Annotated in this window: 75 protein-coding genes and 1 pseudogene; 19 read left to right on the top strand and 57 right to left on the bottom strand. The window is 70.7% G+C overall.

The annotated features are described in order from the left end of the window. Positions 1-644: 644 nt before the first annotated feature. The 12 genes from OTB19_RS28685 to OTB19_RS28630 form a co-directional block, all read right to left on the bottom strand. On the bottom strand, positions 645-926 hold the full coding sequence (locus OTB19_RS28685) for an HNH endonuclease (protein ID WP_267801415.1): 282 nt from the start codon (positions 924-926) through the stop codon (positions 645-647). Next, positions 926-1,210: a helix-turn-helix domain-containing protein gene (locus OTB19_RS28680; protein ID WP_267801414.1), complete on the bottom strand. Its 285-nt coding sequence runs from the start codon at positions 1,208-1,210 to the stop codon at positions 926-928. Before OTB19_RS28680 ends, OTB19_RS28685 begins: the two co-directional genes overlap by 1 nt. Positions 1,211-1,397: 187 nt before the next feature. Then, positions 1,398-1,736 (bottom strand): hypothetical protein, encoded by a 339-nt coding sequence (locus OTB19_RS28675; protein WP_267801413.1) that lies wholly within the window; start codon positions 1,734-1,736, stop codon positions 1,398-1,400. A gap of 161 nt (positions 1,737-1,897) precedes the next feature. After that, positions 1,898-2,140 carry a hypothetical protein gene (locus OTB19_RS28670; protein ID WP_267801412.1) on the bottom strand — a complete coding sequence of 81 codons (243 nt, stop codon included), beginning with the start codon at positions 2,138-2,140 and terminating at the stop codon, positions 1,898-1,900. Between the two features lie 202 nt (positions 2,141-2,342). Beyond that, on the bottom strand, positions 2,343-2,471 hold the full coding sequence (locus tag OTB19_RS28665; RefSeq protein ID WP_267801411.1) for a hypothetical protein: 129 nt from the start codon (positions 2,469-2,471) through the stop codon (positions 2,343-2,345). A 22-nt stretch (positions 2,472-2,493) separates the two neighbouring features. After that, the gene (locus OTB19_RS28660; protein ID WP_267801410.1) at positions 2,494-3,087 is read right to left on the bottom strand and encodes a hypothetical protein; all 594 of its coding nucleotides are present in this window, start codon (positions 3,085-3,087) and stop codon (positions 2,494-2,496) included. Beyond that, the gene (locus tag OTB19_RS28655) at positions 3,084-3,587 is read right to left on the bottom strand and encodes a hypothetical protein (RefSeq protein WP_267801409.1); all 504 of its coding nucleotides are present in this window, start codon (positions 3,585-3,587) and stop codon (positions 3,084-3,086) included. The genes OTB19_RS28660 and OTB19_RS28655 overlap by 4 nt, the downstream gene beginning before the upstream one ends. After that, on the bottom strand, positions 3,584-4,528 hold the full coding sequence (locus OTB19_RS28650; protein WP_267801408.1) for a helix-turn-helix transcriptional regulator: 945 nt from the start codon (positions 4,526-4,528) through the stop codon (positions 3,584-3,586). The genes OTB19_RS28655 and OTB19_RS28650 overlap by 4 nt, the downstream gene beginning before the upstream one ends. 61 nt (positions 4,529-4,589) lie before the next feature. After that, a complete protein-coding gene (locus OTB19_RS28645) occupies positions 4,590-4,835 on the bottom strand; it encodes a hypothetical protein (protein ID WP_267801407.1) in 246 nt (81 codons plus the stop codon). A 33-nt stretch (positions 4,836-4,868) separates the two neighbouring features. Continuing rightward, positions 4,869-5,015, bottom strand: a complete 147-nt coding sequence (locus tag OTB19_RS28640) for a hypothetical protein (RefSeq protein WP_267801406.1) — start codon at positions 5,013-5,015, stop codon at positions 4,869-4,871. Positions 5,016-5,045: 30 nt separating this feature from the next. After that, positions 5,046-5,396, bottom strand: coding sequence for a hypothetical protein (locus OTB19_RS28635; RefSeq protein WP_267801405.1), 351 nt, complete (start codon positions 5,394-5,396; stop codon positions 5,046-5,048). After that, the gene (locus OTB19_RS28630) at positions 5,393-6,151 is read right to left on the bottom strand and encodes a hypothetical protein (protein WP_267801404.1); all 759 of its coding nucleotides are present in this window, start codon (positions 6,149-6,151) and stop codon (positions 5,393-5,395) included. Before OTB19_RS28630 ends, OTB19_RS28635 begins: the two co-directional genes overlap by 4 nt. A 187-nt stretch (positions 6,152-6,338) precedes the next feature. Between OTB19_RS28630 and OTB19_RS28625 the strand changes: the two genes are divergently transcribed. From OTB19_RS28625 to OTB19_RS28605, 5 genes are all read left to right on the top strand, one after another. Further along, positions 6,339-6,602, top strand: a complete 264-nt coding sequence (locus tag OTB19_RS28625) for a sigma factor-like helix-turn-helix DNA-binding protein (protein WP_267801403.1) — start codon at positions 6,339-6,341, stop codon at positions 6,600-6,602. A 56-nt stretch (positions 6,603-6,658) separates the two neighbouring features. Further along, positions 6,659-7,168, top strand: coding sequence for a GIY-YIG nuclease family protein (locus OTB19_RS28620; RefSeq protein ID WP_267801402.1), 510 nt, complete (start codon positions 6,659-6,661; stop codon positions 7,166-7,168). A 124-nt stretch (positions 7,169-7,292) separates the two neighbouring features. Continuing rightward, positions 7,293-7,859: a hypothetical protein gene (locus OTB19_RS28615; RefSeq protein WP_267801401.1), complete on the top strand. Its 567-nt coding sequence runs from the start codon at positions 7,293-7,295 to the stop codon at positions 7,857-7,859. Between the two features lie 24 nt (positions 7,860-7,883). After that, complete coding sequence (locus OTB19_RS28610) at positions 7,884-8,141, top strand: hypothetical protein (RefSeq protein WP_267801400.1); 258 nt, start codon at positions 7,884-7,886, stop codon at positions 8,139-8,141. Between the two features lie 115 nt (positions 8,142-8,256). Next, on the top strand, positions 8,257-8,511 hold the full coding sequence (locus OTB19_RS28605; RefSeq protein WP_267801399.1) for a hypothetical protein: 255 nt from the start codon (positions 8,257-8,259) through the stop codon (positions 8,509-8,511). 151 nt (positions 8,512-8,662) lie between these two features. Here OTB19_RS28605 and OTB19_RS28600 read toward each other — a convergent pair whose 3' ends face one another. The 36 genes from OTB19_RS28600 to OTB19_RS28425 all read right to left on the bottom strand — a co-directional run bounded on the left by OTB19_RS28600 (position 8,663) and on the right by OTB19_RS28425 (position 25,973). Beyond that, entirely contained in the window at positions 8,663-8,935 is a 273-nt protein-coding gene (locus OTB19_RS28600) for a hypothetical protein (RefSeq protein ID WP_267801398.1), read from the bottom strand. A gap of 193 nt (positions 8,936-9,128) precedes the next feature. Beyond that, a complete protein-coding gene (locus tag OTB19_RS28595) occupies positions 9,129-9,329 on the bottom strand; it encodes a hypothetical protein (RefSeq protein ID WP_267801397.1) in 201 nt (66 codons plus the stop codon). Between the two features lie 50 nt (positions 9,330-9,379). Beyond that, the gene (locus OTB19_RS28590; RefSeq protein WP_267801396.1) at positions 9,380-9,787 is read right to left on the bottom strand and encodes a hypothetical protein; all 408 of its coding nucleotides are present in this window, start codon (positions 9,785-9,787) and stop codon (positions 9,380-9,382) included. Positions 9,788-9,861: 74 nt separating this feature from the next. Continuing rightward, complete coding sequence (locus tag OTB19_RS28585) at positions 9,862-10,668, bottom strand: hypothetical protein (protein WP_267801395.1); 807 nt, start codon at positions 10,666-10,668, stop codon at positions 9,862-9,864. 92 nt (positions 10,669-10,760) lie between these two features. After that, complete coding sequence (locus OTB19_RS28580) at positions 10,761-11,000, bottom strand: hypothetical protein (RefSeq protein WP_267801394.1); 240 nt, start codon at positions 10,998-11,000, stop codon at positions 10,761-10,763. A gap of 94 nt (positions 11,001-11,094) precedes the next feature. Continuing rightward, entirely contained in the window at positions 11,095-11,247 is a 153-nt protein-coding gene (locus OTB19_RS28575; protein WP_267801392.1) for a hypothetical protein, read from the bottom strand. Then, complete coding sequence (locus tag OTB19_RS28570; RefSeq protein WP_267801391.1) at positions 11,244-11,594, bottom strand: hypothetical protein; 351 nt, start codon at positions 11,592-11,594, stop codon at positions 11,244-11,246. Before OTB19_RS28570 ends, OTB19_RS28575 begins: the two co-directional genes overlap by 4 nt. Then, positions 11,591-12,037 (bottom strand): hypothetical protein, encoded by a 447-nt coding sequence (locus OTB19_RS28565; RefSeq protein ID WP_267801390.1) that lies wholly within the window; start codon positions 12,035-12,037, stop codon positions 11,591-11,593. The genes OTB19_RS28570 and OTB19_RS28565 overlap by 4 nt, the downstream gene beginning before the upstream one ends. A gap of 231 nt (positions 12,038-12,268) precedes the next feature. Next, positions 12,269-12,553, bottom strand: coding sequence for a hypothetical protein (locus OTB19_RS28560; protein ID WP_267801389.1), 285 nt, complete (start codon positions 12,551-12,553; stop codon positions 12,269-12,271). Between the two features lie 239 nt (positions 12,554-12,792). After that, a complete protein-coding gene (locus OTB19_RS28555; RefSeq protein ID WP_267801388.1) occupies positions 12,793-13,092 on the bottom strand; it encodes a hypothetical protein in 300 nt (99 codons plus the stop codon). Further along, positions 13,089-13,862, bottom strand: coding sequence for a hypothetical protein (locus OTB19_RS28550; RefSeq protein ID WP_267801387.1), 774 nt, complete (start codon positions 13,860-13,862; stop codon positions 13,089-13,091). Before OTB19_RS28550 ends, OTB19_RS28555 begins: the two co-directional genes overlap by 4 nt. Positions 13,863-13,929: 67 nt before the next feature. Then, on the bottom strand, positions 13,930-14,262 hold the full coding sequence (locus OTB19_RS28545) for a hypothetical protein (protein WP_267801386.1): 333 nt from the start codon (positions 14,260-14,262) through the stop codon (positions 13,930-13,932). A gap of 83 nt (positions 14,263-14,345) precedes the next feature. Then, on the bottom strand, positions 14,346-14,738 hold the full coding sequence (locus OTB19_RS28540) for a hypothetical protein (protein ID WP_267801385.1): 393 nt from the start codon (positions 14,736-14,738) through the stop codon (positions 14,346-14,348). A gap of 23 nt (positions 14,739-14,761) precedes the next feature. Next, positions 14,762-14,980 (bottom strand): hypothetical protein, encoded by a 219-nt coding sequence (locus tag OTB19_RS28535; protein ID WP_267801384.1) that lies wholly within the window; start codon positions 14,978-14,980, stop codon positions 14,762-14,764. Between the two features lie 17 nt (positions 14,981-14,997). Then, on the bottom strand, positions 14,998-15,411 hold the full coding sequence (locus OTB19_RS28530) for a hypothetical protein (protein ID WP_267801383.1): 414 nt from the start codon (positions 15,409-15,411) through the stop codon (positions 14,998-15,000). A gap of 60 nt (positions 15,412-15,471) precedes the next feature. Beyond that, on the bottom strand, positions 15,472-15,780 hold the full coding sequence (locus tag OTB19_RS28525) for a hypothetical protein (protein WP_267801382.1): 309 nt from the start codon (positions 15,778-15,780) through the stop codon (positions 15,472-15,474). A gap of 9 nt (positions 15,781-15,789) precedes the next feature. Then, positions 15,790-16,470, bottom strand: coding sequence for a hypothetical protein (locus tag OTB19_RS28520; RefSeq protein ID WP_267801381.1), 681 nt, complete (start codon positions 16,468-16,470; stop codon positions 15,790-15,792). Beyond that, positions 16,467-17,249, bottom strand: coding sequence for a hypothetical protein (locus OTB19_RS28515; protein ID WP_267801380.1), 783 nt, complete (start codon positions 17,247-17,249; stop codon positions 16,467-16,469). The genes OTB19_RS28520 and OTB19_RS28515 overlap by 4 nt, the downstream gene beginning before the upstream one ends. Positions 17,250-17,334: 85 nt before the next feature. Beyond that, positions 17,335-17,772 (bottom strand): hypothetical protein, encoded by a 438-nt coding sequence (locus tag OTB19_RS28510; RefSeq protein ID WP_267801379.1) that lies wholly within the window; start codon positions 17,770-17,772, stop codon positions 17,335-17,337. After that, complete coding sequence (locus tag OTB19_RS28505; RefSeq protein WP_267801378.1) at positions 17,772-18,002, bottom strand: hypothetical protein; 231 nt, start codon at positions 18,000-18,002, stop codon at positions 17,772-17,774. The genes OTB19_RS28510 and OTB19_RS28505 overlap by 1 nt, the downstream gene beginning before the upstream one ends. Continuing rightward, positions 17,999-18,592 (bottom strand): WhiB family transcriptional regulator, encoded by a 594-nt coding sequence (locus OTB19_RS28500; protein WP_267801376.1) that lies wholly within the window; start codon positions 18,590-18,592, stop codon positions 17,999-18,001. The genes OTB19_RS28505 and OTB19_RS28500 overlap by 4 nt, the downstream gene beginning before the upstream one ends. Continuing rightward, on the bottom strand, positions 18,589-19,248 hold the full coding sequence (locus tag OTB19_RS28495) for a DNA methylase (protein ID WP_267801374.1): 660 nt from the start codon (positions 19,246-19,248) through the stop codon (positions 18,589-18,591). The genes OTB19_RS28500 and OTB19_RS28495 overlap by 4 nt, the downstream gene beginning before the upstream one ends. Beyond that, positions 19,245-19,697 (bottom strand): RusA family crossover junction endodeoxyribonuclease, encoded by a 453-nt coding sequence (locus tag OTB19_RS28490; RefSeq protein WP_267801373.1) that lies wholly within the window; start codon positions 19,695-19,697, stop codon positions 19,245-19,247. Before OTB19_RS28490 ends, OTB19_RS28495 begins: the two co-directional genes overlap by 4 nt. Beyond that, positions 19,694-19,903, bottom strand: coding sequence for a hypothetical protein (locus OTB19_RS28485; protein ID WP_267801372.1), 210 nt, complete (start codon positions 19,901-19,903; stop codon positions 19,694-19,696). The genes OTB19_RS28490 and OTB19_RS28485 overlap by 4 nt, the downstream gene beginning before the upstream one ends. Further along, the gene (locus tag OTB19_RS28480; protein ID WP_267801371.1) at positions 19,900-20,229 is read right to left on the bottom strand and encodes a hypothetical protein; all 330 of its coding nucleotides are present in this window, start codon (positions 20,227-20,229) and stop codon (positions 19,900-19,902) included. The genes OTB19_RS28485 and OTB19_RS28480 overlap by 4 nt, the downstream gene beginning before the upstream one ends. Next, positions 20,229-20,942 (bottom strand): exonuclease domain-containing protein, encoded by a 714-nt coding sequence (locus tag OTB19_RS28475; RefSeq protein WP_267801370.1) that lies wholly within the window; start codon positions 20,940-20,942, stop codon positions 20,229-20,231. Before OTB19_RS28475 ends, OTB19_RS28480 begins: the two co-directional genes overlap by 1 nt. Further along, positions 20,939-21,724, bottom strand: coding sequence for an ERF family protein (locus OTB19_RS28470; protein ID WP_267801369.1), 786 nt, complete (start codon positions 21,722-21,724; stop codon positions 20,939-20,941). Before OTB19_RS28470 ends, OTB19_RS28475 begins: the two co-directional genes overlap by 4 nt. Next, a complete protein-coding gene (locus tag OTB19_RS28465) occupies positions 21,721-22,767 on the bottom strand; it encodes a YqaJ viral recombinase family protein (protein WP_267801367.1) in 1,047 nt (348 codons plus the stop codon). The genes OTB19_RS28470 and OTB19_RS28465 overlap by 4 nt, the downstream gene beginning before the upstream one ends. Next, the gene (locus OTB19_RS28460; RefSeq protein ID WP_267801366.1) at positions 22,764-23,432 is read right to left on the bottom strand and encodes a hypothetical protein; all 669 of its coding nucleotides are present in this window, start codon (positions 23,430-23,432) and stop codon (positions 22,764-22,766) included. The genes OTB19_RS28465 and OTB19_RS28460 overlap by 4 nt, the downstream gene beginning before the upstream one ends. Next, positions 23,429-23,680 carry a hypothetical protein gene (locus OTB19_RS28455; protein WP_267801365.1) on the bottom strand — a complete coding sequence of 84 codons (252 nt, stop codon included), beginning with the start codon at positions 23,678-23,680 and terminating at the stop codon, positions 23,429-23,431. Before OTB19_RS28455 ends, OTB19_RS28460 begins: the two co-directional genes overlap by 4 nt. After that, the gene (locus OTB19_RS28450) at positions 23,677-24,081 is read right to left on the bottom strand and encodes a hypothetical protein (protein ID WP_267801363.1); all 405 of its coding nucleotides are present in this window, start codon (positions 24,079-24,081) and stop codon (positions 23,677-23,679) included. The genes OTB19_RS28455 and OTB19_RS28450 overlap by 4 nt, the downstream gene beginning before the upstream one ends. Then, the gene (locus tag OTB19_RS28445; protein ID WP_267801361.1) at positions 24,071-24,685 is read right to left on the bottom strand and encodes a hypothetical protein; all 615 of its coding nucleotides are present in this window, start codon (positions 24,683-24,685) and stop codon (positions 24,071-24,073) included. The genes OTB19_RS28450 and OTB19_RS28445 overlap by 11 nt, the downstream gene beginning before the upstream one ends. Next, positions 24,682-24,981: a helix-turn-helix domain-containing protein gene (locus OTB19_RS28440; protein ID WP_267801359.1), complete on the bottom strand. Its 300-nt coding sequence runs from the start codon at positions 24,979-24,981 to the stop codon at positions 24,682-24,684. Before OTB19_RS28440 ends, OTB19_RS28445 begins: the two co-directional genes overlap by 4 nt. Then, positions 24,978-25,427, bottom strand: coding sequence for a DUF6197 family protein (locus tag OTB19_RS28435; protein ID WP_267801358.1), 450 nt, complete (start codon positions 25,425-25,427; stop codon positions 24,978-24,980). Before OTB19_RS28435 ends, OTB19_RS28440 begins: the two co-directional genes overlap by 4 nt. Before the next feature lie 88 nt (positions 25,428-25,515). Further along, positions 25,516-25,677: a hypothetical protein gene (locus OTB19_RS28430; protein WP_267801356.1), complete on the bottom strand. Its 162-nt coding sequence runs from the start codon at positions 25,675-25,677 to the stop codon at positions 25,516-25,518. After that, positions 25,674-25,973: a helix-turn-helix domain-containing protein gene (locus OTB19_RS28425; protein ID WP_267801354.1), complete on the bottom strand. Its 300-nt coding sequence runs from the start codon at positions 25,971-25,973 to the stop codon at positions 25,674-25,676. Before OTB19_RS28425 ends, OTB19_RS28430 begins: the two co-directional genes overlap by 4 nt. A 301-nt stretch (positions 25,974-26,274) precedes the next feature. Here OTB19_RS28425 and OTB19_RS28420 point away from each other — a divergent pair, with 301 nt between their 5' ends. Together OTB19_RS28420 and OTB19_RS28415 are read left to right on the top strand one after the other, a co-directional pair. Next, positions 26,275-26,709, top strand: coding sequence for an XRE family transcriptional regulator (locus OTB19_RS28420; protein WP_267801352.1), 435 nt, complete (start codon positions 26,275-26,277; stop codon positions 26,707-26,709). Positions 26,710-26,907: 198 nt separating this feature from the next. Beyond that, positions 26,908-27,105 carry a hypothetical protein gene (locus tag OTB19_RS28415; RefSeq protein ID WP_267801351.1) on the top strand — a complete coding sequence of 66 codons (198 nt, stop codon included), beginning with the start codon at positions 26,908-26,910 and terminating at the stop codon, positions 27,103-27,105. Here OTB19_RS28415 and OTB19_RS28410 read toward each other — a convergent pair. Then, positions 27,102-28,583 carry a recombinase family protein gene (locus OTB19_RS28410; protein ID WP_267801349.1) on the bottom strand — a complete coding sequence of 494 codons (1,482 nt, stop codon included), beginning with the start codon at positions 28,581-28,583 and terminating at the stop codon, positions 27,102-27,104. The genes OTB19_RS28415 and OTB19_RS28410 overlap by 4 nt on opposite strands. A gap of 39 nt (positions 28,584-28,622) precedes the next feature. Between OTB19_RS28410 and OTB19_RS28405 the strand changes: the two are divergent. Further along, a pseudogene (locus tag OTB19_RS28405) lies at positions 28,623-28,928 on the top strand (IMP dehydrogenase); the annotation flags it as partial. 117 nt (positions 28,929-29,045) lie between these two features. Here the strand turns inward: OTB19_RS28405 and OTB19_RS28400 are convergent. Then, positions 29,046-30,593, bottom strand: a complete 1,548-nt coding sequence (locus OTB19_RS28400) for a S8 family peptidase (protein ID WP_267801348.1) — start codon at positions 30,591-30,593, stop codon at positions 29,046-29,048. A 258-nt stretch (positions 30,594-30,851) separates the two neighbouring features. Here OTB19_RS28400 and OTB19_RS28395 point away from each other — a divergent pair, with 258 nt between their 5' ends. The 3 genes from OTB19_RS28395 to moaA all read left to right on the top strand — a co-directional run bounded on the left by OTB19_RS28395 (position 30,852) and on the right by moaA (position 34,026). Then, complete coding sequence (locus OTB19_RS28395) at positions 30,852-31,226, top strand: DUF485 domain-containing protein (protein ID WP_267801347.1); 375 nt, start codon at positions 30,852-30,854, stop codon at positions 31,224-31,226. Then, complete coding sequence (locus tag OTB19_RS28390; protein WP_267801346.1) at positions 31,223-32,860, top strand: cation acetate symporter; 1,638 nt, start codon at positions 31,223-31,225, stop codon at positions 32,858-32,860. The genes OTB19_RS28395 and OTB19_RS28390 overlap by 4 nt, the downstream gene beginning before the upstream one ends. 176 nt (positions 32,861-33,036) lie before the next feature. Next, positions 33,037-34,026: a GTP 3',8-cyclase MoaA gene (gene moaA, locus OTB19_RS28385; protein WP_267801344.1), complete on the top strand. Its 990-nt coding sequence runs from the start codon at positions 33,037-33,039 to the stop codon at positions 34,024-34,026. A 45-nt stretch (positions 34,027-34,071) separates the two neighbouring features. On the opposite strand, the gene OTB19_RS28380 is transcribed toward moaA, so the two are convergent. Together OTB19_RS28380 and OTB19_RS28375 are read right to left on the bottom strand one after the other, a co-directional pair. After that, positions 34,072-34,326 (bottom strand): hypothetical protein, encoded by a 255-nt coding sequence (locus OTB19_RS28380; protein WP_267801342.1) that lies wholly within the window; start codon positions 34,324-34,326, stop codon positions 34,072-34,074. Positions 34,327-34,463: 137 nt separating this feature from the next. Then, positions 34,464-34,742: a DUF3099 domain-containing protein gene (locus OTB19_RS28375; RefSeq protein ID WP_267801417.1), complete on the bottom strand. Its 279-nt coding sequence runs from the start codon at positions 34,740-34,742 to the stop codon at positions 34,464-34,466. A gap of 255 nt (positions 34,743-34,997) precedes the next feature. Between OTB19_RS28375 and OTB19_RS28370 the strand changes: the two genes are divergently transcribed. Further along, entirely contained in the window at positions 34,998-35,276 is a 279-nt protein-coding gene (locus tag OTB19_RS28370) for a GlsB/YeaQ/YmgE family stress response membrane protein (RefSeq protein WP_053678635.1), read from the top strand. Positions 35,277-35,383: 107 nt separating this feature from the next. On the opposite strand, the gene tyrS is transcribed toward OTB19_RS28370, so the two are convergent. From tyrS to OTB19_RS28355, 3 genes are all read right to left on the bottom strand, one after another. Further along, positions 35,384-36,649: a tyrosine--tRNA ligase gene (tyrS, locus tag OTB19_RS28365; protein WP_267801341.1), complete on the bottom strand. Its 1,266-nt coding sequence runs from the start codon at positions 36,647-36,649 to the stop codon at positions 35,384-35,386. Positions 36,650-36,758: 109 nt separating this feature from the next. Further along, positions 36,759-38,147 (bottom strand): metallopeptidase TldD-related protein, encoded by a 1,389-nt coding sequence (locus tag OTB19_RS28360; RefSeq protein WP_267801340.1) that lies wholly within the window; start codon positions 38,145-38,147, stop codon positions 36,759-36,761. A gap of 88 nt (positions 38,148-38,235) precedes the next feature. Further along, positions 38,236-39,798, bottom strand: a complete 1,563-nt coding sequence (locus OTB19_RS28355) for a TldD/PmbA family protein (RefSeq protein WP_420716928.1) — start codon at positions 39,796-39,798, stop codon at positions 38,236-38,238. 145 nt (positions 39,799-39,943) lie between these two features. Here OTB19_RS28355 and fabG point away from each other — a divergent pair, with 145 nt between their 5' ends. From fabG to OTB19_RS28340, 3 genes are all read left to right on the top strand, one after another. Then, a complete protein-coding gene (gene fabG / locus OTB19_RS28350) occupies positions 39,944-40,663 on the top strand; it encodes a 3-oxoacyl-[acyl-carrier-protein] reductase (RefSeq protein WP_267801338.1) in 720 nt (239 codons plus the stop codon). Between the two features lie 4 nt (positions 40,664-40,667). Beyond that, positions 40,668-41,438 (top strand): enoyl-ACP reductase FabI, encoded by a 771-nt coding sequence (gene fabI / locus OTB19_RS28345; protein WP_267801337.1) that lies wholly within the window; start codon positions 40,668-40,670, stop codon positions 41,436-41,438. A gap of 174 nt (positions 41,439-41,612) precedes the next feature. Continuing rightward, positions 41,613-42,071, top strand: coding sequence for a hypothetical protein (locus OTB19_RS28340; RefSeq protein ID WP_324289482.1), 459 nt, complete (start codon positions 41,613-41,615; stop codon positions 42,069-42,071). 91 nt (positions 42,072-42,162) lie between these two features. Here the strand turns inward: OTB19_RS28340 and OTB19_RS28335 are convergent, their stop codons facing one another. Further along, on the bottom strand, positions 42,163-42,834 hold the full coding sequence (locus OTB19_RS28335; RefSeq protein WP_267801336.1) for a FadR/GntR family transcriptional regulator: 672 nt from the start codon (positions 42,832-42,834) through the stop codon (positions 42,163-42,165). A gap of 77 nt (positions 42,835-42,911) precedes the next feature. On the opposite strand from OTB19_RS28335, the gene OTB19_RS28330 reads away from it, so the two are divergent. The 4 genes from OTB19_RS28330 (at position 42,912) to OTB19_RS28315 (ending at position 45,323) form a co-directional block, all read left to right on the top strand. Then, positions 42,912-44,198: a CynX/NimT family MFS transporter gene (locus OTB19_RS28330; protein ID WP_267801335.1), complete on the top strand. Its 1,287-nt coding sequence runs from the start codon at positions 42,912-42,914 to the stop codon at positions 44,196-44,198. 5 nt (positions 44,199-44,203) lie between these two features. Further along, entirely contained in the window at positions 44,204-44,326 is a 123-nt protein-coding gene (locus OTB19_RS28325; protein ID WP_267801334.1) for an SGM_5486 family transporter-associated protein, read from the top strand. A gap of 156 nt (positions 44,327-44,482) precedes the next feature. Then, on the top strand, positions 44,483-44,716 hold the full coding sequence (locus OTB19_RS28320) for a hypothetical protein (protein WP_267801333.1): 234 nt from the start codon (positions 44,483-44,485) through the stop codon (positions 44,714-44,716). Between the two features lie 88 nt (positions 44,717-44,804). Continuing rightward, complete coding sequence (locus tag OTB19_RS28315) at positions 44,805-45,323, top strand: SixA phosphatase family protein (protein WP_267801332.1); 519 nt, start codon at positions 44,805-44,807, stop codon at positions 45,321-45,323. A gap of 305 nt (positions 45,324-45,628) precedes the next feature. Here the strand turns inward: OTB19_RS28315 and serB are convergent, their stop codons facing one another. Next, complete coding sequence (gene serB, locus OTB19_RS28310; RefSeq protein WP_267801331.1) at positions 45,629-46,828, bottom strand: phosphoserine phosphatase SerB; 1,200 nt, start codon at positions 46,826-46,828, stop codon at positions 45,629-45,631. Positions 46,829-47,024: the final 196 nt, after the last annotated feature.

Genomic DNA, 47,024 nt, shown 5'->3' with positions numbered 1-47,024 from the left:
TCCTCCCCACCGGCCTCCCCATCGGCAGTCCCGAGGACTGCCTTACCTGCGCCGGCACCCTCTACCTCGGCAGCCCGGCCTGACCGGCCCAACCCCCCTCCACGAACTTTCGCGGTGCAGCACTAGGGGGTCAAGATCACTGCTGAGGGTTTCGGCCCTCACACGCAAAAAGAAAAGCTGGGCGCGGGGCTGGGAAGATGATCTTGCCAGAAAACGGCGACGCTCCGTGATCGGATCGAGCCGGCTCGCAGGCTTCTGACCTGCACGTTTGTGTGATCGCTATGTACGCGCGAGATCGCATGTCACATGACGTGACGCTCGATCGGGTCGAGCCGGCAACGCTCTGACCTGCACGTTCGCGACGAACTGCATGAACGTGCAGGTCAGGTGCCTGCGACTCGCACGCGGGCCTGCCACTTCGGGGGCCGGCGCCGCATCTGTCGGAGCGGCTGGCGAGTGACGCCCGGCCTGACCACATGCAGCGCTCTGACCTGCATGTTTGTGCAGTCCCGGCAAACGCACAGGTCGGGGGCGTGGTGTCTGGTGGCGTTCTGCGGGCCGGCTGGTTGCACCCTCAGCGCAGCGCTCTGGCCTGCGCGTATGCGGCGTGGTGTGCATACGTGCAGGTCAGTGGGGTGTGATGGTCAGGCGGTGTACCAGTCGCGTGACGTCTTCAGTCCGGTGGGCCTGGTCTTCGCGCCCTTGGCGCCGTTGCAGTTCCGGCCGCAGGTCGGGCAGCGCTTCACCCCATGGGCGGGGAGCCAGTTGCTGGTGTCCTCGGGGTCGGCGCCGGCGGCGACGGGTTGGACGTGGTCGACGACGTCGGCGCCGGCGTGGCCGCAGAGGTGGCAGACGTCGGACTCGGCGAGGAAGCGGGCGCGCTTCTTGCGGTAGTCGTAGGTGGTGAGGTCGGTCCGCTTGGCCATCAGGTTGAGACCTTGATCTCCACGCTGATGGTGACGTTGTCGGGGTCGGCGAGCAGGTCGCCGAGAGCGACGCCCAGGGCTTCGGCGAGAACCGCAGCGTCGTCCACATCGACTCGCCGCGTCATCTTGCCGATACGTGTGATCGCCGTCGCGTCGATGTACCTGCCAAGGTCGCGGGTCCGCTCGGCAAGGGCGCGTGTCGTCAGGCGACGTGCGTTGCGTAGGGCCGGCAGGTTGGCGGCCACGTTGCGGCCGAGGGTGCCGATCTCAATGGACCTCTTCATGTGGACTCCAGGTGTGTGGCGGCCCTACGCCTGGAACGGAGGGCCGCCTCCCGTGGTGATCAGGCCACGGGTGCTAGGGGATGGTGTCGTGGTGCTCGTCGGGGGTTGCCGCCCGGGGCCCTCGTCCCGGGCGGCTGCACCCGCACCCACTCCGCACCGAGTGGTCGTGTGCCTGCCTGGTGGCAGGTCAGTTCTTGCTGGTGTTGAGGGTGTCGATCTTCCAGGTCTCGCCGTCTTCGGTGACGGTGGTGCAGTCGTAGGTGTTGCGCACCAGCGCGCCGAAGCTGTTCTGGCTGTCGACGTGGCCGACGACCCGGTACTTCCAGGGTGCGGTGCCGCTGATGGTGGTCACCGTGGTCTCGTCGGCGCCGCTGAACTCGGCGGAGCCGGGGGACTTGAGTCGCTGCTTGGTGAACTGCTCGCACATGACCGTGGCTTCGAAGCCGTCTGCTGGGGTGCTGGAGCCGCAGCCGGCGAGAGCGACGAGGCCGATGGCGAGGAGAGGAAGAGTGCTGTGTGTGCGCATCAGGACATGGTGGGCTCCGGGCGCTGTGGCGGTGGGGGAAGTGACGTACCCGTGACATGCGAAAGCCCCGCGCGGTGGCGGGGCTTCGTCTTGTCCGGGCACGCCGGACGTGAGGACAGAATGGCTCACGTCCGGCGGTTTTGCAACTAGGGGCAGGGCCCTCAGAGCTGCCGGGCGGCGATGATGGCGGGGTCCGCGTCCACAGCTGCCTGCGCGTCGCGCTTCACCGGCTCGGGCAGCGCGTCGAACGCAGCCTGGTAGCCGGGCCTGACGACCCTGTCTCGGATGTCGTCGGGCATGCCGGCCATGAACTGGGGTGGCATGGCGTCGGCCAGGTCGCGCATGGTGATCGAGGCGATCAGGAGTGCGGCAGCAGCGTTGACGAGTACGTCGTGATCGGTCATGCCGTTCATCATCCTTGCTTCGGTGCGGGCTGGGGCGGGGTTGGCGGTGTCTGCTGCGCGGCGGCCTGCGACTGCTCGTTGCGGCGCCGGAGTTCGTCCAGGCTCATGGTCTGCTGCATGATCGGGGTCCTGTCTCTGTGATGGGGGCGGGGGCCTGGGGCGGGCCGGTTTGCTGCCAGGCGACGGCCGGCCCCGGGGTTTGTCACTGCTCGTCGTCGGCTGCTGCCCTGTCGGCGGCGGCGTCCTGCGCGAACTCGTCGGCCTGGTCCATCTCGTACAGCTCGGACGCGCTCATCACGTCGCTGATGTCGTACTCGTGCTCGTCGGGCATGGTGATCTCCTTCGGTGGTGGGTCAGACGGTGTACGTACGGCGTTCGGCTTCGACGCGGACGACCGCGCCGGCCTGGCCGATGGCTTCTACACTCAACCCCTTCCGGGGGTCGGTCGAGGCACTGTTGTTGGCGTTGGTGTTGGCGCCTGAGCTGCACAAACAACCCCCGGAAGGGGTGCCGCTCTCGGGCGAGGGAAGGGGCGGTACATCGTCCCTGTGGACGCCCGGCCCGTTCTTCCCTCCCGCGCGCACCCCGCCACGGATACGGATCCCGGCCCCTTCGAGGAGGTCCCGCACGGCCTTCGTGGTGGGCAGCTTGGCGGCCTCCTGGATCTGCGTGAGCCGGGCGTGATCGCCGCCCTTCGTCAAGTCTCGGAGGACGGCGAGGATGTCGACCGGGGCCTCCTCCTCGGCGGTCTCGCCGCGGCGCCGGTCGATCCAGCCGCGCGCCTTGCGGTAGCCGGCGGTGGCGACGAGACCGGACACGAAGTAGGCGGCCTCCGGATGGACAACGGCCACCCCGCCGGCTGCGGCGAGGCCGACGGCCAGCACGCAGCCGCCCGCGACCCGGCCGCCCGACTCCCCCTCGACGGGGCCCTGCTCGGTGGTGGTCATGACGACAGGGCTCCGGTCAGCCAGACCCCGGCGATGTTCATGGCGGAGGCGAGGGGGACGGCCGCGTACCGGGCGACGCCACCGGACAGGCCCATGCCGATGCCGGATAGCCAGCCGCGCCACTTGGAGCCCTTGGCGCCCTGCTTGCGGCGGGCGAGGAACGCGGCGAGGACGAGGACGGTCATGAACAGGCCGCCCTGGGTGAGCGGTGCGGCGGGCGAGCCGGGGGCGGTGCCGGTCTCCGCGCCGACGCCGTAGACGAGGAGGCCGTCGCCGAAGGTGTTCAGGCCCCAGAGGGTGGTGTCTCCGGCCCAGCCGACGACGCCGCCGACGACCATGATGGTGAGTGCGCCGATGGCCCAGCAGAGGATGAACGGGAGGAGTTCGCCGCAGCTTTGGAGGGGCTGGCTCCGGAGGGTTTTGACCGTGGGGAACCAGATCGCGATCTCGATGACGATGAAGAGCGTGCCGAGGAGGACGGCTCCGAGGGTGGGGATCATGACGGCTTCCTTGCTTCTCGGAGGTACCGCTTCGCGGTCGCGGGGCTGACGCTGAGGGTCTCGGCGATCTGGCCGGAGGTGAGCCCGGGGTCTGCGGCGAGGAGCTTGGCGACGGCCCGGAGAGACTCCTCGCGCTGCTTGGACTGAGCCGACTGAGCCACCGAGAACCCGAAGGGCTCGGCGGGCTGAACCTCGGGCTCAACCATGCTGACCTGGGAGACCGTCACGGCTGAGACGGTGTGGGGTCGGGTGGGCTCAACGCTGGGCGGGGAGGGCTCAACGGGCTGAGCCGGGGGCTCAACGTGAGCGGGTGCGGGTTGAGCCGGGCTGATCGCGAGGGGGGTGCGGCGGGTGATCGCGCGCTGCTTGTCGATGCGTTCGAGCTGGATTTCGGCGTCTGCGTCGTCGCGGGCGAGGGTGATGCGGGCCTCGGCGCGGATGCGTGCGATCTCTGAGTCGGCGGCCCGGTCGAGTTGGTCGAGGCGCGCGGCGTGCAACCGGGCCTCGTACTCGCTGTCGCGCATGACGGACGCGATCTCGGCCTCTTGGTCGGGGGTGAGGGCGGCGGGGTCGCGGAGTGAGGCGAGGGCGAGTGTCCAGACGGCCTTGCCGACGAGGACGACGAAGGGGCCGGCGAGTGTCTGAGGGAGGCTGTGCTGTTCGTGTCCGTGGAGGGCGAGGAGTGCGGCGACGCCGAGGGCGATGGCCCAGCCGACTGCGGCCGGGGTGATGGTCCTGGTTCGGACGCTGATGGTAATGCCGCGGTACTCGGCTCGGAGGACGGTGAGCCAGCCGATGTCTCCGGCGATGGCGACGGACAGGCCGAACTTGCCGGAGTGCATGAGGTCGGTGATCGCGTAGCCGGACCAGATGAGGGAGAGGATGGCAAGGCCGGTGGCGCCGACGAGGATGAGGGGCGGCCGGGCGGTGGTGCGGAACACGTGCTGCTCCGGGGTGTGCGGGGCCGGGCGCGCGAGGGCGAGCCCGGCCAGGAGTGAGGGGTCAGGCGGTGGGGTTGGGCAGGGCGCGGCAGGTCTCGGCGTGGGACTGGGCCCTCTCCCGGCCGTACTCCTCCTGCATCCACTCGATGGTGTGGCCGCAGCCGGTGCAGTGGCCGCCGTCGATGTAGGCGGGGCTGCTGTTCTTCGTCCTGATCAGGTCGACGGTGGCGTTGGCGAGGGTCAGGTAGCGGGCGATGACGCCCTTCGGCCAGGAGGCGGCGAAGGGGGCCTGGATGGTTTCGGACATGCTGGAACTCCTCGTTGGTCAGGCGGGGCGGGGCTACTTGTTGTCGTCGGTGACGGTGACGGAGACGATGTGGCCGACTTCGAAAGGGAGGTTCTCGAACTCGCGGGCGGTGGCGTCGTCGGCGACGGTCGTCTCGGTCACGGTTCCGTCGGCCTCGGTGACGGTGATCCTCTTGGGCATGGCTGCTCCACGTCGGTCGGGCGGGGATGGTCAGCGGTGGGTGGGGCAGAGGGCGCTGGGCTGGCACGCGTAGCAGTGGCCGGCCGTGAGGCGGAGGACGAGCGCGTACTCGGCGCGGGTCTGCCCGGGGCGGATCGCGGGGGTGCGGTCGAGGAACTGGGCGCGGGCCTCGTCCACGAGCTGGCTGTCCATGCCGAAGTACTCGACGGGCAGGCGGCGCGCGAACTCGTCGAGCGCGGGCTGGTCCATGGCGTGTTCGTGGCGGGCGCGGTCCGCGCGCAGGAGGTCGGCGGCCCGGAGGAGGAGCTTGCGGCAGGCCACGGTGGGCTCGTCGGCTCGGGCGCGCTGGAGGCCTTCGTCGGCTTGGCTGCGGGCGGTCATCGGGTGCCGCCGAGGATGTGCGCGAGGGCGACGGCGGCCGGGGCACCGGTGGTGCGGGCGGCCTCGACGAGCTGGTCGACGGGGGCGTTGACTGCGGTGATGATGGCGCGCGCGGTGGCGGGGAACTGCGGGTCGGACGGGCGGACGGAGAGTCCGAGCATCGTGGCGACGGTGTGGCCGCCGCGCATCTCGAAGGCGTCGCGGCGGTTCATCATGTCGTCGCGGTAGTCGCGGCGGTAGCCGTAGGGCCGCCGGCGCCGCTCGACCTGGGCGAGGTACCGCTCCGCGGCGTCGGCGATGTAGCGGCTGCGGCCGGGGGTGGTGCGGGCGAGCGCGGTGAGCGCGTGGTCGAGCTGGCGTTGGGCGGGGGTGGCGCTCTGCCTCGGGTCGGCCGCGGCCGGGGTCGGGGCGGTAGGAGCGACCGAGTCGGCGTCCGGCTGCGTGCGAGGGCGGAGCCGGGTGGCGTAGGCCGTCAACAGGGCGCCTTCGGTCTTGCCGTCGAGGGTGACCAACCAGCCGCCGCGGGCCTCCGCCTCGCGGCGAGCGGCGGCGCGGAATTCCGTGATGCCGGCGGCCTGCTCCAGCCCGTCGAAGCGGCGGCCGTGCGGTTCGCGGGCGGGCTTCCCGGCGCGGGTGATGCAGCGGCTCCCGGCGGCGACGTGGCACTGGGGGCAGGTGACGGTGGTGACGAGGTCTTCGATGGTGACCTCGGGGAGGGCTTCTTCGGCCCGGTTGGGCTCGGTACGGTGTGCCATAGCTGTTCCTCCTGGTAGGCAGGTGGATGGCTGGGCCCCGGCAGGAGGTGCGAACTCCCGCCGGGGCTGTTCCATTGGCGGACGAAGGTGGGCCCTCCGTGCCGTTGTGTAGCCAACCTACACGCGTGTAGGCTGTCTACACAAGACGGCAGAGAGATCCGCCTCCCGGACTCGGAGAGGCAGACAGATGGACGATCAGGCGAAGGAGGTGCAGCGCGTGCTCGATGCAGTCGACGCGGTGGCCGCTGGTGAACCGCCGGCCGAACGGGCCAGACGGCTCGCCGAGATGCTGGAGTCGGTCCGTGAGCGCGTCCGGCGGGAACGGCGCCAGGCCATGCAGGAGATGAAGGACGGCGGCATGACGCTCCGGCAAATCGCCGCCGAGCTGGACATCAGCTTCGGGCGCGTCCGACAGATCCTCGCTGAGGAGACGGATCCCTCGACCACATGAGACGGCCGGGCAGCGTGCAGGCCGCCCGGCCGTAGTGCACCACTGGAGATGCAGGCATGAGCGTACCGATCAGGATCGACCGCGGCCTCTTCGCGGACCTCAAGACGGAGCCGTCGCCCGAGACGGCCGTGTACCGGATTTACGACGCGGCGGACGGGCTGCTGTACGTCGGGATCACGAACGACACTGACACCCGGTGGAAAGATCACCTGCGCAGCAAGGCATGGTGGGCGTCAGGCGCCCATCGGTACGAGGTCTCCTGGTATCCGACCCGCCCTGACGCGCTGGCCGAGGAGCAGCGGGCCATCCAGAACGAGCACCCTCGGCACAACTGGATGCATGTCGTTCTCCCACGCGCCGACATAGTCCCCCGCGTCCCCGGCACCTACTCGACGGGGGAGATCGCCAAGCGCTTCCGCATCAGCCCCGACACGCTGCGCGCCCTCGTCGAGACGCCGGAGTTCCCGCAGCGCTTGACCCTGCCGCCGCCGCATCGGAAAGGGAAGCGGTACCCCGCCGACGCAGTCGAGGCGTACTTCGATCGACTGCGCCCGGCCGCCGAGTAGCCGCGCGCGACAGAGCCCCCGATTCCTGACGAGCCGGGGGCTTTGTTCTGCCTGCTTGACACCTTGCATCACGTGATGCAAGGCTGTGGATGTCAGGCCACCCCGCACCCAAGGAGCCGCAGCCATGAGCACCCGCACCCTCTGGGACATCGAGCAAGTCGCCCAGTACCTCGGTATCCAGCCCCACAGCGCCCGCGGCCAGCTCTCCCGCTGGAGCGTCGCCCGCGTTGCCGTCACCGACAATCCGGCCGGCCGACTGGGCGCTCTCTTCGACGCCGACCAGGTGCGCGCCGCAGCCGCCGCACGGCCCGGGCAAGGGATCCGCCCGTCCGAAGCAGCCGTCACCGAAGTGGTGCTCAAGATGGCCCCCTTGACCGACACCAGCGACCCCCGCATCCGGGAGGCGATCGGAGTCCTGGTCCGCGCCGGCATGCCGATCGCCGCGGACGACGACAGTGCGACAGGCGCCCAGCTCACCGGGTATCACGTGGCGCTGCTTGCCGACTGGGACGAGGACACCGTGTCGATCTCGTGGCTTCAGGAGGGGCACCCGCTGGGGCTCGACCACCCTGACCTTCCGGCGCGAATGGATGCCGTCTGTCGGCTGTTCCACCGGGCGAAGTGGCACATTCACCCCAGCGTCTTCCACCAGTTGCACGCCGCACGGCCCGGCACCTGGCCGCAGGGCTAACCGATCATCCAGCAGGAGGCGGAGATGACCGACTGGTTCGAGCGCGGGTTCCGTGAGATCGAGGAGCACGCCGCAGAGACTTCGAACGGGCAGCCGTTCCGTGAGATCGGGTTGTCGTTCGGCGGGGCGACTCCGGGGCAGGCCATCGAGGGTCTGGCGGAGTGGGCTGCCGCTAACGATCAGCAGGGCAGTCCGTTCCGGATCGAGGCCCTGCGTCTGGTCAGCTCCCCGGGCGGCATTCCGGAGTACCGCGTGGTGGTCACGGTGGACGGACTGCGGTAGGACTCGCCCGCGCGCACCCGGTGCCCCCGTCCGTCTGGGCGGGGGCACCGTGCTGTCCGCCCCCGTCCGGCGGTGTCCGGATGCGTCCGGGACTGTCCGGCCGCAGGGTAGGGGGATGGAGCATGCGCCGATCGTCGTGCACCGGATCTCTGCGAGCGAGGGCCGGCGGGTCACGATCCGGGTGCGCGGGGTGGACACGATCCTCGGGGTCGCGCACCGCGACGAGGACGTGATCGAGTTCCTCCGCCGGATCGAGGTACCCGACCGGGACGAGCTGGTGCTCGGCGACTCCCCGATGATCGAGTGGCAGGGGGACGGTCCGCACGTGTACGAGCTGGAGTCCGGGCCGCCGCCGGCTGATCTGCCGTAGCCCTGACGTGCGTCCGCCCCGCCGGGCGCTGTCCCCCGTGGGGGTCCGGTGGGGCGGATTCGTGCAGCGAGGCAGCCCGCCTCAATCCTTGAATGGGATACCGAACAGGCTAGCGGCCGGGACTGACAGCGAAGAGCCCCCGGCGTAGGTGCTACATGGCCGCTCGCTCCTCGCGGATGTCGCTGACGCTGGCGAGGAGGGTGCCTTCCGCCTGCTCGTAGTGGGACAGGGCCAGGCCGAGCCCGAAGAAGGTGGGGGCCCACTCGCCAATGAAGATTCCCCACCGGTCGGCGCGGGCGATGTCGGCACCTGGTTCGGCTTTGAGGGACGTCACCCACGTGGCGATGGAAAGACCGATCGAGGCGAACGCTGCCATGTACGCGTGCTCGCTTCGCATGCCCATCTCGTGCAGCTTCTTGATCATGGCTATCCCTGGTGTGTGAGGGGTTGGGATCTCCTTCAGGTTCACCCGGCTGGCGCGTGCGCGCATCCCGGCGGTGTGGCGGTTAGGCGCCGAGGAGCCGTGACCTGGGGTGGTAGGCGCATGACAGAGCAAGATTCCGGATAGCAGAACGCCCGCCCCCGCTGGATGCGAGAGCGGGCGTCGTCGGGTTCGATCAGGCGGCGGCTCGCTTGTCCCAGGCATCGACCACCATGTCGATGCCAGAGGCGCTGGCATAGGCGACAGGGAAGTTGACCCTGTTCCTCGTCTCCTGCTTGACGACGAACATCTTCGAGTCCTGGAGCGGCTTGCGGGGCAGGTTGCGGTTCCCGCCGAACGTCGATGTCTGCTTCCGGAACCAGCCCACCTCGACCATCCACCCGGTGAGCGTCCGCAGGATCAGTGTGGCAGGCGGCGGCGACGCGGTCAGTGTTGGTGAAGCCGCCGGCGGAGAACCCCGTCCCAGTTACGGATCTCGGTCGTCGGCCCGTCGCATCCCTTGACGAGGCACACCTTGTCCGCGCGGACGGCACGCTCGGGGCCGAAGATCCGGTTCAGGTTCGCTGCCAGGTTGGCCTGGGCTTCGGCGGCGCTAATGCCGAGGCCGCTGCTCTTCCTCACCGGCTCCGGATCTACGAGTCCGAGTTCCTGCTCCAGGTAGGCGATCCGCGCGTAGTTGGGGCGGGGCTTCGGCGCCGGCCCGTGGACCATGCGCTCCCACGTCAAGGTCGGCCAGCGCAGCCACAGCGACGCTCCGGGGCGGGTGCCCACAGTCACGCAGGCCACGGCGTACAGCAACTCCAGCAGGAGCACGGGGATCAGGGGCAGTGGCATGGCGGCCTCCTTGGCGGGGTCCTCAGTGTGGCGGGGGTTGTCCGGCGCCGGACAACCCCCGAACAACTCCGCGGCTATGCGGCAACCGGCTCGGGCAGGGCCCACGTGCTGGCGCAGTCTTCACAACGGGCGGTAGGCGGGCGACCGGCGCCGGTGGTGAGGAGCAGACGGCCGGAGCAGCGCGGGCAGGGACGGTCATTGGGGATGTCGCGGGCGTCGAGGTCGAGGGCGGCTGCGATGCGGTCGGCGCACCCGGCGGCGACCTGCTCGACGTGCAGGAGCTGCGCAGCAGTGAGCGTCCAGAACGGGCCGTCCTGGCCGGTGACGCGTGCGTGGAGCCAGCCGGCCGCGTACTCGGCGGTGCGGAGTCCGGTGTACCGCCAGCGGCGCGGGTCGCCCTGCTCGCGCTCGGCGAGGGCGTTGCGCCGGTCGCGGTCGGCTGTGGTCCAGCCGCGGGTCTGCCAGTCGGCCGGGGCGTGCGGTGCGGCCTGCCGGGTGATGGCTGGGGCGAGGGTGTCGGCGAGGTGGACGAGGGTGCCCTCGACGAGGCGAGCGGTGTCGAGGACCAGCAGGGAGACCGGGGCGGGCGTCTCCCCGATCTGCTGGGGGTCTCGTTCTTCGCCGCGGGCGGGGTGGGTGTTGCCGTCGCCGACGTGGTTGCAGCCGACACATTCGTACCAGGGGCGTCCGGTCGTGGGGTGTTCGATGCGGTGGAGCCGCTGGTGGTGGATGGCTGCGGCGTCGGTGCGGTCCAGGGTGTTGAGGTAGTCGGCGAGCCGGCCGGAGGGGGGCCAGGTGCCGGTCGTGTGCTGGTCGAGTGCGTCGTCGAGGTGGGGCCAGAGTGTGGCGATGCGGATGAGGTGCTGGGCGGCGGTGATCATCGTGTGCTCCTGCGGGTGGGGCGGGTACGGTGAGGACCACCTGGGGGCGCGCCTGTCCTGGTCAGACGTGAGGCGCGCCCCTCGCGCATGCCTCAGGGCTGCGGCGTCTCAACGGTGAAGCTGATGACGATCGCCTTGTCGGTGGCGGTGAACCGCAGCGCGTCGTCGGGCAAGGTCACGGAGTCGCTGACGTTGAAGTAGTGCCGGTAGTCCTGGATCGCGGCTCCGAGCGCGGCTTCCATGTCGCCCAGGTAGGCGCCGTGGGGGTGCGTGGTGGGGACGATCCATTCGCGCCGCGTGGTCGTGACCGTGCGGCTGGTGAAGGTGGCCATGGCTACTGCCCCTTGGTCTGGTTGAGGCGGACGGCGGCCCAGATGAGGGCGAGGGCGATGGCGGTGACGCAGATGATCGCAAGGTCGAGCGTGCTCACAGGGACTCCTCGTAGCAGGTGATGCACTGGGCGCCGTGGGTGCAGGTGCAGAGGGGTTCGCCGTTCAGGTCGAGGACGGGCGGGCTGAAGTCGACGAGGCGGTCGCCGATGGAGACGATCGGGTCTGGGCGGGGCTCCGGGGTGCTCACGGGCGGTGTCCTTTCCGGGCGGGGCCGTAGGGGGACTGCCACGCCGGCCGGGGGCGGGGCGGGCGGGTGATCTGCTCTAGGGCCCGGGCGGCGGCTTCGCCTACTTCCTGGAGGCGGGGCGCGAGGGCGGCGACGAGCTTGACGAGGTGCGTGCGGAGTGCGGTGGATACCTCGTCGAGGACGGCGCTGGCCTCTTGGCGGACGAGGTGCTCGTGTTCGGTGTCGAGCCCGTAGTGGACGCGGCTGACGGCGGTGTGGGCGTCGATCGGGTCGAGGCCGTGGTGGTCGACGAGGCGTTGCGCGAGGAGGTTGCGGGCGGCGAGGTTGGACGGGTCGCGGGTGCTCACGTGCGGGGCTCCTTCGGGTTGAGGGCGGCGCGGATCCAGTCGCGGAGAGGGCTGGGCGGTACGTGGTCGACGGCCTGGGCGAGGAGGCCGATGGCGTAGCCCCAATCGCTCCGGGCCTCGGTGAGCGTGGTCGCGGCCTGCTTGGCGCGCTGGTCTGCGGCGCGCTGCTCGGCTTCGACCTGGCCGCGCAGCAACTCGGCCTCGGCGACGGTGAGCACGCCCCTGCTGGCTCGGTCGAGGAGGTGGCGGATGCTGGCTCGCCGGTCGGGGCTGCCGGCCGTGTCGGCACTGACCGCCGGGTCGTTGACGCCGGTCCGGACGCACGGGTCTTGGGTGCAATGGCAGTTGGCGCACGGCCAGCAGAACGGCTGCTCGCGGTAGTTGTGGTAGACGACGTCGCTGTCTCCGCATACGCAGCACGTCTCGGCGCGAGGGTGGGTCACCGCTGCCTCCATGCGATGACGAGGGCGGTGATCGCGGCGGTGGTGATGGCGGCGACGATGATCGTCAGGGGGATGAGGAGGGCGAGATCGGCGGGGGTCACCGGGGGCTCCTTGCTCGTGCGATTTCGCAGGGCCGGCGGTAGGTGTGGCCTTCGCCGCAGTCGGTCGGGCACGGTGCGTGGAGTCCGCGGCGGAGGTGGGTGGCGAGGATGCGGAGGCGGTCGAGGAGGGTCACTGGCTGCTCCCGTCGGGCTGGTCGTCGAACAGATGGCGCACGAGGCGTTCCGCGTGCTCCTCGACGGACTCCGGTACGGCCGGGGCGAGTGCAGCGCGGATGCGGGCGAGCGCGGCGCGTACTTCGTCGGCGCCGGCGTCTTGTCGGCTGGCCCATTCGGCTTCCAGGGTGGCGCATTCGCGGTGGACGTCACGGATGGTGTGGAAGACGAGCAGGTGGGCTTTGCGTGCCGCTTCGGCTGCTGCTTGTTGGAGCCGCTCGTAGGCGGTGGGCTCGGTCATTGGTCTCCTCGGTGTTGGTCGGTGCGTGCCCAGTGCGGGCGTTGTCGGGCGTGTACGCCTCTGTGGCGGGCTGTGGGGGCGGGGGGCGGGTGTCGGGTCCTCCCGCCCCCAGTACGCGGCGTGTGGGTCCGTGTGGCGGGTCGCACGGTCCTGCTGCTCGCCGTGGTACAGCGCCAAGCCGAAGGCGACGGCGGCGAGGATCATCACGACGGTGGTTCCGCCAGCCCACCACCAGCCGTTCACCGTGGGCCCTCGGGTGGCGGCCAGGGGCTGACGAGCTTGACGGCGGGACTGCGTGGCGGCGGCGGGTCGTTGCGGGTCTGCCAGGCGCGGACCGTCTCCCGGGGCTGGGTCGCGAGGAGTACGGCGATCTGGCAGGCGTACACGGGCTGCGCGGCCCACCACCGCCACTCGCGGCGGGTGACGGCGGGGCGGCGCCAGGTGAGGCGGTCGGCCCAGTCGGAGACGCGGCGTGCGGGTCGGGTGCGGCCGATCAGGTAGCCGGCGAGCAGCGCGACGGCCAGAAGGAGGGCGGTCACCTTGCAACCTCGAAGCACTCGTAGGGGTCGCAGGCCGAGTGCCCACACCGCGGCTCAGTGGCTCGGACCGCTGCCGCGGTGACGACGGCGCTCTCCGGCAGCGCCTTCCGTGCGCGGGCGTTCTGTTCGGCGGTGATCGGGGTGCCTGCGGCGGCCTGGCGGGCGTGCTCTGCGCGCTGCCGTTCGGCTTCTGGGTCGGAGAGGTGGGCGGTGACGTTGTGGCCCGCGAGTTCGACGCGCAGCTCCCCGTCGGCGCTACCGGTCCGGCAGGGGTCGCAGTAGATCCGGTCCGCGGCTGTGGTCTGGGCGATGCACTGGCAGCCGGCAGACGGCACGGGCTGGTCGGCGGCCTGCTGCCGGGCCATCTCGCGGAGTCCGGCGATGACCTCCTCCAAGCGGTCGAGAGGGACGGTCGTCTCGGCGTGGCCGACCTCGCAGCTACCGACGCCGATGCGCATCGCGGGCCGGCCGTCGGGCGTCTGGTCGGGGACGGCGGCGAGGTCTTGGCCGGCGTGGTCGGTGAGGACGAAGCCGCCTTGCGGGAAGCAGGCGATGGGGTCGACGTCCAGGTCGATGAACGTGGTCGTCTCCAGGACGATGCGCCGCTGGCAGGGCGCGCCGGTGCGGAAGGTGGGGTACTGCTTGTCGAGGCGGGTGCGCTTCTCGATGGCGGCCTGCTTGGTCGGCAGCGGCAGGCCGGAGGACCATTCGGCGGCGAGCGGGTCGTAGGTTTCGACGTGCCAGCGGGTGCGGGGCGGGTGTGCGGTCACGGTTGCTGCTCCTGGTGTCGGGGTGGGGGTGGCCGGCCCGCGGGTGACGGGCCGGCCGGGGCGGGGGTCAGGCTCCGTCGGCGGTGAGGATCGGCTCCCATGTGGCGCGCAGGGCCTCGGCGCACTCGGTCAGCCAGGCGCGGATCTCGGGCTCGTCCTCACGCGTCACGGCGACGTCGTGCGACACGTGGTAGCTCTTCCGCTGGAGCATGAAGAACAGTGAGAGGACGCCGTCGGACCAGTCCCAGCGGAACAGGAGGTTCGTGTCGCGGTCACCGGTAACGAACAGGGTCTCGTCGCGGAACTCCTGCCAGCTTGTCCAGCGGGCATGCTGGCCGGCCTTGAAGTAGTTGCCGCGCTCGCAGTAGTACGGGTGGTCGATCTCCCACAGGTGGGTCACGGTCTGCTCCTTGGTCGGTGCGATGCTGGTGGGGCCGCCGCCCCGGATAGCCCCCGGGGCGGCGGTACTGCGGTAGGGGCGGGTCAGGCGGGCTGGAACGTCCACCAGCCGTCGTAGCCGGGCGGCACGTCCGGGTACGCGGCGAGCATGGGTTCAAGAACGGTCAGGTCGAGGGCCATCTGGAACGGCTCCTGCGCGCCCCAATACCGTTCGCCGTCCCAACGGCCGTGGGCGGTGCCGCCGTAGCGGCCGTCGGTGTGCGCGGCAAGGAAGGCGTGGACGTCGGCGGGTGTGGTGTCTTGGAGGTCGCGGAGGGTGCCGGTGCAGGCGACCGTGACACCGCGCCGACGCCGGAACCAGACGGCTGACACGCCGGCCCAGACCGATCCGCGGGGGCCGGGTTCGGCCACGGTGAGGCTGTCGAGGTCGATGGCGTAGGGCTTGCGGGAGATGAGAAAGCGGGTCTCGCGGTGCATGTAGGGGGTCTCCTTCGGGCGGGTCAGACGGACGGGGCGGCGGGCGGGCGGGTGTCCATGACCGGCGCGATACGGAAGCGGCGCAGGCTGCGTACCTCGGCGGCCACCTCCCGCGCGACCTTGCGTGCGCGGTCGGCGACGGGTTCGAGGTCGGGGTCGTCACGCACGATCACGGTGTAGTCGGGCTGGTCAAGGTGGTAGCCGCGAGTGGTGGTGTAGCCGCTCACGCGGTAGTCGGGCATGACGGACTCCTTCGGGGTCAGGCGGACGGGGCGGCGGCGGGCGTGTACTCGTCGCAGCCGGGCGAGGTGGGGGCGTCGGGGTCGCATCGGTCGCAGAGGAGACGTCCGGACACGGTGATGTGCTCGTCGCGCCGGTGGTCGCACCGGCAGAGAGCGGCGGCGGGCGGAGCAAGGAGCACGGCGGGCGTGATCGTCCGGCCGTCGGCGGCCCGGAGGCAGTGGCCGCGCTGGAGGTACCAGACGTCCGCGTAGCCGAGCGTGCCGCCCTGGCAGTCCATCTGCGGCGGGCACACCGTGTTGGCGCCGGGGCGCGCGAGGCAGAGGCAGTGGTGCATCCGGTTCGGGCCGTGGTGGATGGGCTGTTCGCACTCCCGGTCGCCGAGGTCGTGGGCTTCGTGCTGGCAGTCGGGACAGAGGTCGGGCGTGGTCACGAGCGGGTCTCCTGTCGGGGTGGTGTGTGCGAGGCCGGCAGAACCGGATCAGCGGGCGGCTCAGGCGGCGGGGTGGCTGCCGGTGGTGGGGTCGCAGGCTCGGCATTCGCAGCGGATGCCGGTTTGGGTGCCGGTGCGTAGGCGGTGGAGGGCTGCCTCCCAGGCGCCGGCCGGGGCTTCGGGTATCGGCTGGGGTGGCTGGCTGCCGGTGGGCCAGGCGCCCGGGATGCGGTGCGGGTTCGGCTCCGGGGCGGTCGCGGGTGGGGGCTTGCCGCGGTCGCGGCCGGTGGTGATCTGCTGTCGGAGGTAGGCGCGTAGGTCGCCTTGTTCGCGCATGGCCCGGACGTCGGCTGGTTCGATGTCGTTCACGGTCGGCTCCTACGCGGCGTGAAGGTGGGCGCGGGCGGCATCGACGCGGGACGGGTGCGGGGCCCTGCCCCCCTGCCGCTTGCTCTCCGGGTCACGGCCGGGGGTGATGCGACGGCCCCGGCAGGCTTGGTCCACGGCGGCGTCACACCAGGGGCAGGGGACGGTGAGGGGGTCGGGCTGGCGCCGACGGACGGTGGATTCGCGTTGGGCCTTCTGCGGCCGGTACGTGGCGAGTTGCTCGCGGACGTGCTCGGGCATGTACTGGCCGATCTGGTCGAGGCGCTTCTGCACCTCGGGCGGCACGGCTCCGGTGATTGCTTTCAGCGGCATGGGGGCGACCTCGCCCATGACCACGGCCTGACGTTCGGCGCGCAGTGCGCGGACGAACCCCTCGGCGTCGTCGGGGTCCAGCTCGGGATGCTGGGTGGGTTCGAGGGTGCCGGTGTGCCGGTCCATGCGGTCACGGACAACGGCTTGCCAGCGGGTAGAGATGTCGGACGGCTTGATGGGGAACGGAGACGTGGCGTAGTGCTTGCCGACGGCGTACATGGCGTACTGGGCGGGGACGTCCTTGAGGACTTCGGCCCACAGTGCGGCGAGTCCGACGATCTCGTGCTCGTCGTCGGGGAGGACGCGGGGGTCGGCGTAGCTGACTTGCTTGAGGAGCTGGGGGATTTCGTCGGGGTTCACTGGTCTCCTCCTGCTGCGGCGCGGAGTTCGTCGGCGAGGCGGTCGAGGACGTTGCGGCTGGCGTTGCGGCGTGCGGCGGCCGGGCTGGGCGCGGGAGTGGGCACGGAGCGGAGCGCGGGCCGCAGGTCGGGTTCGGGGTACTCGTCGTGGTACCGCTCGTTCGCCAGCCAGTTCGCCGGGTAGCTCGTGTATTGGGGGTCTTTGCCGGCGACTTCGCGGGCGTAGGCCTGGGCGGCGGTGACCATGAGGCTGGGGTCGATGCCCTTGCGGATCGCGGCGATCCATTCGGTCTTGGCCTTCACCATGTGGATCTTCTTGGGGTAGACGATCCAGAAGGCGCCGAACGCGGCGAGGTGGTGCTCGTCTTCGTCGTCGCTGGAGGCGTCGGGGGAAGTGTTCTTAACCCCCGTCTTCTTCTCACCGTGTTCTTTATTTGACGTACCACCCTGTGGTACGTCGGGCTGAGCTGCGGAAACGTCCTGCACGACGAGGAGGGTGGCGTGCTGACCGCCCGCAAGGATCTCTCGTTCGGACAGCAGGTAGCCGAGGCTCTTGAGTTCTGCGAAGGCAGAGCGGAACTGCCGGCGGCCGGGGCTGTCCTTCCCGTGCTTGGCAACCGAGGCCTGCCACATCTCGTCGCAGCTCGTCTTCCACCCGTCGGGCCGGCTGAGGAGCTCGACGAGGATGCCGCGGGCCATGTGGCTCATGCGGTCGTCGCGCACTGTGGCGTTGGGGACTTGGAGGAAGTCCCTCGTCAGCCGGCTGTGGCGAATCCTCACGTGCGGTCCTCTTCTCGTGGTGCAGAGTGCGGGTGGTGGTCCGGGGCGGGGAGTCGTCCGCCCCGGACCGGTCACGGGGGCGGGGTCAGCGCACGAACTGGTCGCGTTCGGCCTGTGCCTTGGCGCGCTGGTAGCCCTGGTACTCGCTCTCGGTGGGGTAGTCGCCGAACGCGTCGGCGATCACGGACTCCGCGTCGCGCGGGCCGGGCCCGACTTCGTCGAGGGTTCCGTCCATGCGGCGGGCCCTCCACATGGCGCGCTTGGCCTCCAGCAGGGTGCTGGCCTCGTCGGTGGAGCGGGCGACCTCGCAGCCGGTCACGCGGACCTTTACCTGGGGTTCCTTCTCCTCGCCGTCGGCGTGTCCGGTGTAGGACTTCGAGGTGAGTTCGACGATGGCGACGACGGTGGTCCCGGGCTTCTCGAACAGGCCGCGGCGCTGCTCGGTGGTGAGGGACGCTTCGACGGCGGCGGCGGCTGCGTCGAGCTTGACCTCGGGGGCCTGGTGCGGGGCGAGCTTCGGCATCAGAGGGTTCCGTTCTGGTAGTTGGCAGTGGTGCGGGCGGTGCGCTCGGCGATGGCCTTCTCCGCGCACACCTTGTCTGCGGGGAGCCGGTCGTCGTCGCGGAGGAACGTGGGCTTTCGGCAGTAGCGGCAGGGGGCTTGGGTGCGGGCCCAGTGCTTGCTGTCGGTCCAGTCGAGGAGCTGGCCGGCGACCGGCGGGGGCGGGGCCCGGCGTGGGCGGCGGCCGGTCACGCCGCGGCCTTCTGGGTACGGCCGCGGCTCCTACGGACGACGTCGTCGGCCACGTGCTCGGGTGCCACGCAACCCGGCCTGCCGCAGGTCGTCTTGACGGCTCCCTGCGGGGGCCGGCGTTGGGAGATGGTCAGGGCGAGTTGCGCCGGGGTCCAGTTCCGTCCGAGAACGGTGACGGACGTACTCTTCATGAGCCAACGGACGTGCCCGTTGTCCTCCTGCTCGGTCCGCTTCGCGTAGGCGTCGAAGTGCGGATCGAAGCGCAGTCGGGCCCACTCGTCCCGGATCGCCTGCCGCCGGTCGTCCGAATCCGTTCGCAGGATCCGCCGGCGCTGGACCTCGTCGAGGGCGCCCCACACTCCGTTGTCGTAGCCGCCGGTGAGGGCGGCGAGGGCGCAGGCCATTCGGACGGGGCAGCTCATGCAGAACGTCTTGGCGTCGTCGATCTGCTGCTGGCCGGCTGCGGCTCGGCCGGTGGGGAAGAACGCCTCGGGGTCGACGACGACGGTGCGGCAGAGTGCCTTGTCTTGCCAGTCCTCGGCTCGGCCGAGGGTGTCGGGTGCGTGGGAGGAGCGGGCGGGTCGGGTCATGACGTCACCACCTGGAGTTGGGCGGCGAGCTGCTCGCCGAGGTACTGGGTGTAGGCGGGCGGGATGGCTTCGGTCAGCTCCTCGTGGACGTCGGTCCAGTCGATGCCGAGCGCGGCCTGCATCTCCGGGACGGTGGCCTTGCCGCCGCCCTTGCCGTAGACCGCGAGGTACGGGCCGTCGTGGTACTGGCCGTGACGCCAACCCCGAACCCGGCCGCGGTGCTTCGGGTGCGGCAGGGCCATCGGGGTCCAGCCGTGGACCTCGATCCGGCGGTGGCGGAGGACCGGGAGCCCGAACTGCGTGCCGCACAGGACGACGTCGGGCCGGGCTTCGGGGTTTTCGATGACGTACGGCCGGCCGGTAGCGAGCATCGCCGCACGGCCTTCGGGGAGCAGGTTCACGTACCGGCTGCGCAGGTGCCGGTTGGTGCCCTTGGTGATCGCGGCCCCGAACTGGCACGGCCACGACGCGTGGATGGCGTCGTACTCGTGGCCGTGTTCGCGGACGTACTCGATCGCGTCGGCCTGCACGAACGTGAACGGGTAGTTCGGCCGGGGCGCGATGTCGACGCCGGTGACGTCGAACCCGGCGCGGTGGTAGCCCATGGAGGCGCCGCCCGCGCAGCAGCACAGATCGAGGAGCGTCGGACGGCTCATCCGGTCACCGCCGGAGTGAGGCGCCAAACCCGGATCACAGCACCGGGCCCGTCGAGGGCGTCCAGACCCTCCCCCGGGTGCATCTTGCGGGCGGTGACCTCGACGATCCGGGAGTCGTCCGCGATGGCGCCCGCGGTGGTGAGCGCGTCGAACGTGGACCGGAGGAGCTTGTCGAGATCTCCGCTGTCACGGGTCGTGGGCCACGTGATGCGGGTCTTCGGCGCCGAGGCCGGCTTGCGGACGGTGAACGCGATCTCCACCGACAGCGGGCCGTCGAGCGGGACAGCGCCAGCCACGGCGGCGCGGACGGCTTCGTCGACGGCGGCCCGCCACGGCTTGACCCGGGTGGACTGCTCGATGAGGCGGCCGCGGCCGACGTGCCGCTTGCTGCCTTGCGGGGCGGGCCGGTGGCTGAGAACGGTGACGGTGAGGTCAGGGGTGGCGTTCATGCTCCGGCCTCCGTCACCGTGTTGCAGGTCCAGCAGCGCAGCCGGCCGTCGGCCTGTACGGCGTGGTACTGCTCGCGGTCTTCGACAGGGCAGAGAGCGAACTGGCCGGGCTCGGCGTCCATGGGAAGTGCGATCAGCGGGCCCGGGGCTGTGCGGTGCCGGCCGGACGGGGCCAGGGACCGCAATGCGGTGATCGGGTTCCTCATGCCGCCACCGCCCGGGCGACCTTGGCCGCGTCGTACGACTCGCGGGCCGCACCCTCGTTCGCGGCCTGAAGCAGATCGAGCTGCGCGGCCAGCAGCGCGCGGGCCTCCTCGGACTGGCGGAGCGCCCGGGCCAGAGCGATCTCGCCGCCCGCGAGGGGCCGGCCGGTCAACTGCTGGTTGCGCTCGGAGAGTCCGCGGACGACCTCGCGGGCGGCGTCCCGTTCCTCGGTGACCTCGCGGAGTTCGCGGAGGAGCTGCACGTTGTCCTGGAGGAGCTGGGCGTTGTCGCGTTGAAGGGCTTGGTGCCGGCGTCCGGATACGGGCATCACAGGTCTCCGTCCTGCTGGTGAGGGATGAGGGGCCACTCGCTCCGGACGCCGTCGGCCTGGTGCTCCTTGCCGGGCGTCCGGCGGAAGTAGTCCGCGAGGGATGTGGCCTGCTCGGCGGCCCACGCCGCCTGCTGGCTGTGGAGCGTGTCCAGCGGCAGCGCGGCCAGGTCCGACCGGGTTGAGCCCATGCGCCAGGCCAGCCGGCATGCGGCGACCGCGTCGGCGTCGGCACTGTGCGCGCCGTCGAGACGGACGTCGTAGTGGTCGCAGAGGGCGGTGAGGGTGCGGGACCCCTCGCGGAACCGGTCGAGGTGCTTGTCGAGGACCAGCGGGTCGACGACGTGGGCGGCGGGCAGCGGGGTCAGGCCGTGCCGTCGGGCTTCGCGGTCGAGGAGGGTGAGGTCGTAGCGGGCGTTCATCGCGACGATCGGGATCCCGGCGGCGATGACCTGCCCGAGCGCGGCGAGAACATCGGCGACGACCTCGGCCGCCGGTTTGCCCTCGGCGCGGGCCCGCTCGGTGGTGATGCCGTGGACGTTCGAGGCGCCCTCGGGGATCTCGATCCCCGGGTCGGCCATCCACGACGCGGATGCGGTGGGCTGCCCGCCGCCGCACTGGACGACGCACGCGGTGACGATGCGGTCGGTCTCGACGTCAACGCCCGTCGTCTCCAAGTCGAAGCCAGCCAGGCGGCCGAGGTGCCAACTCACGCGGCACCGCCAGCACGCTCGCCGTAGATCCGCCGGCCGAGGGAGTCGAGCGTCTCCTGCTCGCCCACCTCGTTGACGACCTTCGCGCCCATCATCCGCAGGTTGTCCAGCTCGTATCCGATCTGCTGCAACCGGCCTTGGCTGGTCTTCGGGTTGAGGATCTCGTCGCGGTAGGAGTCAGCCGACCGGGCCGGCGCCTCGTTGCCGCGCTCGATGTACGAGGCGTCCGGGTCCTTGTCGTGCGTCGGCGTCAGACCCGACGTCAGGAGCAGCACCCGCAGTGCCACCGACTGTGCTTTCGCGGTGCCCTTGTCGGCGGAGTCGAGGGCCTCGCCCTGCGTCTGGAGGGTGAGGTCGTCACCCTTCGGCCCGATGATCTGCCACGTCACCGTGACGGTGCACTCGCGCATCTTGGAGCCCTTGGACGTCGTGGTATCCCGATAGGACGCCTCGACGCGGACGGGCAGGACATTGATGCCGTGCTTGAGCGTGACGGGCCCGAAGGTGTTCACCACGGTGTCGACGCCACGGAAGTTGAAGCGGGTGCCGCCGCCGTTGTACTGCTCGCCCTTGGCGATGGCCCGGATCTCCTTGCGGACCCGCAGCCAGGCAAGGTGGACGGGGACCATCTCGGGGTCGTCGTCGCCCGGTTCGTATCCGGCCATCGGGTCCGGCGCCGGGAACTGGTCGACGTACTCCTGCGGGAGTTGCAGGCCGTCGTCCTGGCCGGCTTCGGGGGCCCGGCCGGCGGCGGCCGCCGCGCGCTCAGCGAGTGTCGTCATGCGTTGTGCTCCTCACGAACCGTGCGGGGGATGTTGATCTGGCGGTAGGTGCGGTCCTCGACGCAGTCGGCGTAGGCCTCGGGCCACCGCTCGGCGAGCCGCTTCACGTCCGCCCACTCCTTGGACCGCTCGTCGAGCGACACGTGGACTCGGTCCAGCACCGTGGCCTCTTCCGCGCTGCCGAGGCCCGCGAGGATGCGGGCCTTCGCCGCCTTCTTTCGCTTCTCGGCCGCGGCCAGGTCGTTGTGCGCGTCGAGGTAGTCGGCGACGGCGTTTTGCGTGTCGACGTCACGGGTGATGTCCACGGCCCCGGCGCGCTCCGGGTGGAGCCGCTCGTACAGGTCGAGGAGGACGTCCGGGTCGGCGTCCGCCCCGAGGACGGGGGGCCGCCGGTCGGTGATCTGCTGCCAGGCCAGGGCGCCCGCCGCGCGCAGGTCGGCGATCAGGTCGGCGTGCTCGGAGACCCGGACGACGAACTGGCGGAGTTCGTTGCCGCCGAGGCGGACGGCGGCGTGGATGTGGTCGAAGCCGCATACGTCGGCTTGCCACAGCGTCTGGACGAGGACGTCGTCGGCGACGCCCCTGCGGAACTGGCCGGCCTTCATCTTGTCGCGGCACTTGATCTCGACGGCGCACTTCTCGCGACCGTCAGCGAGTGGGCATTCGAGGACGCGGCGGTCGAGGGTGCACATCTGCCACGGTCGGTCGATGTTCGCGACGAGGCCGACGCGGCGGACGACGGATCGGTTGCGGCGGGCCCATTCGCGGGCGATGCCCTCCTCGTCGATGCGTCCCCACAGGGCCGGTTCAGAGTCGTCGCTCTCCAGCGGGAGACCGCCGGTCTTGTCGTGGTAGACGGAGAGGGCGTTGCCGTACTTGCTGATGCCGAGGATGGCGGCGATGTCGGACGAGCCGAGGCCGTCGCGGCGGGCGGTGAGCCAGACGTTGTGGTCGGCGTCGGCGGGGAGGATGAGGCGGCCGGTCGGTGTGACCCGGCGGCCGGCGGCCGGGGCCGAAGCCCCGGCCAGCGCGGTCTCGGTCATCGGCCACCACCGGTGGCGTAGCGCGGCGTGTACGAGACACGGCCCGGCTTGTCGTGCTCGGTCAGGTAGCCGTACGCCGCCAACGACTTCAGCATCCGCCGGACGTGGCGGGCAGTGACCGCGATCCCGGCGTCCTCGGACAGCCAGCGGTGCGCGCGGCCGGACGTCCAGGTCCCGCCGGTGTTCAGGATGTGATCGGCGAGCAGGAGCGCCCGCTCGTCGCCGATGCCTGCGGCCGGGGTGGGCTCGCCGTCGCCGGTGCCCTTCCCCATGTCGAGGAGCCCCGCGAGCTTGTCCCGCGCCTCCATGTCGAGGAGCAGTGCGACCGGCCGCCCGTCCTCCGCCACGCAGCACACCATCAGTTCGGGGTGCTCGTCTTCGAGGGCCGGCTCGATCGAGCAGTCGAAGCGCCGGACCACCACCGGATCCACATCGATCAACGGGACAGGCAGCTCGGTCCAGCCGTCCTGCTCGCCCTCGACGCGGGAGTCGCCGTGCCACCGGGATCCCATGGCCCCAGTCTTCGACCAGCCGGTCGCCCGCAGGTGCCCGTGCTCCGGGTGCCGGGCCACGTGCTCGACGTGGAAGTAGTAGGTGATCTCGGGGGCCGTGTACCCATTGGCGTCGGTGTACGTGCGGCCGGGCTGGAAGAACGCGTCGCTCATCGGGTACCCCCGACGTACCGGACCAGGAGAGCAGTGCCCCCGTCGACCATCTCGACACGAGCCTCGTACGCACCGGCCGGGAGGTAGGCCAACCACTGGCACCTGGGCTTGCGGACCAGATGCGCCGCCGACATCGCGGAGTACCGGCTCGCGTACACGTGCACGGTCTGCCACTCGCCGGGAGTGGTCCGAAGTCGCTGCGCGGCGGTCACGTGATCGGCCCGCTTGCGGATCGGGTGCCTGCTCACGATGCCCTCCGCTGGTGCGGCATCTTGGCGAGCATGTCCGGCCGGGCGGCGGCCGGGTTGAACCGGGCCAACTTCTCGATCACCACATTCAGCTCGTCCCGCAGCCGAAGCGCGTCCACCAGATCGATCTCGATCTCCGCGTCGTGCATGCTGGCCTCGTCTTCCACCGCCTCGACGGCGGCATCCAACTCGCCTTCACGGCGGATCGAAGACATGACCTCGGCGAGTGCGACGAGGCGAGCGGTGACGTCCTTGCGAACCTCGGTGTCGCTCCAGCCCGACACGAGGGACACGAGCGTGTCGTGTCGGATCCGGTCGACGCGGAGGAAGGCCTTCAGCCACATCCCATCGAGACGGAACGACAGTGGCGGGTTCGTGCTGCGGGTGGGGTCAGCGGGCATCGGTGCCTCCGAGGGGGGCGGTGCGCAGGTACGGGTACAGGCACGCGCCGGGGATGGGCGCCGTGCTGTCGACGTCGAGGTCGAGGAACTGGTGACGCTGCTCGGCCAACGCACCCGGCTCCGGCCGGCACGGCGTCAGGTTCGAGTGCGCGTCTTTGCCGCAACCGCACCGGTAGCCGCGCGGACCGTAGGCGATCGGGTCGGGGTCCAACGCGAGCGCGCGCTCCAGCTCGGCGATCCGGTCCCGGGACGCCCGCAGCGCCTCCGCCGCATCCGACAGCGCAGCGTTCGTTTCGTGGCGCTCCGTCTCCAGCTCGGACACCCGGGCCCGCAGCCGCTCGTTCTCCGTCCGCAGCCGCTGCCCGTACTCCTTGCGTCCCCGGATCTCCCAACGGCGCTTCTGCAACAGCTGGCAGGCATCGCCGATGACCCGCTCCTGCAAGGCAGAAACGTCGCGCAGCGCAGCCATCTCGGCCGCCGTCTCCGGGGACTGGAGCAGCTGCGCCGCCTCCAGGTCGTACGCCAACGTGGCCGGCAACCTCTTGCCCAACTTCATCGACGCGCTCAGCACACCGGCCGCCGCGTCCACGCGCTTCGTATTCATGCCGCACCACCACAGGTGTTGCACGTGAACCCGACGGGAGGCTTGCCGCCGCATCCCGGGCAGGCCACGGGGTCCGTGAGCAGACGGACGAACGTCGTGTCGAGGGCCTGCGCCGCGAAGCTGACGAAGTCCACAGACACCGACTGCCTGCGCCCGGTCTCGATGTTGGCGAGCACGTTGCGCTGGATCGGAAAGCCCAGGGCAGCCATGCGGTCAGCCAGCTTCTGCGCCGACACGTTCTGAAGGTTGCGGAGTGCGCGGATCTTGCCGGTCAACTCGGCGGACAACTCGTTCACGCCGCACGCTCCTCGGGGCTCGTCGCCACCCGCTCCAACAGCGCAACCGCCTCGACCGCCGTCATGCCGTCCGACCAGTCCTCGACGTGCCGCTCCAGCGACCGCCAGTCCGTCCAGAACGGGCCGCCGTCCAACGACAGGGCCAAAAACCCGACCGTCGTCTCCGACAGTTGCGAGCTGTGCTGCGGGTCCCCGGTCGCCGCGTACCGGATCGCACCGACCACGGACATCGCCCGCAGCGTCAACGGGAACGACGGGTCCAACCGCTTGTTCAGCGGGTCCTCGACGTAGTCCTCGTGGTGCAGACCCCGCTCCGCGATGACGCTGGCCGCGAGGAGCAGCACCGACTCGACGGACAGGGTGGGCCGTACGGGCAGCGGGACCTTGATGTGGTGGGTGATGCCACTCTGGCCGGGAAGGCCGGTGACGGTAGGCTTGTGGTTCACGGTGTACCTCTCTGTTGGTGGTGAGGTGTGCCGGGTACTGCGGGGTCGTTCCGGATGCACGTCCGGGGCGGCCCCGTTCTTCGTTCAGTCAGGCCGCGAGCGGGACCCTGGCGACGCCGGGCCGGAACAGGCTCCGGATGCGGCTCTGCTGCTCGGCGGTCAGCGGCGGGGCCCCGGCCAGCACGCGGGCCAGGTGCGCCTCGTACGGGCTGAGTTCGGCCGGCAGCTCGGTCTCCGCGACGCTGTTCATCCCGCAGCCCGGACGAGCGCCGGCGGGATCTCGCTGTGCGGGACCGGCACGGACCGGCCGGTCGGCGCGAAGAGCACGAGCACATCGACTCCGATGACACGGGCGATGCCGTGTGCCGTACCGACGAGGACGCATTCCTTCGTGCCGCTGAGCAGGTCGTTGACCGTGGTGCTGGAGCATCCCGCCTGCTTTGCGAGTTCCCGGCCGGTGATGCTGCTGCCGCTCCCGGTGCGCTCCATGAGGAGCTTCATCAGGTTCGGATTGAGGAGCCTGTAACTGGGCTCACGCGGGGACATGCCCACCTCCTTTGCCGTTCTGCCCACCGTGGTGGGCAGGAACAGCATGGCATGAGGGTGGTCACCGTGTCCACCCTCGTGGGCATGTTGCCCACGACGGTGCGTGCGCGTAGCTAAGTCGACAATCCAGCCGTCACGTTCAGGTCAAAAACGCCATGCGGACTGGCGGCCATGCCCATCACCGTGGACACTCTGTCCATGCTGGGGGTCAGGTGTGCCCCCGCGACCAGCACTTATGTACGGGGAGCGGTGCTGGCAACATGGACACCACAGGGCAACAGGCCTCACATGGAGTGGCAGGATGGCCGTCATGGTCGAGCAGGAAAACAACGCGGGCGCCCGGACGCACCTGTCTGATCTGGTACGGAAGCGCCGCGCCGAGCTGCGCCTCAGCTTCCGCCAGCTTGAGGAACGCACCGGTCTGGGCGAAGACGGGAAGCCGGTCATTCGGCGCGGCACCCTGGAGAACCTAGAAAAGGTCGTCCCCCGCATGGCCTGGACGCCGCGCTTCCCCGAACTCCAGGCCTTGGCCGATGCCCTGGAACTCCCCCTCGTCCAGGTGCAGGATGCGGCCGGCAGTCAGTTCATGGGCATCGACCCCGTGGTCTCCGAACACGGCCGGGCGTATGTCCGTGGTGCAGACAAGTTGACACCTGTGCAGCGAGAGCAGATCGAGCGACTGATCGCAGCGTTCGCGAATGACGGTTCTGATGCGACATCAGGTACTCAGGAGTAAGTTGTTTCGGTTTGTAGTAGTTATGCGCAGCCTGTAGTCCCACGCTGACTCAAGTGGCATGCTGACCTTTCCGCCTGGGGGGCGTGAGTAAAAGGTCTGCATTGTCGTGCGCCGTCAGCGGCATGACCGTGCACCCAAGCATGGGGGTTCGGAATGTCAGAAGCGATCAGAGCAAATATGCCCCCGGCATGCCTCCCCATGGTGCGCGACGACCTCGTACCCAAAGGCCTCGCCGTCGTCCTCCTACAAGGGAAGGACGGCCGCCTCCGCCTCGCCGTCCACCCCGACGAGGTCAGCCAACAGGCCGTGGACGAGTACAACCTCGCCATCGAACACGCTGGCCGACACGGCCTCGCCGCTGCCGAGCCCGCCGCGCGCAACCATCCCGCGATCTAACCCCGCCACCGGATGTCGATCCGCTCCAAATCCAGCTCCACACCCTTCGGCATCCGGCCCCGCCGCGCAGGCAGGACCACCACCTCCATGAGGGCATCGATCACCGAACGCTGACGTGACAGATCGATGCCCTCCCACGCGGCCCTGACATCCCGGGCCCCCACCAGGCCAGCGAGCGGACTCGTCGTCGAAGCCAGAACCATCGCCGCCTCGGCCCTCACCTTGCGCTCCCGAGCCCGCGCGGCCGCCGCCTTGTAGTCCGAGGCGTCCATCTCCCCCGCGCCCAGCATCTCCGCCAGAGACCTCAGAGTTGTACGGGCCGCCGTCAGCTCCGTGTCCACAGCGCGCAGGTCAACAGGCGAATCCGTTGCCCGATCCAGCAGGTGCACCGCATCGGGGCGCTGGAGACGACCCACCACCAGGTCGTGCACGTACGCGTCCAGCGGCACCGCGCGGCGGGTCACGTGGCCACCACTTGAACACCGATAGGCAGCAACGTGACGATGACCCGCGCCCGTGCCGGACGTGGACAGCCTCACCCTCAGCCCGCACTCGCCGCCCCCCGCCGGGTGCCCGCACCCGTACAGTCCGGACCCGAGCCAGCGGCGCGCGTTGCTCTTCGCCGTCAGGCGAGTCGGGTCCGCGAGACGAGCCACTGCCGCCCGCCACGTCGACTCGTCTACGATGCCGGGCCACGCTGCGGTGCCGGCCTCGGCCCCGTTGTGCGACAGCAGGCCGGCGTTCCGATGCCGCAGGAGCAGGGTCCGCAGCTCGCTCGGCGACCACGCACGGGACCGGGGCTCGCCCCGGGTGCCATCCTCCTGCCGGTACCGCCGAGGTACCGTGCGCACCCCCAGCTCCTCCCACTCCCGAGCGATGGACCGGATCGACGCCCCCGCCAGGAACGCGGAGTACGCCTCACGCAGGTGCGATGCCTCCGACTCCCGCAGCGTCAGACCGTCGGCCTCGTACCCGAACGGCCGTGGCCCCCCGCGGTACCCGCCGGCAGCGAGCGTCTGCGCTTTCGCGTCCCTGACTCGCTCACCGATCTCCTCGGACTCGTACTGCGCGTCGATCGCGGCGCGGCGCGCGTCTCGCCGCCCCTCGGCGGTGGTCAGGTCGTAGCGCCCCTGCTTGATCGTCTCGACGTGGACACCCTGCTCGGTGATGAGGTCGAAGAAGTCGAAGGCGTCGCCGATGCGCCGGTACAGGCGCTTGGGGGTGAGGGCGAGGACAGCATCCGCCATCCCGGCCTTCAGCATGTCGAGCATCTGCTCGTACTTCGGGCGCCGCTTGCCGCTGTACGCGCTGAGGTCGTTCTCGATGAGGACTGCCACGACTTCCCAGCCGAGTTTCTCGGCGCGGGCCAGGCACGCTTCGCGCTGGCGCTCGACGCCGGCGCCGCGGCCTTCACGGTCGTCGCTGATGCGACAGTAGATGATGACGCGGAGTTGCTTGCCGTCGTGGTGGGTGCCCATGTTGGTGGAGTGTAGGGGGCGTTGAAGCGTCTTGACAGAGGCTTCGTCCAGTCCATGCGCACGGCCGTCAACATCACCCGCGACGGCGGGGCCATCGGCTACGTCGGCGTCCCGCACGGCAGCGGCACCGGCCTGGACCTCGACGTGATGTTCGACCGCAACCTGACCCTGCGCGGCGGCGTCGCGCCGGTGCGCGCGTACATCCCGGAGCTGCTCGCGGACGTGCTCAGCGGCGCGATCGACCCGTCCCCCGTCTTCGACCGGGCGATCTCCCTGGACGAGGTCCCGGACGGCTACCGCGCGATGGACGACCGCAGCGCGCTCAAGGTGCTCATCACGCCGTAGGCGCCGGCCGCGGGACGAACGCAAGGGGCCGGTCGGGGAGTTGCCCCGACCGGCCCCTTCACGTGTCCGCCCTGCCGCACGCGTCACCTCACGCGCGGTCCAGGCCCCGCTGCGCGCCTACTTCACGGCGCGGAGCGCGTTCACCACGCCGGAGCCGTAGTAGCCGGTCTGGCCCCACTTGCTCTTGCAGGTGGTGGCGTCGATCAGCGCGCCGGCGCCGTCGTAGATCTTGTCCGGGCAGGCCTGCTTCGTGGCCTGGGCCTTCAGCAGCGCCTGGAGCTGCGACGGCGTGGCGGAGGGGTGCTTGCTCTTCAGCAGCGCCACGACGCCCGCGACGTGCGGGGCGGCCATCGAGGTGCCCTGCTTGTAGCCGTAGCCGCCGCCCGGGAGGGTGGACAGCACCCGACCGTTGGCGTCCGGCGTGGCCGGCACCTGCCACTTGTCGCCACCGGGGCCCGCGACGTCGGCGACGCCCAGCCCGTAGCTGGAGTAGTACGAGCGAAGGCCCTGGTCGCCGGTGGCGGTCACGGTGACCACGCCGGGGAGCTGGGTGGGAAGGTCGAGGCAGACCTTCGGGTCGATGGTGCGCGGCACGGCGGTGGTGTCGTTCGGGCTGGTGGTGTCCTCGATCGAGGGACCGGCCAGGTCGTGGTCCGAGTTGCCGGCCGAGGCCACGCTCAGGACACCCTTGCGCTCCGCGTACTTCGTCGCCCGCGCGATGGCCTCCACCAGCGCCTTCTGGTCGTCGTCCGACTTGCAGGTGTAGTTCCAGGGGTCGACGTAGTAGCTGTTGTTGGTCACCTCGATCCCCTTCTCGGCGGCGAACATGAACCCACAGACGACGGCCTCGGTGTAGAAGAGGCTGGTCCCCGGCTCGCTCACCTTGATCGCGGCGACCTTCACGCCGGGCGCGACACCGCTGATGCCGAGGTCGTTGCGCGCGGCCGCGATGGTGCCCGCGACGTGGGTGCCGTGGTCGCTGCCGTCCGCGTACGGACGCCAGGCGCCCTCGGTGGTGTCGGGGACACCGCCCACGCAGTTGGCGGACTGGCCCTTGGAGAAGTTCGGGGCGAGGTCCGGATGGGTGTCGTCCACACCCGTGTCGATGACGCCCACCGTCACGTTGCGGCTACCGTCGTTGATCTTGTGGGCCTCGTCGGCCTTGATCGCCCGCAGGTCCCACTGGTTCGACTCCAGGGGCTCCTGGCCCGCCGTGGCCTTCGCCGCCGCCTTCGCGGCGTCCGCCGCGCTCAGCCGCTGGGTCGCGCCCTCCTCGGTGGTCTGCACCGGGGACAGCGGGGCCGTCCGGGTGGCGCCGACCGACACGAACAGGCTGCGCTGGGCGCGCAGTTGCCTTGCGAACTCGGGGTTCTGGGAGTGCGCGACGACGACCCCGATCTGCTCGTGCGAGGTCACCACCGTTCCGCCGGCCTTCTCGATGGCCTTCTTCGCCTGCTTCACCGTCCCGTACGCGGTCAGGTTCGCCACGTACGACAGCTTGGGGCCGGAGGTGTCGGGCTTGGCCGTCGCCACCGCGTCCGCCGTGTTGCCCAACGGGGCGGCGGAAGCCGCGACGGAGGGGAGGAGGGCGAGCGAGGCGGTGAGTGCCAGTCCGACCGGAACGGCGAGTGCGCGCCGCCGGTGACCGGTTCCCAGGTGAGCCATGGGTTCTCCACATCATCCTGAAAAAGGCCGTGCGGGCACGGTTGCGCCCGACGGGTTCATGACACAGGAACCTAGTGCTGCCGTTCGGTCTTGCGCCATCAGTTCGAGGAATCAGTTTCCAATGAATCAACTGGGGTTGAACCGTCTCGACACGCCGTCCGTGCCGTTGACAGGGGGGATCAGCGTCACCATCCCCCTCGCACGGAGGTTGTTTTGTCCGTCGTCCCCCCTGCACCCGCGTCACAAGGAGAGCCCCCCGTGACCCTCGAAGCAGCAGCCCCACCACCGCCCGGCGGCGCGGGGCCGCACCACCCGGCCGGCCCCACCGCCGAAGAGTTCACGAGCGTCCAGCACAGCCCCGAGTTCGCCGAACTGCGCGACTCCCACCGCTCGTTCGCCTTCCCGCTCACCGTGGCGTTCCTCGCCTGGTACCTGCTCTACGTGCTGCTGTCCAACTACGCGGGCGGCTTCATGGGGACCAGGCTCTTCGGGAACATCAACGTCGCCCTCGTCCTCGGCCTCGGCCAGTTCGCGACCACCTTCCTGATCGCCTGGCTGTACTCGCGGCACGCCGCCGCCAAGCTCGACCCCAAGGCCTCGGCCATCAAGGCGCGGATGGAGGCCGGGGAATGACCACGCCGTTCGACCCGGCGACGGCCCCCGCCCTCGCCGCCGGCGCCACCGAGCACCGGCCGCTGATCATCACCCTGTTCGGGCTGTTCGTCGTCGCCACCCTGATCATCACGGTCTGGGCCGGCCGCCAGACCAAGGGCGCCGCCGACTTCTACGCGGGTGGACGCCAGTTCACCGGCTTCCAGAACGGCCTCGCGATCTCGGGCGACTACATGTCCGCCGCCTCTTTCCTCGGCATCGCCGGGGCCATCGCGCTCTTCGGCTACGACGGCTTCCTCTACTCCATCGGCTTCCTGGTCGCCTGGCTCGTGGCGCTGCTGCTCGTCGCCGAACCGCTGCGCAACTCCGGCCGGTACACGATGGGCGACGTCCTGGCCTTCCGCATGCGCCAGCGGCCCGTGCGCACCGCCGCGGGCACCTCCACCATCGTGGTCTCGATCTTCTACCTGCTCGCCCAGATGGCCGGCGCGGGCGTCCTCGTCTCCCTGCTCCTGGGCATCACCAGCGACGGCGGCAAAGTGGCCGTGGTCGCGCTGGTCGGCGTACTGATGATCGTCTACGTCACGATCGGCGGAATGAAGGGCACCACCTGGGTCCAGATGGTCAAGGCGGTGCTGCTCATCGCGGGCGCCTTGCTGATCACCCTCATGGTGCTGATCGAGTTCAACTTCAACGTCTCGGAGCTGCTGGGCAAGGCCGCCGAGAACAGCGGGCAGGGCGCCAAGTTCCTGGAGCCGGGGCTCAAGTACGGCAAGGACGCGACCACCAAGCTGGACTTCATCTCCCTCGGCCTCGCCCTCGTCCTGGGCACCGCCGGCCTGCCGCACATCCTGATCCGCTTCTACACCGTCCCGACGGCGCAGGCCGCCCGCAAGTCCGTGAACTGGGCCATCGGCATCATCGGCGCCTTCTACCTGATGACCATCGCCCTCGGCTTCGGCGCCGCGGCCCTGCTCAAGCGGGCCGACATCCTGGCCTCCAACAAGGCCGGCAACACGGCGGCCCCGCTGCTCGCCCAGGAGATCGGCGGCGGCGCCGACTCCACCGGCGGCGCGATCCTGCTCGCCGTGATCTCCGCAGTCGCCTTCGCCACCATCCTCGCCGTCGTCGCGGGCCTGACCCTCGCCTCCTCCTCGTCCTTCGCGCACGACATCTACGTGAACGTCATCCGCAAGGGCAAGGCCACCGAGAAGGAGGAGGTCCGCGCGGCCCGCTGGTCCACCGTGGTCATCGGAGCCGTCGCGATCGGCCTCGGAGCCCTCGCCCGCGACCTGAACGTCGCCGGCCTGGTCGCCCTCGCCTTCGCGGTCGCCGCCTCCGCCAACCTGCCGACGATCCTCTACAGCCTCTTCTGGAAGAGGTTCACCACCCAGGGCGCGCTGTGGTCCATCTACGGCGGCCTGATCTCGGCCGTCGGCCTCGTGCTCTTCTCCCCGGTGGTCTCCGGCAAGCCCACCTCGATGTTCAAGGACGCCGACTTCTACTGGTTCCCGCTGGAGAACCCGGGGCTCATCTCCATCCCGCTCGGCTTCTTCCTGGGATGGCTGGGAACCGTCCTGTCGAAGGAGAAGGCCGACCCCGCCAAGTTCGCCGAGCTGGAGGTCCGCTCCCTGACCGGAACAGGCGCTGTCTGAGATCCACCGAACACACAGGGTGGCCGCGTCGTACTTCCCTACGACGCGGCCACGCCGCGTCTCGTTCGTTCGGGCATCCCTGCGCGGGGGAGCCGTCGCGTAGGCTCGAATACGGCGCATGCGCTCACGTTCACCGCAGCGCGACCTCTACGACCGGACAGGGGAGGGGGCTCACAGTGCTTCTCGACACCTATGGCCGCGTGGCCACTGACCTGCGCGTCTCGCTCACCGACCGGTGCAACCTGCGCTGTACGTACTGCATGCCCGAGGAGGGTCTGCAGTGGCTCGGCAAGTCCGACCTGCTCAGCGACGAAGAGATCGTCCGGCTGATCCGCATCGCGGTGACCCGGCTCGGCATCACCGAGGTGCGTTTCACCGGAGGGGAACCGTTGCTGCGGCCCGGCCTGGTCGGGATCGTCGAACAGTGCGCGGCCCTGGAGCCCCGCCCCAGGATGTCCCTCACCACCAACGGCATCGGCCTCAAGCGCACCGCACAGGCGCTCAAGGCCGCCGGCCTCGACCGAGTGAACGTTTCCCTGGACACGCTGCGGCCCGAGGTCTTCAAGACCCTCACCCGCCGCGACCGGCACAAGGACGTCATCGAGGGCATGGCCGCCGCCCGCGCCGCCGGCCTGACACCCGTCAAGGTCAACGCCGTACTGATGCCCGGACTCAACGACGACGAGGCCCCCGACCTCCTCGCCTGGGCCGTGGAGAACGAGTACGAGCTCCGCTTCATCGAACAGATGCCGCTCGACGCCCAGCACGGCTGGAAGCGCGACGGCATGATCACAGCCGGCGACATCCTCCAGTCCCTGCGCACCCGCTTCACCCTCACCGAGGAGGGCGCGGACGAACGCGGCTCCGCCCCGGCCGAACGCTGGGTCGTCGACGGCGGCCCGGCCACCGTCGGCGTCATCGCCTCGGTCACCCGCCCGTTCTGCGGCGCCTGCGACCGCACCCGGCTGACGGCCGACGGCCAGATCCGCACCTGCCTGTTCGCCACCGAGGAGTCCGACCTGCGGGCCGCCCTGCGCTCGGACGCCCCGGACGAGGAGATCGCCCGCCTGTGGAAGGTGGCGATGTGGGGCAAGAAGGCCGGGTCCGGCCTCGACGACCCGACCTTCCTCCAGCCCGACCGCCCGATGTCCGCCATCGGCGGTTAGCGCGCCCCGAACACCTCAAGGCGCGCCCTCGAAGGCTCGGACCGGCTACCGCCGCTCCGAGCCTTCCGGCTGTACCCACTCGTCGAGCTTCACGACGTCCTTGAGGAAACCGCGGACCCCCAGGAACTGGGAGAGGTGCTCGCGGTGTTCCTCGCACGCCAGCCAGGTCTTGCGCCGCTCGGGTGTGTGGAGCGTCGGGTTGTTCCACGCCAGGACCCAGGCCGCCGCCTCACGGCAGCCCTTGGCCGAGCAGGTGGGAACGACGGCGGGTGTGTCGGTGTCCGTATCAGGGGAGTTCACGCCTCAACCCTACAAACGGAAGGGCGACGCCGAGCAGCCACGGGGGGAGCTGCCCGGCGTCGGTCCGTCGCTCCGACGGGGGATGCGGAGCGCGTAGGCAGTATGTCACGCACGACCCGCTGCGGTGCACTGGAACTTCATGATTGATCTGAGGTTTCCTTGAGGTTTCCGGGCTCCAGCGCGGGGAGCACAGGGGCCGGTACGAAGTGTGAGGGGAGGGAGGGCGTCGACTCGCGGCCGGCGTTCGCGATGACCACGGCGACGTACGGCAACAGGGCGCCCGCGACGAGCGTCACGATCGCCACGTGACGCTCCACGTTCCACAGGACCACCGTGGCGATGACCGACAGGGTCCTGATCACCATCGAGATGACGTACCTGCGTTGCCGTCCCCGCACGTCCTCGGCGAGACCCATCCGCGCGCCGGTGATCCGGAAGACCTCGGCCCCGTTCCGCTTCGTCCGCTGCACGTCTCCACCATCCGATCCACCCGCCGGGCACGCCCGGGCCCGGAGGCTTCCACCGTACGCCGGTCCTCCGTCGAGGAGGAGAGCGGGTGTGCCTTGACGTCCCCTTGAGCGCCCCCGAATGGCGTTGTCCGAAATGCGCTGTAGGTCGGTCGGGTCGAGACTGGGCGCACATGCGCACAACGCGCCAGGAGGAGGCTCGACATGGAATGGGTTTGGGCGATCATCGTCGGTTTTGTGCTGGGCCTGATTGCCCGGGCCATCCTGCCGGGCAAGCAGCACCAGCCACTCTGGCTGACCACCATCTTCGGTATCCTCGGGGCGCTCCTCGGCAACGCCGTCTCCCGGTGGATCGGCGTCGAGGACACCAAGGGCATCGACTGGATCCGCCACCTGCTGCAACTCGCCGGAGCGGTCCTGATCGTCGGCCTGGGCGACATGCTGTACCTGGCCATCCGGGGCAACAAGCGGCAGACGACCTGAACCCCGCCGACCCGGTCCGCCGGGTCGGCGCGAAGGGGCCGGTCCGGACCACGCGTCCGAACCGGCCCCTTCGTCATGCCGTCACCGGGTCACCCCGGGCGAACGGATCAGCCCGTGACCTCGACCGCGGCCAGGTTCTTCTTGCCGCGGCGCAGCACCAGCCACCGTCCGTGCAGGAGGTCGGCCGCGGCCGGGACCGCGTCCTCGGCGGTGACCTTCACGTTGTTCACGTAGGCGCCGCCCTCCTTCACGGTCCGGCGCGCCGCGGACTTGCTGGCGACCAGGCCCGTCTCGGCGAGGAGGTCCACGACCAGTCCCGCCTCGGCGACCCGCGTCCGCGGCAGCTCCGACAGGGCCGCGGCCAGCGTGGCCTCGTCCAGCTCCGTCAGCTCGCCCTGACCGAACAGCGCCTTCGACGCGGCGATCACGGCCGCGCACTGGTCGGCGCCGTGCACCAGCGTGGTCAGCTCCTCCGCGAGGGCCCGCTGGGCGGCACGCGCCTGCGGCCGCTCGGCGGTCTGCGCCTCCAGCTCCTCCAGCTCCTCACGGGACCGGAAGGACAGGATGCGCATGTAGGTCGAGATGTCCCGGTCGTCCACGTTCAGCCAGAACTGGTAGAACGCGTACGGCGTGGTCATCTCCGGGTCGAGCCAGACGGCGCCGCTCTCGGACTTCCCGAACTTGGTGCCGTCCGCCTTGACCATCAGCGGCGTCGCCATGGCGTGCACGTGCGCGTCCGGCTCCAGGCGGTGGATCAGGTCGAGCCCGGCCGTCAGGTTGCCCCACTGGTCCGAGCCGCCCTGCTGGAGCGTGCAGCCGTAACGGCGGTACAGCTCCAGGAAGTCCATGCCCTGGAGCAGCTGGTAGCTGAACTCCGTGTAGCTGATGCCCTGGTCGGACTCCAGCCGGCGGGCCACCGAGTCCTTCGTCAGCATCTTGTTGACGCGGAAGTGCTTGCCGATGTCCCGCAGGAACTCGATGGCGGACAGGCCCGCCGTCCAGTCCAGGTTGTTCACCATGACCGCGGCGTTCTCGCCCTCGAAGGACAGGAACGGCTCGATCTGCGCACGCAGCCGGCTCACCCAGTTCGCGACCGTGTCCGGGTCGTTCAGGGTGCGCTCGGCCGTCGGGCGCGGGTCGCCGATCTGGCCCGTGGCCCCGCCGACCAGAGCCAGCGGACGGTGCCCGGCCTGCTGGAGCCGACGCACGGTGAGCACCTGCACCAGGTGGCCCACGTGCAGCGAGGCCGCGGTCGGGTCGAAGCCGCAATAGAACGTGACGGGACCGTCCGCGAAGGCCTTGCGCAGCGCTTCTTCATCGGTGGACAGCGAGAACAGCCCGCGCCACTTCAGTTCGTCGACGATGTCCGTCACGGTTGTGACTCTCCTTGAGCGAGATGAAACAGCGAGATGAAACAGGGTGCTGAGAGGTTCCCCGCCAGTCTAGGCGGGCGGGGAACCTCCCCCCGACTCCCCGACCGGCTCAGACGCCCTTGCTGACCGAGCTCATGTTGAAGTCCGGGATCCGCAGCGCCGGCATCGCGGCCCGGGTGAACCAGTCGCTCCACTCGCGCGGCAGGGTCTTCTCGGTCCGGCCCGCCTCGGAGGCCCGCGACAGCAGGTCCACCGGGGACTCGTTGAAGCGGAAGTTGTTGACCTCCCCGACGACCTGACCGTTCTCCACCAGGTACACGCCGTCCCGGGTCAGGCCCGTGAGCAGCAGCGTCGCCGGGTCCACCTCGCGGATGTACCAGAGGCAGGTCAGCAGCAGACCGCGCTCGGTCGAGGCGACCATCTCCTCCAGCGAGCGGTCGCCGCCGCCGTCCAGGATCAGGTTCCCGAAGCCGGGGGAGACCGGCTGCCCGGTCAGCTCCGCGCTGTGCCGGGTCGTCGTCAGCCGGGCCAGCTCGCCCCCGCTGATCCACTCGGTCGCCGGGACGGCCAGACCATTGTCGAAGACGGAGGCGTCGTCGCCCGAGCTGTGCGCGATCACGAACGGCGTTGACTCCAGACCCGGCGCGTGCGGGTCGCTGCGCAGGGTCAGCGGCAGCTCGGACAGCTTCTCGCCGAGCCGGGTGCCGCCGCCGGGCTTGGAGAAGACCGTCCGGCCCTCCACCGCGTCCCGCGCCGACGCCGACCACATCTGGTAGATCATCAGGTCGGCGACCGCCGTCGGCGGCAGCAGCGTCTCGTACCGCCCGGCGGGCAGCTCGATCTTCCGCTCCGCCCAACCGAGGCGCACCGCCAGCTCCGCGTCCAGGGCCGTGGGGTCCACGTCCGTGAAGTCCCGGGTGGAGCGGCCCGCCCACGCCGACCGCAGCCGGTCGGGGGACTTCGCGTTGAGCTCCAGGGTGCCGTTGGGCTGGTCGTGGCGCAGCCGCAGCCCCGCGGAGCTGCCGATGTACGTGGAGACCAGCTCGTGGTTGGCGAACCCGTACAGCTCGCGGCCGCCCTCCCGGGCCCGCGCGAAGGCCTCGCCGAGCGCCGGGGCGAACCGTGCGAACACCGCCGACGAGGTCTCGGCGGGACCCTCGGTGAAGTCCGTCGAGGCCGGGACCCCGCTCACCAGGGGCTGCGCGTCCTCGGCCGAGGCGCCGGACCGCGCGGCCTCCTCGGCGGCGCGGACCAGCGGCTCCAGATCGGCCGCGGTGACGGCGGAGCGCGACACGACCCCCGAGGCCGTGCCCTCCTTGCCGTCGACCGTGGCGATGACCGTCAGGGTCCGGCCGCGGGTGACGCCGTTCGTGGTGAGCGCGTTGCCCGCCCAGCGCAGGTTGGCGCTCGACTCCTCGTCCGCGATGACGACGCAGCCGTCTGCGGTGGACAGCTCCAGCGCGCGCTCGACGATCTCGTGCGGCTTCGTGCGGCTCATCGGCCGGCCTCCTGCGTGGTGTTCAGACGGTGCCGTCCCGGGGCGCGACCCCCGGACCCCCGGCGGATCGCGTGGTGATCGTGCGCGGTCATCGGCCGGCCTCCTGCGTGGTGTTCAGGATGTTCACGTCGCGGAACAGCGCGGACGGGCAGCCGTGCGAGACCGCGGCGACCTGGCCCGGCTGGGCCTTGCCGCAGTTGAAGGCGCCGCCCAGGACGTAGGTCTGCGGGCCGCCGACCTTCTCCATCGAGCCCCAGAAGTCGGTGGTCGTGGCCTGGTACGCGACGTCGCGCAGCTGCCCCGCCAGCCGGCCGTTCTCGATCCGGAAGAAGCGCTGACCGGTGAACTGGAAGTTGTAGCGCTGCATGTCGATCGACCAGGAACGGTCGCCGACCACGTAGATCCCGCGCTCCACCCCGCCGATCAGGTCCTCGGTCGACAGCCCGCCCGGGTCCGGCCGGAGCGAGACGTTCGCCATCCGCTGCACCGGGACGTGTCCGGGGGAGTCGGCGTACGCGCAACCGTTGGAGCGGCCGAGGCCCGTCAGCTTCGCGATCCGCCGGTCGAGCTGGTAGCCGGCCAGGGTGCCGTCCTTGACCAGGTCCCAGCTCTGCGCCTCGACGCCCTCGTCGTCGTAGCCGATGGTGGCCAGTCCGTGCTCGGCGGTGCGGTCACCGGTCACGTTCATGATCGAGGAGCCGTACTTGAGCGTGCCGAGCCGGTCGAAGGTGGCGAAGGAGGTCCCCGCGTACGCGGCCTCGTAGCCCAGCGCCCGGTCCAACTCGGTGGCGTGCCCGATGGACTCGTGGATGGTGAGCCACAGGTTGGACGGGTCCACGACCAGGTCGTAGCGCCCGGCGCGCACGCTCGGGGCCCGCATCTTCTCGGCGAGCAGGTCGGGGATCCCCTCCAGCTCCGCGTTCCAGTCCCAGCCGGTACCGGTCAGGTACTCCCAGCCGCGGCCGGCGGGCGGGGCGATGGTGCGCATCGAGTCGAACTCGCCGGTGGACGCGTCGACGGCGACGGCGGTGAGCTGCGGGTGGATCCGTACGCGCTGCTGGGTGGTGACGGTGCCCGCCGTGTCCGCGTAGAACTTGTTCTCGTGGACGGCGAGCAGCGAGGCGTCCACGTGGGCCACCCCGTCCGCCGCGAGCAGGCGCGCGCTCCAGTCGGCGAGCAGCGCCGACTTCTCCGCGTCCGGCACCTCGAACGGGTTCACGTCGTAGGCGGAGATCCACGTCTTGTCGGCGTGGACCGGCTCGTCCGCCAGCTCGACGCGCTCGTCCGAACCGGCGGCCTTGATCACCTGCGCCGACAGCTTCGCCATGGCCACGGCCTGCGAGGCCACCTTGGCGGCGCCGTCCATGGTCAGGTCCACACCGGAGGCGAATCCCCAGCTGCCGCCGTGCACGACCCGTACCGCGTAGCCGAGGTCCGTGGAGTCGGAACCGCCCGATGGTTTGGCGTCCCGCAGCCGCCAGGAGGCGCTGCGTACGCGCTCCAGCCGGAAGTCGGCATGGTCGGAGCCCAGCGCGCGGGCCCGGGCGAGCGCCGCGTCGGCGAGCGCCCGCAAGGGCAGCGCGGCGAAGGCCGCGTCGATGGAATGGGGCACGGAATTCCTCCCGGGGTCGGGGCCGGTCGCCCCGATCATGTCGCGCTCGGGGCTCGTGTGCCTACATCTTTCTGTAGGGACTCGACAGAGCCCGCCGCAAGGCCCTGTCGGGGCCCGATTCTCCGTAAGGACGATGCGACCTATAAGTTTTTGGTACTCAGACAGCTAGCGAAAGGGTGATCCGTTGAGCCGCTCGGTTCTCGTCACCGGAGGTAACCGGGGCATCGGCCTCGCCATCGCCCGAGCCTTCGCGGAGGCCGGCGACAAGGTCGCGATCACATACCGCTCGGGCGAGCCGCCGGAGGCGCTCACCTCGCTCGGCGTCCTGGCGGTCCGGTGCGACATCACGGACTCCGAGCAGGTGGAGCAGGCCTACAAGGAGATCGAGGACAAGCACGGCGCCGTCGAGGTGCTGGTGGCCAACGCCGGCATCACCAAGGACACGCTGCTGATGCGCATGTCCGAGGAGGACTTCGCGTCGGTCGTCGACACCAACCTCATCGGTACCTTCCGGGTGGTCAAGCGCGCGAACCGGGGCATGCTGCGGGCCAAGAAGGGCCGCGTCGTCCTGATCTCGTCGGTCGTCGGCCTCATGGGCTCGCCCGGCCAGGCCAACTACGCCGCCTCCAAGGCCGCGCTGGTCGGCTTCGCCCGCTCGCTCGCCCGTGAGCTGGGCTCCCGCAACATCACCTTCAACGTCGTCGCCCCCGGCTTCGTGGACACCGACATGACGAAGGTGCTCACCGACGAGCAGCGCGCGGGCATCGTCGGTCAGGTGCCCCTCGGCCGCTACGCGCAGCCCGAGGAGATCGCGGCGGCCGTGAGCTTCCTGGCGTCCGACGACGCCGCGTACATCACTGGAGCCGTCATTCCCGTTGACGGCGGATTGGGCATGGGTCACTGATCACATGAGCGGAATTCTCGACGGCAAGCGCATCCTCATCACCGGGGTGCTGATGGAGTCCTCCATCGCCTTCCACGCCGCCAAGCTGGCCCAGGAGCAGGGCGCCGAGGTCATCCTGACCGCGTGGCCCCGCCCGTCGCTGACCGAGCGCATCGCCAAGAAGCTGCCGAAGCCGGTCAAGGTGATCGAGCTCGACGTCACCAACCAGGAGCACCTGGACCGTCTGGAGGGTCTCGTCCGTGACGAGCTGGGCGGCCTCGACGGCGTTCTCCACTCGATCGGGTTCGCCCCGCAGGACGCCCTCGGCGGCAACTTCCTGAACACGCCGTTCGAGTCGGTCGCCACCGCCATGCACGTGTCGGCGTTCTCGCTGAAGTCCCTCGCCATGGCCTGCAAGCCGCTGTTCCCGGCGGAGGGCGCGGCCATCGTCGGCCTCACCTTCGACGCGCAGTTCGCCTGGCCGCAGTACGACTGGATGGGTCCGGCCAAGGCCGCCCTGGAGGCCACCAGCCGCTACCTCGCCCGTGACCTGGGCAAGGAGAACATCCGCTGCAACCTGGTCTCGGCCGGTCCGATCGGCTCCATGGCCGCGAAGTCCATCCCGGGCTTCTCCGAGCTGGCCGACGTGTGGAACTCCCGCTCCATGCTGGAGTGGGACATGAGCGACCCGGAGCCGACCGGCAAGGCCATCGTCGCCCTGCTGTCCGACTGGTTCCCGAAGACCACGGGCGAGATCGTCCACGTGGACGGCGGCCTGCACGCGATGGGTGCCTGACCCTCGGGTCCGGGTCCCCTACGTCCGTACGGCGGTGGGCACGGGGGTTCACCGGCTCCGTTCGATCAGATGTGCGTGCTCCGGCCGGATCTTCCCGAGTCGTAAACAGGGACAAATGCCTGCAAACTGACCGAGCCGGGATCTTCCCGGGTTCCTCGGGGAGGAGGTACGGGCGTGCACGCGAGGCCGAGCCGAGCGGTATCGCTCCTGGTCACCTCGGTTGCCCTGGCCGGCCTCCTGATCCCGGGAGCCGTCGCGCAGCCCGGGGAAGACGACCCGGCGCCCGGCCCGGAGGCCATGGCCCCGGTCGTGGTGGACCCGGCCGAGATCCCCGCCGAGCCGCCCGTACAGCCCGCCCGGCCCGCCGCCGGAGACCTCTTCGGCGCCGACTGCGACATCGAGATCGACGGCTCGCTGGTGACGGCGCACTGCCACAACGGCTATCCCGAGACCGACCTGATCCGCCTGCACGTGGAGTGCGACCGCTGGTGGGACGTGGACGGCGACGGCGCCGCCGTCGCCGTGGGCCCGGCCGGCCGCGTCGAACTCACCAGCCGCTGCTGGAAAGAGGTCCGTACGGCATGGGTGAGCCACGAGCGCCCCGGCCGACGGGACGCCGACCGGCTCCGCTGAACAGGCCGGCCCGCCGGGCCCGCCCCGCTCCCGCGAGCCCGAGTCCAAGCCCGCCGACTCCCCGACCCCGTGGGTCCCGCAAGTGCCCCGGCTACGCCTCGCCGAGGCAGACGAACGGGTAGCCCGCCGCCTCCGACGCGGCCGTGTCGCCGTCCCCGCGCCGGATCGCCTCGATCAGTCGGGCGTGGTCCAGGTGCGCCGAGGGGCGCAGTTCCGTCCCCACGTCCGTGCGCAGCCAGTCCGCCACCAGGTCCCCGAGGTCGGCGTACAGCTCGATGAGCACCTCGTTGTGCGAGGCCGTCACCACCGCCATGTGCAGGCTCACGTCCGCCGCGACGAACCGCTCCGCGTCCCCGCTCGCCCAGGCCTCCTCGCGTCGCGCCAGCAGCGCGTCCAGTTGGGTCAGGTCCCGCTCGGTCCGCCGCTCGGCCGCCAGCCGTGCGGCGGAGGACTCCAGGGTCGAGCGCAACTCGGCGATGTGCCTTGGGTCGGCCCCGGCGAAGCGCCGGTGCATCACCCCGGCCAGCTCGCTCGTCGCCAGGACGTAGGTGCCCGAACCCTGGCGGATGTCGAGCAGCCCGTTGTGCGCGAGGGCCCGGACGGCCTCGCGCACCGTGTTGCGGGCGACGCCCAACAGCTCGACCAGCTCGGGTTCGGTGGGAATGCGGGAGCCCACGGGCCATTCACCCGAGGTGATCTGGTTCCTGAGCTGGGCGATCACCTGGTCGACGAGCGCGGATCGCCGGGGCGATGTCAGCGGCATGCGAGCGGTGTCCTCTCCGGACGTGGATACGGAAGGGGGGTGGACAACCAATCATCCCATGATTCTATGATGGTTCAATGTCCGACGATGAAATCCAGACCATGAACCGGCCCCAGGCCGCGCGCACGGCACCCCCGCAGCCCCTCGCCGTCCCCGTCACCCCCCAGCCGGTGTGGCTCGGCCCCGTGCTCATCGTCGGAATCGTGCTGGCCGCCCTCAACCTGCGACCCGCCATCACCAGCCTCGGCGCCCTCTTCGAGGAGACCCGCACGGGCCTCGGCATGAGCGGCACCGTCGCCGGACTCATCACCTCCGTCCCCGCCCTGTGCTTCGCCGTCTTCGGCGTCGCCGCCCCCCGGCTCTCCCGCCGCTTCGGCCCCGCCGCCGTGGTCTGCGCCGGCATGGTCGCCGTCGCCGCCGGACTGCTGATCCGGCCCTTCGCGACCAACGCCGCCGGGTTCCTCGCCGCCAGCGCCCTGTCCCTGGCCGGCATAGCCCTGACGAACGTGCTGCTCCCGGTGATCGTCAAGCGCTGGTTCCCGGACCGCGTCGGGACCATGACCGGCCTGTACTCCATGGCCCTGGCCGCCGGCACCTCCCTCGCCGCCGCCGCGACCGTCCCGCTGACCTCCGCCCTCGGCGGCAGCTGGCGCACCGGCCTGCTGATCTGGGCCGCCCTCGCGGTGGCCGCCGTACTGCCCTGGCTGTCCATCGCCGTCGCCGGCCGCCGCGACAAGGCCGCCGCACCCACCGGGACGGCACCCGACGCCGGCCCGCGCGTCGCCCGCAGCCGCACCGCCTGGGCCCTGGGCTGCTACTTCGGCCTCCAGGCCACCGGGGCGTACGTCACCATGGGCTGGCTCCCCCAGATCTTCCGCGACGCCGGGGTCTCCTCCGGGACCGCCGGCGTCCTGCTCGCCGTCACCATGGTCATGGGCGTGCCGCTGGCCTTCGTCATCCCGAACCTCGCCGGCCGGATGAGGAACCAGGGCGCCATCGCCGTGGTCCTCGGCCTCTTCGGCTTCCTCGGCTACGCCGGTCTCTGGCTCGCCCCCGCCGCCGGAGCCTGGGCCTGGGCCCTCCTGCTCGGCGTCTCCAACTGCGCCTTCCCGCTCGTCATCACGATGATCGGACTGCGCGCCAAGTCCCCGGCGGGCGTCGTCAAGCTGTCCGCCTTCGCGCAGAGCACCGGCTACCTCATCTCCATCCCCGGCCCGCTCCTCATCGGCACCCTCTACCAGCACAGCGGCGGCTGGGACCTGCCCCTCGCCCTCATGGCCGCGCTGCTGGTCCCGCAGATCGCGCTCGGCGTCCTCGCCGGCCGGGACCGCACGATCGAGGACGAATGCGGCATGCGAGACTGAACGACATGTCGCCCGTACTCGAACCGAACCCGCAGAACGGCCACAAAAAGCTCGGCCTCGTGCTGGGCGCGATGCTGCTCGTGACCGTCGTCATCGCCGTCATCGCGTCGATCGCCTCCCCCTCCTGACGACGCGCCCCCGAGAGGTGGTGGGGATAACCCCACCACCCCCTAGGGGGCCAGGCTCAGGGGCAACTGGGGTGTGCCCCGGATGGGAACCGCGGCCTCGGATCCATAGATTCGAAGCAGCGAGCCAGTCCCACCCGCACACCACCGGAGGCGGCCATGTCGGCCCCCACGCACGCCCCGTCCCTCGCCGGCCCGTCCGGCCGCCGCACCGCCGCCGGCAGCGGAGCCGACGCCCGCCTGCACTGGTGGGCCCTGGCCCTGCCCGCGCTCGCCTTCGGCCTCCTGCTGCTCCTCCTCGCCGGAGCCGGATCCGGCGAGGCCCACGCCGCCCCGGCCGAGAACTCCTCGCTGGTCCAGGTCACCGAACAGCTGCTGCGCGCCGTCGGCTGACCCGCGTACGCCGGAGCACGCTCCACCCCGGACCCGGGCCCTCCAACACCCTGCGCCCCGTGGCTCGTTTCATGCGAAGCTGGGAGTCATGAGCGCCGACACATCCCGCAGGATCGTCCTCCTCCGGCACGCCAAGGCCGAATGGTCGGACGGATCGGACCACGAGCGGCCCCTGGCCGAACGCGGTCGTCACGACGCCCCGGCCGCCGGCCGGAAGCTGGCCCAGACCGGCATCGCCTTCGACCTGGCCCTCTGCTCCACCGCGGCCCGGACCCGCGAGACGTGGAAGCTGGCCGTCCAGGAACTGCCGCACCGGCCGAAGACCACGTACGAGGAGCGCCTCTACGAGGCCTCCCCGGGCGAGCTCATCGCCCTGCTGAACGAGACCTCCGACGACGTGGCCGACCTGCTCGTCATCGGCCACAACCCGGGCATGCACGCCCTCGCGGACGCCCTCTCCGGCAGTGCCGAGGCAGACGCGCTCTCCCGCATGCACCGCAGCGCCTTCCCGACCTCGGCCCTCGCCGTGGTCTCCTTCACCGGCTCCTGGAAGTCCGTGGAGCACGGCGTCGGCACGCTGCTGGACTACTGGACCCCCCACAGCTGACCCCCGCGGTCGCCTGCCGCCCAGGGCGGATCCCCCCCTTACGCGCGAACGGGACCCGGCGCCTCGATGGCGCCGGGTCCCGTTGCGTCGTAGCCATGCCTGGGCCGTCTCTTCCGGATCTTGCCGGGGCCGCGGCGCCCGGCACTAGTGCTGTGACCGGGAAGGTTCACCGTGTCACGGCGCCCGGCACGGCACCTCGCCGCGTTGTCGAACCGCCCGAGTACGTCCAGTACAAGCGGCAGTCCTCCGCCTTGCGATGCACCGCACCGGACACCGCGACCCGGCAAACCTTTCCGGCCACAGCACTAGGCGAGGTCGGCGGCCTCGACCTCTTCCCGGGTGATGCCCAGCAGGTACAGCACTGCGTCCAGGAACGGCACGTTCACCGCGGTGTGCGCGGCCTCGCGGACCACCGGCTTGGCGTTGAAGGCCACGCCCAGCCCGGCCGCGTTCAGCATGTCCAGGTCGTTGGCGCCGTCGCCGATCGCGACCGTCTGGGCCAGCGGCACGCCGGCCTCCGCGGCGAAGCGGCGCAGCAGCCGGGCCTTGCCCGCCCGGTCCACGATCTCGCCGACGACCCGGCCGGTCAGCTTCCCGTCGACGATCTCCAGCGTGTTGGCGGCCGCGAAGTCCAGCCCGAGCCGCTCCTGGAGGTCGTCGGTGACCTGGGTGAACCCGCCGGACACCACGCCCACCTGGTAGCCCAGCCGCTTCAGGGTGCGGATCAGGGTCCGGGCACCGGACGTCAGCCTCACCTCCGCGCGGACCTTGTCCACCACGGAGGCGTCCAGCCCCGCCAGCAACGCGACGCGCGCGTGCAACGACTGCTCGAAGTCCAGCTCACCGCGCATGGCCTGCTCGGTCACCGCCGCCACCTCGGCCTCGCAGCCGGCGTGCGCGGCGAACAGCTCGATGACCTCGTCCTGGATCAGCGTCGAGTCCACGTCCATGACCACCAGGCGCTGGGCCCGGCGGTGCAGACCGGCCGAGACCACGGCCACGTCGACGCCGATCCGGGCGGCGGCCGTGGCCAGCGCGGTGCGCAGCGGCTCCGTCTCGACACCGGACACCGCGAACTCCACCGCCGTCACCGGATACTTGGCGAGCCGGAAGATACGGTCGATGTTGCCGCCGGTCGCGGTGATCCTGGCCGCTATGGCCGCCGTGGACTCGGCGGTGAGCGGGTGCCCGAGCACCGTGACGTGGGAACGACCACTGCCGCGCGGCCGGTTGTCGCCGGTGCCCGAGAGGATCTCGGCCTGCATCTTCAGCGACTCGGCCCAACTGTGGACGGTGGCCCGCAGCTCGCCCTCGGCGGCGCCGGTCGGCTGGGTGACGAGGGCGCACAGGACGATGCGGCCACGGGTGACGACCTGCTCGATGTCGACGACGTCGACGGAGTAGGCGGCGAGGGTGTCGAACAGCCCGGCGGTGATCCCGGGACGGTCCTTGCCGAAGATCTTGACGAGGAGGGTGGGGACGTCGGAGGTCTGCGATGCGCTCATGGTGACCTCACCGTATCTTCCCCGCCCCCGGAGCAGGACCCCCGTCCCACCCTGCGGGCGCCGGATACCCCGGTACGGCGGTCCCGGCGGCCGGCGCGGGGGTGAAAGGTGTCGGTCCGGCGAGTGGCGGGGGAGTGAAGGCCGCCCTCCGCCTCCCCTCTGATCGGGCCGCCCGCCCCGCCCGCCCCGCCCGCCC

This window comes from Streptomyces sp. H27-H5 (assembly GCF_026627505.1).
In the GTDB taxonomy this organism is placed as follows: domain Bacteria; phylum Actinomycetota; class Actinomycetes; order Streptomycetales; family Streptomycetaceae; genus Streptomyces.
Note: the sequence above shows the minus strand (reverse complement) of the source record. Positions and strands in the feature narration are given on the sequence as shown.

Excerpts from the sequence above, each read along its gene's own strand:
- OTB19_RS28600 (WP_267801398.1), bottom strand. The coding sequence starts at position 8,935 with ATGATCAAGAAGCTGCACGAGATGGGCATGCGAAGCGAGCACGCGTAC.
- OTB19_RS28315 (WP_267801332.1), top strand. The coding sequence starts at position 44,805 with ATGAGCGCCGACACATCCCGCAGGATCGTCCTCCTCCGGCACGCCAAG.
- OTB19_RS28330 (WP_267801335.1), top strand. The coding sequence starts at position 42,912 with ATGTCCGACGATGAAATCCAGACCATGAACCGGCCCCAGGCCGCGCGC.
- OTB19_RS28375 (WP_267801417.1), bottom strand. The coding sequence starts at position 34,742 with ATGGGTCTCGCCGAGGACGTGCGGGGACGGCAACGCAGGTACGTCATC.
- OTB19_RS28320 (WP_267801333.1), top strand. The coding sequence starts at position 44,483 with ATGTCGGCCCCCACGCACGCCCCGTCCCTCGCCGGCCCGTCCGGCCGC.
- OTB19_RS28585 (WP_267801395.1), bottom strand. The coding sequence starts at position 10,668 with ATGATCACCGCCGCCCAGCACCTCATCCGCATCGCCACACTCTGGCCC.
- OTB19_RS28500 (WP_267801376.1), bottom strand. The coding sequence starts at position 18,592 with ATGACCCGACCCGCCCGCTCCTCCCACGCACCCGACACCCTCGGCCGA.
- OTB19_RS28630 (WP_267801404.1), bottom strand. The coding sequence starts at position 6,151 with ATGGCACACCGTACCGAGCCCAACCGGGCCGAAGAAGCCCTCCCCGAG.
- OTB19_RS28685 (WP_267801415.1), bottom strand. The coding sequence starts at position 926 with ATGGCCAAGCGGACCGACCTCACCACCTACGACTACCGCAAGAAGCGC.
- OTB19_RS28420 (WP_267801352.1), top strand. The coding sequence starts at position 26,275 with ATGGCCGTCATGGTCGAGCAGGAAAACAACGCGGGCGCCCGGACGCAC.
- OTB19_RS28615 (WP_267801401.1), top strand. The coding sequence starts at position 7,293 with ATGAGCACCCGCACCCTCTGGGACATCGAGCAAGTCGCCCAGTACCTC.
- OTB19_RS28495 (WP_267801374.1), bottom strand. The coding sequence starts at position 19,248 with ATGAGCCGTCCGACGCTCCTCGATCTGTGCTGCTGCGCGGGCGGCGCC.
- OTB19_RS28485 (WP_267801372.1), bottom strand. The coding sequence starts at position 19,903 with ATGAGGAACCCGATCACCGCATTGCGGTCCCTGGCCCCGTCCGGCCGG.
- OTB19_RS28645 (WP_267801407.1), bottom strand. The coding sequence starts at position 4,835 with ATGTCCGAAACCATCCAGGCCCCCTTCGCCGCCTCCTGGCCGAAGGGC.
- OTB19_RS28430 (WP_267801356.1), bottom strand. The coding sequence starts at position 25,677 with ATGAACAGCGTCGCGGAGACCGAGCTGCCGGCCGAACTCAGCCCGTAC.
- serB (WP_267801331.1), bottom strand. The coding sequence starts at position 46,828 with ATGAGCGCATCGCAGACCTCCGACGTCCCCACCCTCCTCGTCAAGATC.
- OTB19_RS28390 (WP_267801346.1), top strand. The coding sequence starts at position 31,223 with ATGACCACGCCGTTCGACCCGGCGACGGCCCCCGCCCTCGCCGCCGGC.
- OTB19_RS28415 (WP_267801351.1), top strand. The coding sequence starts at position 26,908 with ATGGTGCGCGACGACCTCGTACCCAAAGGCCTCGCCGTCGTCCTCCTA.
- OTB19_RS28325 (WP_267801334.1), top strand. The coding sequence starts at position 44,204 with ATGTCGCCCGTACTCGAACCGAACCCGCAGAACGGCCACAAAAAGCTC.
- OTB19_RS28480 (WP_267801371.1), bottom strand. The coding sequence starts at position 20,229 with ATGCCCGTATCCGGACGCCGGCACCAAGCCCTTCAACGCGACAACGCC.
- OTB19_RS28560 (WP_267801389.1), bottom strand. The coding sequence starts at position 12,553 with ATGACCGAGCCCACCGCCTACGAGCGGCTCCAACAAGCAGCAGCCGAA.
- OTB19_RS28665 (WP_267801411.1), bottom strand. The coding sequence starts at position 2,471 with ATGCCCGACGAGCACGAGTACGACATCAGCGACGTGATGAGCGCGTCC.
- OTB19_RS28510 (WP_267801379.1), bottom strand. The coding sequence starts at position 17,772 with ATGCCGAAGCTCGCCCCGCACCAGGCCCCCGAGGTCAAGCTCGACGCA.
- OTB19_RS28590 (WP_267801396.1), bottom strand. The coding sequence starts at position 9,787 with ATGCCACTGCCCCTGATCCCCGTGCTCCTGCTGGAGTTGCTGTACGCC.
- OTB19_RS28595 (WP_267801397.1), bottom strand. The coding sequence starts at position 9,329 with ATGGTCGAGGTGGGCTGGTTCCGGAAGCAGACATCGACGTTCGGCGGG.
- OTB19_RS28470 (WP_267801369.1), bottom strand. The coding sequence starts at position 21,724 with ATGACGACACTCGCTGAGCGCGCGGCGGCCGCCGCCGGCCGGGCCCCC.
- OTB19_RS28610 (WP_267801400.1), top strand. The coding sequence starts at position 7,884 with ATGACCGACTGGTTCGAGCGCGGGTTCCGTGAGATCGAGGAGCACGCC.
- OTB19_RS28465 (WP_267801367.1), bottom strand. The coding sequence starts at position 22,767 with ATGACCGAGACCGCGCTGGCCGGGGCTTCGGCCCCGGCCGCCGGCCGC.
- OTB19_RS28680 (WP_267801414.1), bottom strand. The coding sequence starts at position 1,210 with ATGAAGAGGTCCATTGAGATCGGCACCCTCGGCCGCAACGTGGCCGCC.
- OTB19_RS28535 (WP_267801384.1), bottom strand. The coding sequence starts at position 14,980 with ATGCCCGACTACCGCGTGAGCGGCTACACCACCACTCGCGGCTACCAC.
- OTB19_RS28450 (WP_267801363.1), bottom strand. The coding sequence starts at position 24,081 with ATGCCCGCTGACCCCACCCGCAGCACGAACCCGCCACTGTCGTTCCGT.
- OTB19_RS28400 (WP_267801348.1), bottom strand. The coding sequence starts at position 30,593 with ATGGCTCACCTGGGAACCGGTCACCGGCGGCGCGCACTCGCCGTTCCG.
- OTB19_RS28625 (WP_267801403.1), top strand. The coding sequence starts at position 6,339 with ATGGACGATCAGGCGAAGGAGGTGCAGCGCGTGCTCGATGCAGTCGAC.
- OTB19_RS28540 (WP_267801385.1), bottom strand. The coding sequence starts at position 14,738 with ATGCACCGCGAGACCCGCTTTCTCATCTCCCGCAAGCCCTACGCCATC.
- OTB19_RS28460 (WP_267801366.1), bottom strand. The coding sequence starts at position 23,432 with ATGAGCGACGCGTTCTTCCAGCCCGGCCGCACGTACACCGACGCCAAT.
- OTB19_RS28620 (WP_267801402.1), top strand. The coding sequence starts at position 6,659 with ATGAGCGTACCGATCAGGATCGACCGCGGCCTCTTCGCGGACCTCAAG.
- OTB19_RS28675 (WP_267801413.1), bottom strand. The coding sequence starts at position 1,736 with ATGCGCACACACAGCACTCTTCCTCTCCTCGCCATCGGCCTCGTCGCT.
- OTB19_RS28355 (WP_420716928.1), bottom strand. The coding sequence starts at position 39,798 with ATGATCGGGGCGACCGGCCCCGACCCCGGGAGGAATTCCGTGCCCCAT.
- OTB19_RS28425 (WP_267801354.1), bottom strand. The coding sequence starts at position 25,973 with ATGTCCCCGCGTGAGCCCAGTTACAGGCTCCTCAATCCGAACCTGATG.
- OTB19_RS28445 (WP_267801361.1), bottom strand. The coding sequence starts at position 24,685 with ATGAATACGAAGCGCGTGGACGCGGCGGCCGGTGTGCTGAGCGCGTCG.
- OTB19_RS28660 (WP_267801410.1), bottom strand. The coding sequence starts at position 3,087 with ATGACCACCACCGAGCAGGGCCCCGTCGAGGGGGAGTCGGGCGGCCGG.
- OTB19_RS28410 (WP_267801349.1), bottom strand. The coding sequence starts at position 28,583 with ATGGGCACCCACCACGACGGCAAGCAACTCCGCGTCATCATCTACTGT.
- OTB19_RS28580 (WP_267801394.1), bottom strand. The coding sequence starts at position 11,000 with ATGGCCACCTTCACCAGCCGCACGGTCACGACCACGCGGCGCGAATGG.
- OTB19_RS28655 (WP_267801409.1), bottom strand. The coding sequence starts at position 3,587 with ATGATCCCCACCCTCGGAGCCGTCCTCCTCGGCACGCTCTTCATCGTC.
- OTB19_RS28605 (WP_267801399.1), top strand. The coding sequence starts at position 8,257 with ATGGAGCATGCGCCGATCGTCGTGCACCGGATCTCTGCGAGCGAGGGC.
- OTB19_RS28670 (WP_267801412.1), bottom strand. The coding sequence starts at position 2,140 with ATGACCGATCACGACGTACTCGTCAACGCTGCTGCCGCACTCCTGATC.
- OTB19_RS28635 (WP_267801405.1), bottom strand. The coding sequence starts at position 5,396 with ATGACCGCCCGCAGCCAAGCCGACGAAGGCCTCCAGCGCGCCCGAGCC.
- fabI (WP_267801337.1), top strand. The coding sequence starts at position 40,668 with ATGAGCGGAATTCTCGACGGCAAGCGCATCCTCATCACCGGGGTGCTG.
- OTB19_RS28490 (WP_267801373.1), bottom strand. The coding sequence starts at position 19,697 with ATGAACGCCACCCCTGACCTCACCGTCACCGTTCTCAGCCACCGGCCC.
- OTB19_RS28335 (WP_267801336.1), bottom strand. The coding sequence starts at position 42,834 with ATGCCGCTGACATCGCCCCGGCGATCCGCGCTCGTCGACCAGGTGATC.
- OTB19_RS28370 (WP_053678635.1), top strand. The coding sequence starts at position 34,998 with ATGGAATGGGTTTGGGCGATCATCGTCGGTTTTGTGCTGGGCCTGATT.
- OTB19_RS28360 (WP_267801340.1), bottom strand. The coding sequence starts at position 38,147 with ATGAGCCGCACGAAGCCGCACGAGATCGTCGAGCGCGCGCTGGAGCTG.
- OTB19_RS28640 (WP_267801406.1), bottom strand. The coding sequence starts at position 5,015 with ATGCCCAAGAGGATCACCGTCACCGAGGCCGACGGAACCGTGACCGAG.